This is a genomic window from Enterococcus sp. DIV0660C (assembly GCF_017316125.1).
Lineage (GTDB): Bacteria > Bacillota > Bacilli > Lactobacillales > Enterococcaceae > Enterococcus_B.
Genome location: NZ_JAFLWA010000024.1, coordinates 1 through 53443 on the forward strand (window position 1 = coordinate 1; position 53443 = coordinate 53443).

Below are 53443 nucleotides of genomic sequence, written 5' to 3' on the forward strand. Positions count from 1 at the left end.
TTTATCTTAGTACCAACCGTTTGCTAACCAGAATGATTGAGCAGCTTCCCAAGAACCATAGCGTGAAGACACATAAGCGTCTGCTACACGTTCTTGATTGGCAGCAGAGTAGTCACCGTTTAAGTAAGATGAATCTAATTGGTAACGTCCGATGTAGCGACCGTTCGTTGCTGTGTAAGAACCGCTTGATTCACGTTGTGCGATCCATTCTTTTGCAGAGTTAGAAGTAGTAGCGACTGCTTCTGTAGATGTTTCAACTGCTGGAGTTGCTTGAACTGTTTCTTGAACAGGAGCTTGAGCTACTTCTTGAGTTGTTTCTTGTTGAACAGGTTCGGCTTGAACTGCTTCTGTTTGAGGGGCAACATAAGTTGTTGCTGCTTGCTCAGCAGTTGGGATAGTTAAAGTTTGACCTGCAAAAATCAGATTGATATCTGAAATTGAATTTGATTGAGCAATTTGGTTAATCAAGGAGTTATCGCCAACATATTTTTGTGAAATAGTTGATAATGAATCGCCTGATTGAACAGTGTACGCTTCGTCTGCGTGTGTTGTTGTTCCCATAAATAATGCAGCGCCGGCAGCCAGAGTTGTTCCTAATAGTACAGTTTTAAGTGATTTCATATAAAATAGTTTCTCCTTTTGAATTGTTCGAATTTTGTTGTTGTGATCAACTTGGATTACTTTAACATGGAAAAATATTTCATAGGTAAAAGGTTGATGACAATTTGTGACAAAAATCGCTCTTTTGTAATTTTTTTAGTAACGTACGTAAAATGAAGGATTGGAAAGGCTGCTAAATCAAGGAATTGTATAAAATAATTCTTATTTTTTGAACTGTTTGATCGTAAAAAAAGAAGATTATCCAAAATTTTTTTATAGAAACAAAAAGTATGGATTTCAATTTCATTTTGGTGGTAAAACAAAAGGCAAAACTCGTTATAATTCATTTAAGACTGACAAATCTTCCCCTTGGAATATATGAACTTCGTCAAACAAAATCAAAATTTGGTTTTGTACGAGCAACCGAAACGATACATTTTGAATTATCAAGTCAACACTTAATCGAAACAATCACCATACTCAACCAAAAATTGGTTGCAACAAAACTGACGCAAAACGCTGTAGTGAAATCGGCTAAAAAAAGTCTAGATGATGCTACAATTGAATGGAACACCAAGATTACATTTGGAACAGATAATATCGAAGCACCTATAGTTGTCTTCCAAAATGAGCTGGATCATTTAGTAGCAACCGACGTTAGTGGTAGCTATCAGGGAGAATCCATCGAAAGTATCGGGTATTTTGATCAGAAAGATGGAATTGTACTAGTTCTTTTTGATAAAAAGAACGAAAGCTATGACTATTTAGTTGAACAAGAAATTCAAATGAAGATTGTTACAACCCCAGATCAGTGGGAATAGTCAAAGAGTAAGAGTAGTTTTTTTACCAAAAATTGTGTATGCTTCTTGATAGAATGAGAAAGTTAGCTAAAGGAGCGGATAATTTGTTTATCTCAATGTGGGCACAAGATCGTAACGGTTTGATTGGAAAAGATGGGTTATTACCGTGGAAACTACCAAATGATATGCGTTTTTTTCGGGAACATACAATGAATCGAATATTAGTGATGGGACGAAAAACATATGAAGGGATGGGAAAATTAAGTTTGCCATATCGCCATATTATTGTTTTAACAACACGTCCAGACCTTAAAGTTGCTGAAAACGCGGAAGTCATGCATTCAGTTGAAGAAGTGTTAGCTTATAGTAAACAAGTGACAGAAGACATTTACGTTTCTGGTGGCAGTCGAATTTTTCAAGAACTACTACCAGAAACAGGCATCATTTGGCGAACCTTGATTGATGAAGAATTTGAAGGCGATACGTATATTGGTGAAATCGACTTTTCTGATTTCACGTTAGCAGAAGAACATGTTGGGATTTTAGATGAAGAAAACCAGTATCCGCATCGTTTTCAAAAATGGGTGCGAAAAACGAGTTGACGGTTAAAAAGGAATGAAAAGAGCCAGGACAAGTGAATGTTCTGGCTCTTTTGATATTTCAGAAGTTTTTAGTTTAATTTTTCAGCAAGATCGTTTAGCATTTCTTGACTAGCAATTGGTCCATTGTACAACCAACTAGATTCTGGGCCAAATTCGAGCAAGTGATTTTCTTTGACTGCTTTCAGATTTTTCCATGCAGGTTCCTTGAACATAGCAGCACCTTGGTCACTATTGACCAAAATCAAATAATCAGCATCTAACTCAGCTAATTTTTCTGAAGAAACGGCAGACCAATCTGAAGTAGCATCTTTGGAAATCTCTTTCACTAAGCTAGGTACACCAAAACCTAAATCGCCATAGACAATGCGACCACTTGAGCGATTTTCACTCACCATAAAGGCAGAATTATTGGTTACCCATAGCACGGCTGCTGTTTTACCAGTGATTTTATCGGCTAATTTTTCTTTGGTTTTTTTGGCAGAATCTTGGTATTCATTGATGATTTCTTTTGCTTGGTCTTCTTTTGCCAAAGCTTTACCCACATCTTTTAACTGATCTTCCCAAGTTACATCGCTACCATTTGTAACGACATAAGTAGGGGCAATTTTACTGTATTGGTCATATTTTCCACCTTCAACAGTTGCCGAAGAGGAAATTAGAAGTAAGTCAGGTTCAAAACTTAAAACTTTTTCGTAAGGTAAGTCATAAGAAATCGTTGGTATATTTTTCAGGTCATCTTGCAAATAATCTTGGATTGATCCGCTACCAACCGTCCATTGTGCAACAGGTTTTTCACCTAGTGCAATCAAATAGTCTTCTAAATAGCTTCCAATGATTCGTTTTGGTTGATTCGGAATGGTTACTTTATTGCCCAAAGTATCTGTCACAGTGTGCGTACCATTGCTTTTTGCTGTAGTTGTCGAAATTGTTGTATCTGTCGTTTTATTTGCTGTGGAGCAAGCGCCTAATAAACCAATTAATAATAAAGTCGTTGAGATTGTGAAAAACTTTGCTTTTCGTTTCATTTTCTTCCTCCTAGAATAATTGAGAATCATTCTCAGATGTTATTATTCCTGATAATTAAAGCACTGTCAACCAGTTTTTTAGTGAAAGTAAAAGAAAACTTGTGCTTGACGAATTTGTGAAGTAGCGTCATAATTGAGAATGATTTTCAACGAAAGGATGGGTGAAATGGCAAAAATTGAAGCAGTCGACATTGCAGCAGGATATCCCAAAAAGCAAATTATTGATGCCTTATCAGTAAAAATACCTGAGGGCAAAATTACTAGTTTGATTGGGCCAAATGGAAGTGGAAAATCGACATTATTAAAAAGCTTCACACGAATCCTTCCTGTGAAAAAAGGGAAAATCATTGTGAATGATTCTGAAATTTCTACATATAGTTCAAAAGAGTTGGCACAAAAAATTGCCTTACTAGCACAAAGTAGTGATCATCCATTGGGGATGACCGTGGAAGAAATTGTTTCTTATGGCAGATATCCTTATCAAAAACCCTTTAGTGGGTTGACTGTAGAAGACCAAGAAGCGATTCAATGGGCGCTGGAAGCGACTAGTTTAGATACTTTAAAAGCAAGAGAGATTGCTACCTTGTCTGGTGGACAAGCGCAACGTGTATGGATTGCTATGGCGTTAGCACAAGAAACAGACATTTTGATTTTAGATGAACCAATTACTTTTTTAGATCCCGCACATCAATTAGAAATCTTACATTTATTAGAAGAAATCAATCGCGTAAAGCAAACTACGATTTTGATGTCCATTCATGATATCAATCATGCCTCTCGTTTTTCAGACTATTTATTAGGATTGAAAGCTGGTCGATTATTAGTTGAAGGGTCGCCAAAAGAAGTAATTACAAAAGAATGGATGCGAGAAATTTTTGAAATTGATGCACAAATCGTTCATTTGCCTGATTCTGACAAGCCAGTCTTTCTAACTTATGATTTACTTTCACGACAGGAGGCAAATCAATGACGAGTAGAAAGAAGAGTCGTTTTATTTGGCTACTTATAGTAGTAAGTACGATACTTTTTTTATTAGCTGTTGCAAATGGTGTAGCAGAAGTAACGGTGAAAGATTTGTGGTTATCCATTGTTCAATTTGATCCAACGAATCAAGCACAACAAATTTTACGAACGATTCGACTCCCACGAGTGCTAGGCGCATTTGTTGTTGGTAGCAGTTTTGCGCTAAGTGGTGCGTTGATGCAAGGTGTGACACGTAATCCATTGGCAGATTCTGGGTTATTGGGAATCAATGCAGGTGCGTCTTTAGCTATGGCTATTAGTTTTGCTTTTTTACCAGATGCTTCTTCTTTTCAAACGTTTTTGATTTCTTTGATGGGGGCATTAGCAGTGACGACTATTGTGTTTGGCTTTCTCAAATTTTCCAAAATAGGCATCAATCCAGTTCAACTAATTTTAGCTGGGGTGGCGATCAGCTCATTTTTTACTGCCATTAGTCAAGCACTAACCCAATTATTTAATTTGCAACAAGATTTAGCTTTTTGGTTTGTCGGAGGAGCAGCAAACATCACTTGGCGACAATTGACAATTTTGTTACCTGTTTATTTAGTTGCTTCAATTTGTGCTTGTTTGCTAGGTAAAGCAATCTCATTAGTTAATTTAAGTGAATCCCATGCTGTCGCACTTGGTGGAAATCCACGAAGAACGCGTCTTATTTCTTTTGGAATGGTGGCGATTTTATCTGCAATTGCTGTGTCACTTGTAGGTCCTGTTTCATTTATTGGTTTATTAGTACCACCCTTGATTCGTGGTGTTGTAGGTTCAGATTATCGGTATGTTCTACCCGGTTCTTTTTTAGTGGGAGGATGTTTAGTAATGGCAGCAGATCTAGTTGCGCGGATGATCAATCCACCGTTTGAAACACCTTTTGGTTTAATTATTGCTTTGATTGGTGTACCATTCTTGCTTGTTCAAGTTAGGAGGGAAGAGGGATGAAAAAGTTCCGATGGCTGATAGTCTTCTTACTGTTCTGCTTGTTCATCAGTGCGTTGCTCAGTTTGATGATTGGGACACCAGTTTTATCTATTCAACAAGTTATTGATGGGGTTACTGGCTCTGCCTCACCAGTTATACAGCTGATTATCCAAGAATTTCGTTCACCACGGCTAATTGTTAGTCTCTTGGCGGGGATGTGCTTAGGTATTTCTGGATACTTATTGCAAGGAGTCACTAGAAATGAACTGGCAGATGCTAGTATTTTAGGAATCAATGCAGGTGCTGGCTTTTTTGTCATGCTTTATTTGGGTTTCTTTTCACAAGCTGCAGCAACTTTTCTTTTGCCATTTGCGGCTTGCCTAGGTGGCTTGCTGGCCGCCCTTTGTGTGTATCTTACTTCTTATACCAAAAGTGGTGTGTTGAAAATGAATCGAATTTTACTTTCGGGAATTGCGGTAAACGCTGGATTCTCGGCGATGACTTTGCTAGTGACAATCAAAATCTCAAAAGAAAATTACGGTTTCGTAAATGCTTGGTTAGCAGGATCTATTTGGGGCGCTAGTTGGGCTTATGTTTGGGCGTTGCTTCCATGGGCAGTATGTCTCTTGCCTCTCGCTTTTTATTATAGTCAACAGATTGGGCTTCTCTCTTTTGGACAAGAACAGGCACAAAGTTTAGGATTGCATGTCCGAAGAAGTCAACGGACATTATTGATTTTGGCAGTGGGATTAGCTTGTGCCAGTGTTGCTGTCGCAGGTAGTTTATCCTTTGTAGGCTTGTTAGCACCACATGTGGCAAAAACAATTGTCAAAAAAGAGAATCAATGGACGTTTTTACTAAGTGGTTTATTTGGTGCCTTATTAGTGAACGTAGCCGATATTATTGCGCGTGTCATTCTCCCAAGTGGTGAAATCCCGACAGGAATTTTGATTGCGTTAATCGGTGCGCCGTATTTTCTTTATTTATTATTTCAAAAGCAAGCTTAAAGGTTGTGGTTCAAAGCGTTCAGCTCCGAAAAATAATAAGAAACTGCCAAAAATAGCTCCATATGTTTTTGAACAGTTACGAATTATTTCGAGAAGTTGCTTTGGGAACACCGTAAATAAAAGTTGTGGTTCAAAGCGTTCAGCCCCAAAAAAATAGCAAACAGACGCGCAAAATAGCTCTTCATAAATAATTTTTGCTGTTTGAACACTCGCAAATAGAGTTCGTGACAAAAACTTTACCTTAAAAAATCTGGAGCAAAGAGTTCAAGTACTCATCTTGAACTCTTTTTCTTTTGAGAGAAACAGGTATTTCTCTGTCACAGCATTGCTATTTTATTCATTTTTCGATACCATGCTATCAAGGAAGGTAGGTTGGGGGAGTGAATCAAACGAAAGCACAATTACGTCAACTAGGCGTTCAGACATTAAAAAATCTAGCACCAAACAAAAAAGCAGAGAAGGAACGACGGATCCATCAAAAATTATTTTTGAGTTCAGCATTTCAAAACGCCCAAACGATTGGAATAACTTTAGCAAATGAAATCGAAGTCGCAACAGAACCTGTTATCCATTATGCTAAGCAACAGCATAAAAAAATTGTGATTCCGAAAACATTACCCAAACGTCAAATGGTTTTTTATGAGCTGACAGTTGAAACGATTTTAGAGCGATCCAGTTTCGGTGTGTTAGAGCCTACAAATTCACGACTTTTTTTACCCAAGCAAATCGATTTATTGATTGTACCTGGCTTAATATTCACAAAATCGGGTTATCGAATTGGTTTTGGTGGTGGGTATTATGATCGTTATCTACAACAATATCCCAATCAAACAGCGAGTTTGGTCTTTACGGAACAGTTGAATGATGAATGGTTGCCAGAATCATTTGATCAAAAAATTGAACAATTGTTTATTGATTAATTTTATTACTAATAGGAGGTTTTCATGGATTACCAACAAAAACGAAAAATCCAATTTTGGTTGAAAAAACCAATCTGGACATATATTTTTTTAGGAGTTCAAACGATTGTGTTTGTATTGATGTACTTGTTTCCAGAGCTAAAAATAGAATCATTTGGTGGAATGTACGGCCCCTTTTTTGCCTATTATCATGAGTGGTGGCGCTTGTTTACTCCAATCTTTATTCACTTTGGCTTGATGCATTTTGCAGTTAACTCAGTCACGCTTTATTTTATGGGCTCGCAAATTGAAACGATTTATGGACACTGGCGTTTTTTCCTTATTTATTTATTGAGTGGCATAGCTGGAAATCTAGCAAGTTTTGCGATGAATCAAGTGGGTGTGTTATCTGCTGGAGCAAGTACGTCACTGTTTGGAATGTTTGGAGCTTTTGTGATTTTAGGCTTTCATTTCCGAAATAACCCTGCAATTACACAGATGGTTAGACAGTTCTCGTTATTTATCGTTTTAAGTTTAGTCTTTGGTGGATTTGACACATCAGTTGATATCTGGGGCCATGTTGGTGGCGTTCTTGGTGGACTACTTTTAGGAAATATCTTAGGCTTGCCGGAACAAAGAGGAAATTTTTCGATTCATCAACGAATTATTTCTGGAATGATTTTTATTTTTCTTTTAGTAATTTGTCTTTTAGTGGGTTTAAAAAAGTATGGTTTACTTGTATAATGTGAAGGAAGTGCTTTAACATGGAAAGCTTGTATGACGTACAACAGCTGTTCAAAAAATTTGGCATCATCATCTATGTCGGCTCGCGGATTTATGACATAGAGTTGATGACAATTGAATTAAGAACGTTATATGACAATCGCTTGATTGATCATGATACGTACATGACGGCATGGCGCATTCTGAAAAGAGAGCACCGAATAGAAGAAAGCCGAAAGAAAGGAAACGTGTAATGGACAAGAAAATTATTGGAATTGATTTAGGTGGAACAACTGCGAAATTCGCAATTATGACTCCAGAAGGTGAAATTCAACAAAAATGGAGTATTGATACCAATATTTTAGATGAGGGTGTACATATTGTCCCTGAAATCATTGAATCAATCAATCATCGTTTAAATTTATATAACATGAAAGCGGAAGACTTTATCGGTATTGGTATGGGGACTCCCGGAAGTGTCGATAGCGAAGCTGGAACAGTGATTGGTGCGTACAACTTGAACTGGACAGAATTACAACCAGTGAGAGAACAAATCCAATCAGGCACTGGAATCCAGTTTGCGATTGATAATGATGCCAATGTTGCTGCCTTAGGGGAACGCTGGAAAGGGGCTGGCGAAAATGATCCTGATGTTGTTTTCGTTACATTAGGAACAGGTGTTGGCGGTGGAATCGTTGCTGCCGGTAATCTTGTACATGGCGTTGCTGGGAGTGGTGGTGAAATTGGTCATATTACTGTGGACCCAAATGGTTTTGAATGCACATGTGGAAAACGTGGCTGTTTAGAAACGGTTTCTAGTGCGACAGGCGTGGTACGTCTAGGACGTTTCTTAGCGGAAGAATATGCAGGTGATTCAACACTTAAAGCAATGCTTGATAATGGTGAAGAAGTTACAAGTAAAGACATTTTCGAGTTGGCAGAAGATGGCGATCCATTTGCATTGATGGTCGTGGATCGTGTTTGTTTCTACCTAGGACTAGCTTGCGGAAACTTAGGAAACACGTTGAATCCTTCAAGTATCGTTTTAGGTGGCGGAGTATCTGCAGCCGGCGAATTTTTACGTAGCCGTGTCGAAAAATACTTTATGGAATTCACTTTCCCACAAGTAAGAGAATCAACAAAAATTAAATTAGCAGAGCTTGGTAATGAAGCAGGTGTCATTGGCGCTGCATCATTAGCCTTGAAGTTTGCGTAAAGATGGAGGCAACTCATGTTTTTTTGGATTAATATTTTTTTAATCGCGATTATTTTAGCGATTGTATTTTGGGAAGCATACTTACGTATCATGGCAAAACGTTCAGCAAAAATGTTAGATGAAGAAGAGTTTCGTGAAGGAATGCGTAAAGCACAAGTCATTGATGTCAGAGAAAAAGATGTTTTTGATGCTGGACATATTTTAGGTGCACGAAATATTCCTTATACTGTATTAAAGAATTCATTAGGCTCTATTCGTAAAGACCAACCTGTCTATATTTACGATCAAAGAAAAAGCTTGAGCATTCGAACAGCTAACAAATTGCGTAAAGAAGGCTTTAAAGAACTTTATATTCTAAAAGGCGGCTATGATGGCTGGTCTGGTAAAATCAAAAGCAAAAAAGTTTAATTGACTATTTTTTAAGGATAGAGGAACTAGCAAATAGTTCTTCTATCCTTTTTTATTTTTGTGCTCTCATCCATTTTTGGCTAAAATAAAGAGTGAAAGGAAAGGAGCAAAGAAAATGATTCAATTGAAACGAGCTTATCAAAAAGCGGAAGAAACAGATGGTTTCCGAGTTCTTGTTGACCGTATGTGGCCAAGAGGTGTTTCTAAAGTAGAAGCAAAATTAGATTTATGGCTGAAAGAAGTTGCACCAAGTACAGAGCTGAGAAAGTGGTACAACCATATCCCAGAAAAATTTTCTGAGTTCGTTGAACGTTATCAAGAAGAATTGCTAAATGAAGAAGCTTCTCACCAAGCATTTCAGAAATTACTGGCTATTTGTCAAAAAGAAAAACAAGTAACACTTGTCTATGGTGCAAAAGATGAAACGGAAAATCAGGCAGTCGTATTGAAAAAATTATTGGATCAACAACTGGCTGTTTAAATAAAGAGAAGGTGTAAGATGAAGATTGGTATTATTGGTGCAGGTCCACGTGGCTTAAGCATGTTAGAAAGAATTTTACGTAATAAACAAACGAATCAATCGCTTCAAATTTTTTTATTCGATGTGATTGGCCCTGGTGGACGAGTTTGGCGAATAGATCAATCAACTGATCTGCTGATGAACTCGGTCTCACAACAAGTAACATTGTTTACTGACGACACACTATCGACGGGAGGAGCCATTTCTCCAGGTCCCAATCTTTATCAATGGGCGAAAAAAGAAGGAATTTCTTTTGTGAAACAACAATCATTGAAAAATCAGGATTTTTTTCTAGCAGAGATGGCGCAATTAGGAAAGAATGAACACGCAACTCGTTGTCTGTATGGTTTGTATCAGCAATGGTTTTTCATGGAACTTCAAAAAGAATATCTCGACAAGATTACTTTTGTTCACTCACTTGTTAATGGTGTCTCACAAGCAGATTCAGGTTTTGAGTTGAAAACAGAAGACACAGCTTTCTTTATGGATCAAATCGTATTGGCGAGTGGTCATTGGGAAAATGAATTGATGAATGAGGAACTGGCTTTTGCCGACTATGCACAGCAACATGATTTATTTTATCAACCCCCAAGTAACCCGGCAGATGTTTCAGTTGCCGATATTCCTGCGAATGAACCGATTTTTTTGCGTGGGCTAGGATTGGCTTTTTTTGATTACATTGGCCTATTAACTGTCGGTCGTGGTGGTTATTTTGAAGAACAAGAACATCGCCTTACTTATCATCCTTCTGGTAAAGAACCGATTATTTACGCGGGCTCTCGTCGTGGAGTTCCCTATTACCCAAGGGGTAAAAATCAAAAGCAGGGAGGTGCGATGGCACGGCTCAAGTTATTAACGACAAAGAATCTAAAAAAATGGCAGGCAAAAGGACAGTTGACAGGTGAAACATTTTTTTACTTGTTCAAAAAAGAAGTCGAATTGTTTTATTATCAAAAAACGATTGAAGAACAACAATTGGCTATCGATCCTTTTGAGTTTGAACGAGCGTTCTTGTTAAAGTCTTCTGAGGAATGTTTGGTCGATTATCCGCAATTAGAGCCGTATATTTGGTCATGGGAAAGGCTGGAACATCCTCTTTCAACTTTTTCAGATGACTTTGAAAAGGGTGTTCGCTCCTTTTTGGCATGGCAAATCAATGAGGCTGAAAAAGGAAATGACACGGGTGCGTTTAGTTCAACCTTAGATGCAATCAAAGACTGGCGTGAGCCAATTCGTGAAGCCATTGCGTGGGATATTTTTTCAGTTGAAGAATATCGTGAACAATTGTGGTCTTGGTTTACACCGCTGAATGCTTTTTTGACTATCGGTCCACCTTTGAGAAGGAGCAAAGAGCTCGCCGCGCTGATAGATGCCGGTATTTTTCATATAGCAGCTCCACCATTTGAAATCAAACAAGCTAGAGGGTCTTTTTGGATTGAAACAGAAGAGAAGCCACTTGAAAGCCGTTATTTACTTGAAGCACGTTTGCCGATTAATAGTGTGTCTTATTCGAAAAACCCAATCATTCAAAGCCTGAGAAAAAATGGCTTGATTCGTCCCTATCAAAAAACAGAAGATGCAGAACATTATTTTTCAGGCGCGATTGATGTAAACAAAGCAAATCAAGTTATCAGCGCAAATGGAAAAGTGATTCCCAACTTTTACTGTTATGGGATACCCGTTGAAGGCGTCGATTGGTTGACGGCTGCTGTGGCACGTCCATATACAGATGCATGGAATTTAAGACAAGCAGATTTGATTGCTCGTCATTTGTTGACTAATCAAAAAAAGTAAACAAAAAAGACAGCTAGGATGAACAAGTCATAAGTGACTGGACATCTTAGCTGTCTTTTTTTAAATAACTGATTAACGTGCAACACGTTTACGCATCGCTTTTTTTCGATTTTCTTCGATCATCGATTCTTTTTCATCAATTGGATCAATTACCGTTTTTTTAACTGAAGCGACAACGCCTGCTACAGCAGCAACAGTTGCTAAGCTTCCGACTAATAATCCAGATACAAATTTTTTCATTGAACACACCTCTTAATTGTTTGATACTTCTATTATGAAACAAAAATCGAAAAAAGGCTAGTTAGACGATCATTTGAAAACCTTTACAAAAACGATTGAAAAAAATTACTAAATGTTTTATTATAAATTTACTAAATAAAATCATAGGAAAAGCTGGTGATTGTTAAAAACTGTTTCGAAACTTCCATTTTCTTTTGGTACAATGAAAGATGGAAGATCAAAGAGAGTCAACTATCAATAAAGGAGTGTTTAAATATGTCAATTTTAGTTTTAGGTGGTGCTGGATACATTGGTTCACATGCCGTCGATCAACTGATCCATAATGGGTATGATGTTGCTGTTGTTGACAATTTACTAACGGGGCATCGCCAAGCAGTTCACCAAGATGCACGTTTTTATGAAGGTGATATTCGTGACAAAGCATTTTTAAAAACGGTATTTGAAAAAGAAAAAGTCGAAGGTGTGATCCATTTTGCTGCAAGCTCACTAGTGGGGGAATCCGTAGAAAAACCATTGGATTACTTTAACAATAACGTTTACGGTACACAAATTTTGCTTGAAGTCATGCATGAATTTGACGTAAAACAAATTGTTTTCTCATCAACAGCAGCAACATATGGTGAACCAAAAATGTCTCCAATAACAGAAGAAACCCCAACTAATCCCAAAAATCCTTATGGGGAAAGCAAATTGATGATGGAAAAAATGATGAAATGGTGTGACAATGCGTACGGGATGCGTTATGTGGCTCTTCGCTATTTCAATGTAGCAGGTGCGAAGGCGGATGCAAGTATTGGTGAAGACCACACCCCTGAAACACATTTAGTACCGATTATCTTACAAGTAGCATTAGGACAAAGAGAAGAATTGGCCGTTTATGGGGACGATTATGATACACCAGATGGGACTTGCGTTCGTGATTACGTTCAAGTTGAAGATTTGATTGCCGCACATATCAAAGCCTTAGAATATTTAAAAGCTGGAAATGAAAGTAACTTCTTTAATTTGGGAAGTAACAATGGTTACTCTGTCAAAGAAATGCTTGAAGCGGCTCGCGAAGTTACTGGCAAAGAAATTCCTGCAAAAATTGCGCCTCGTCGTGCAGGTGATCCAAGTAAATTAGTTGCTTCAAGTCAAAAGGCAAAAGAGATCTTAGGCTGGGAGCCTGCATACACTGACATCAAAGCGATTATCAAAACAGCATGGGATTGGCATGTAAGTCATCCTCATGGCTACGAAGAATAGGAGAAGTGATATGTCTATCAGTCAAACAATTTGTGACTTTGCAACGCTTTCGATTGGTTCTGGTGGCTTTATGGAAATGGATCGAATTTATCTTCAAAATCGACTATTAAGTTTGATCGGTGAAGAAGCGTTAACTGGAGAAGTCACACCACGTCCAGTAACGGTACCTGCAGTGGATTTGCTGGCAGAATTAGTTCAAGTAGCAAAGAATAATCAAGTCATTTCAGATTTGCCTGCGGAACAAGAAATAGTTGAAGCGCAGTTAATGGATTTTTTGACGCCCCCGCCGTCTGTTGTTAATGCTTTTTTTGCACAGCACTATGCTAATTCACCTGAGGAAGCAACGGAATACTTCTTTCAGTTAAGTCAGCAAAATGACTATATCAAAACGCGTGCGATTGCTAAAAATATTCAGTTTCCCGTACAAACTGCTTATGGAGATCTTGAAATTACAATCAATTTATCGAAACCTGAAAAAGATCCAAAGCAAATTGCTACAGAACGAGAAGCAGTGAAAGTAGACTATCCAAAATGTTTGCTTTGTATGGAAAATGAGGGATATCGAGGACGTTTGAATTATCCTGCAAGAACAAACCATCGAATTATCCGTATGAATCTAGATGGCGAAAGCTGGGGTTTCCAGTATTCGCCGTATGCCTACTACAATGAACATTCAATTATTTTGTCAGAAGATCATCGTCCAATGCAAATCAATCGAGACACCTTCCGCCGATTGCTACGGATCACGGAAGTGTTACCTCATTATTTTGTGGGATCAAATGCAGATTTACCAATTGTAGGTGGTTCTATTTTATCTCATGATCATTATCAAGCAGGGCGACATGATTTTCCTATGGCAAAAGCACCAATGGAACGTTTGATCAAGTTAACCGATTATCCTCAAGTCATTGCAGGAATCGTGAAGTGGCCAATGTCGGTGATTCGTCTTCAATCACCAGACAAAGAACTTCTTATAGATGCGGCAACAACTATTTTAGAAAAATGGCAAGCTTACTCGGATGAGTCCGTCGAGGTTTCAGCATATTCTGCTGACGGGACTGCACACCACACGATTACTCCGATTGCTCGTAGGAAAGATGGCTACTTTGAATTAGATTTAGTATTACGTGACAACAATGTATCTGAAAAACACCCGGATGGGATTTTCCACCCACACAAGGACGTTCAGCATATCAAAAAAGAAAACATCGGCTTGATTGAAGTGATGGGATTAGCCGTGTTACCGCCACGATTAAAAACAGAACTTGAAGAAGTGGAAAAATATTTGTTGAACCAAGAAAATCACTTGGCTGATTATCATCGTGAATGGGCAGATGAGTTGCAGGCAACTCATACAATCACAGCTGATCGTGTGACTGAAGTCGTGCAGGAAGCCGTTGGTCAAGTATTCCTGCGGGTGTTAGAGGATGCGGGTGTGTTTAAACGGACAGAAGAAGGACAAGCAGCATTTGCTCGTTTTACTGATTATTTATAATTGATCCAGTGAGGAGGAAACATCATGGCAACAATTAAAGATATTGCACAGTTAGCAGGTGTTTCTCCTGCGACTGTTTCAAGAGTCTTGAATTATGATTCGGAACTCTCAGTAGGCCTAACGACCAAACAGAAAGTTTTCGAAGCAGCAGAGCAATTAAACTATACGAAACATAAAAAAAGTCTTTCGGCTAATCAAGCAACTTTGCGATTGGTTCAATGGCACAATGAAAGCGAAGAACTCGAAGATTTGTATTATTTAGCGATCCGTCTGGGTATTGAGAAGAAGGCAGAAGAATTGAATGTTGATTTGCTAAAAGAAACTTGGGATTCTATTAGTGAACGTGAAGTTGATGGAACAATTGCTGTTGGTAAATTCGACTTGCAGCAGTTAACAGAGTTGAAAAAATCTCAGTCAAAATTACTTTTAGTTGATTCCGATGGGACATCAGTAGGTATCGATTCGCTAACCGTCGATTTTTTCTCAAGCGTAAAAAAAATAGTCGATTATTTTCTGTCACTACATGCTAAAAAAATCGCCATGCTAACAGGGAAAGAATATACTAAAAAAAATCGTCAACTATTGAGTGATCCAAGAAGACTAGCTTTTGAACAAATCATGACTAGCGCGGAACAAAAACCATTTGCTATAATTGAAGCCGATTTTTCGGTGGAAGCAGGTTATTTAGCAATCAAACAATTTTTAGAGGAAACAATTGAAAAACCAGATGCTTTATTTGCTGCAAATGATGCATTAGCAATTGGCGCGTTAAAAGCAATTCAAGAGAGTGGCTATCATGTACCTGAGGATATTGCAGTCATCGGATTTAATGACAGTAGTGTAGCTAAGTATGTGACACCTGCGTTATCAACGGTAAAAGTTTATACTGAATGGTTGGGGGAGATTGCTGTCGAAACGATTTTACAGTTGATTCAAACAGAAGCCCCCGTTCCAAGAAAGATCGTGGTTGGCACAGACTTGATCGTTCGAGAATCAACGGAATGAACAATTGAAATGCTAATGATCAAAACTAGCGAAATTTTGTGTAAGAACCTACTCATCAAGTAACGTTTACAATAGATGAGTTTGTCCGTAGTTCTTATGGAGTATCGCTAGTTTTTTTGTTGTTATCTCAGACTAGGTTTCCGTAAAAAGTGTGCTACAATAAGAAACGATAGTTAACGGAAAGGAACCAAAACATGATTACATTAGGAATTGATACAGCAAACCAAACTTTAGCTATAGGTATCGTTGAGGATGATGTAGTTCTTGGACAAATTCAAACGAACATCAAACGAAACCATAGCATTACTTTGATGCCAGCAATTGACCAATTATTTGCTGATCTTCAATTAGAGCCAACAGCAATTGATCGCATTGCTGTTTCTGATGGGCCAGGTTCATATACTGGTTTGAGAATCGGTGTGACGACTGCAAAAACTTTAGCCTATACAATGAAAAAAGAGTTGGTGGGGATTTCTAGTTTGAAAACAGTCGCAGCTAACTGTGTGAATATCGAAGGTGTGATTGTACCACTCTTTGATGCGAGACGTAAGAATGTTTACGCGGGAGCGTATCAATGGAAAGGAAATCGTTTAGAAACGTTGATTGAGGACAAACATTCCTCTCTAGAAGATCTACTCACAGAATTAAAAGCACTTGAACAATCTATTTATTTTGTTGGTAGCGACTGTCGAAAATTTGAAACAGAATTAAAAGCAACTTTACCAGAAGCAACAATCAATTTGATTCCTCAATGGGATATCCCGAATGGAACTGTGCTAGCAAATTTAGGAGCACAAGCTGATCCTGTCTCTGATGTTCAAGCATTCTTACCACGTTATTTAAAAAAGGTAGAAGCGGAAGAAAAATGGCTAGAAAATCATACGCCTGGAGCCGAAAGTTATGTTGAAAAAATTTAAAAAATTAACGAAAAATTTGTTCCGAGAATCATCTTTTTATCCTGTTAAAGAGCTAGAAATAAATCAAGCCATTTATCAAATACGTCAATTGACGATATCAGATATTAAGGATTTATTGACAGTCGAGAGAGAAGTCTATCTTGGTGAATTACCTTGGACGCGGAGCGCATTTATATCTGAATTTCGTTCTCCTTTGATTCATCTATATTTGGGTGTCTTTATCAATGAGATGCTAGTGGGATTCATCGGTTCACGAATCATCGGAACCGATTGTCATATTACAAACATCGCATTGATGTCTCGCTATCAGCGGAAAAGTATTGGCTCGTTCTTGATTGACGAAATAGAAAAGTTTGCTATAATGAATCGCTGTGAGACTCTTTCGTTAGAAGTTCGCGTAGGTAATAGAGATGCGCAAAAGTTGTACCGAAAGCTGGGTTTCGAATCAAGGACCATCAAAAAAGGATATTATACTGAAAATAATGAAGATGCCTTAGACATGGTAAAAAATTTAGAAAAAGAGTGAAGATTGTTGATTTATCAAAAAGCAGCATTTGATTACAATGACTTGGCAGAAAAGCTCTGGTTGATTAGTAATCAGGCGTATACACATGGTTCACCATGGACAAAAACACAGTTTTTAGCAGATCTACAGCAACCTCATACAGACTATTTGATAGCGATTGAAGCAAACGAAATCATTGGTTTTTTGGGTTTTAGCCGTGTAGTAGATGAAGTTGAAATCACCAATATTGCAATAGACTCAACTTTCCAAGGAAAAGGGTATGCGCGACAATTGTTGAAAGCGTTGATCCAGCAAGAAAAAGCAAATGATGTGTTTCAAGTTTTTCTAGAAGTTCGTCAATCAAATGAGAGGGCAAAATGCCTGTATGAATCAGAAAAATTTCGAGTGTTGGGCATTCGTAAATCTTATTACCATCAACCAGTAGAAGATGCCTTTATAATGAGTACAAAGTTAAAGACGGAGACGATAAAATGAATAGAGAATTGATTCTTGCGATTGAATCAAGTTGTGACGAAACAAGTGTTGCTGTCGTAGAAGATGGGACAAAAATCTTGTCAAATATTGTTGCATCGCAAATAAATAGTCATAAGCGCTTTGGCGGTGTCGTACCAGAAGTCGCTAGCAGACATCACGTAGAACAGATCACGCTTTGTATTGACGAAGCATTGACTGAGGCGAAGGTAACAGTAGCTGAAATTTCTGCAGTGGCAGTTACCTATGGACCGGGATTAGTTGGGTCTTTATTAATTGGTATTTCTGCTGCTAAAGCATTTGCATGGGCAAATAACTTACCTTTGATTCCCGTCAATCACATGGCGGGGCATATCTATGCTGCACGATTTATTAAACCATTTGAATTTCCGCTAATCGCTTTACTTGTTAGTGGCGGACATACGGAACTTGTTTATATGCAAGAAGACGGCTCTTATGAAATTATTGGAGAAACACGCGATGATGCAGCCGGGGAAGCTTATGACAAAGTTGGGCGTGTCCTTGGGTTGAGTTATCCTAGTGGAAAAGAAATTGATGAATTAGCGCATCAAGGAAAAGATAATTATCATTTTCCAAGAGCGATGATCCACGAAGCAAACTATGATTTTAGTTTTAGTGGTTTGAAAAGTGCATTCATTAACTTAGTTCATAATGCAGAACAGCGTGGAGAAGAGCTAGATAAAAATGATTTAGCTGCTAGTTTCCAAGCGAGTGTTGTAGAGGTACTGGTGACTAAAACATTACGCGCATGCAAAGAATTTCCAGTAAAACAATTAGTTGTTGCTGGAGGTGTTGCAGCTAATCAAGGGCTTCGCGAAGGATTAACCACAGCGTTAGCGGAAGAAATGCCAGAAGTTGAGTTGATTATCCCTCCACTACGTTTGTGTGGAGATAATGCAGCAATGATTGGTGCAGCAGCACATGTTGAACGACAAAAGGGAATTGTTGCTGAATTAAAATTGAACGCAGACCCTAGTTTAGTTCTGTAAAAATGATAAAAAAAGTAGCAAACAACATTCAAGTTGTTTGCTACTTTTTTTTTATTCATCGGTATCTCTTAAAGCAGGAGTGACGGCGGTTTTACAAAAAGTAAATTGTTTTTTTCGATAGTCAAGTAATCCGCTATCGCGCAATTGTTTGATGACTTGGCCAGCAGTTTCTCTGGTAGTTCCGCTATTAACAGCTAACTCTTTTAGGGTGATTGGATAAGGAATACAAATGTGTCCATCTTCTGTTGGAACACCGAGCTCTTCTTTTAAAATAAATAAATTTTGTTTTACTCGATCAAACGCACTGGAAGTTAAGCCAATTTGAATTCGTAATTCATGCATCTCAACAACTTTTGAAATTTTATGAATAAGTGCAATCAGTTGTTCAGAATTGTTTCGCGCAAGTTTCTCATAAATGCTCACGGGTAAATAAAATGTATCGATGTCTGTCATTGCTTGTGCAGTATAAGCATAGGATTGTGCTTCAAAGATTCCTGCCATAGGAAATAAGGTGCTCGCATTTACATAGTCATAGTAGTAATAAGTGGCACTTTCATCATAACGTTCAAGACGAACGAGTCCTGTTGTTAAAATATAGAAGCGTTGACGTTCATCGCCTTCATCAAAAAGAATCTGTCCTTTTTTATAGGAACGAAGGACAGTATGTTCCTTGATCAATTGAAATTCTTCGTCAGTAAAATGCATGAAGTCTGGTTGATATCGTAATTTGGAAAAATGGTAATCAATTTTAGTTATTCGCATGTCAAACCTCTCTCCTTATTTCTTCACTACTACCATTGTCCCGTTTTTCACTTGATTTGTAAAGGCAAAGAAATAACGGTAATTAAACGGTAAATTAGTGGATAGATAAAAAAATTTGTTATTAAAGAGAAAATATTCATTAATAATCCACGTAAATGAATATTAGTGACTTAGTTTAAGATATATTGCATAAAAAAAGATATCGCTTAATAAGTAAACGCTAACAACGTTATTATTTCAATAAATTTATTATATTCAAAAATATTTTTTTGATGAATAAATATTTTTTTTAGAGTGTTTTTACCTGTAAAGAATGAATAAAACTTAATAAAATGAAGAAAAACGTTTAATTATTTAATAACGGAATATTAACGTGAAGGATCTCTCGTTTTAAATGCAAAGAAATTATGAAAAGGGTTACAAAATGACGGTATTCTATACATGTAATCAAAACGAAGGAGGCAACACAACATGGATAAACCAATTCACGTTTTCTCTGAAATAGGGAAGTTAAAAACCGTTTTGTTAAAACGGCCTGGACAGGAAGTTGAAAACTTGACACCAGATATTATGGATCGTCTATTATTTGATGACATTCCATATCTTCCAATTGCTCAAGAGGAACATGACTTATTTGCTAAGACGTTACAAAATGAAGGCGTTGAAACACTTTATTTAGAAAAACTCGCTGCAGAAGCAATTGATGCAGGCAATGTGAAAGAGCAATTCCTAAACAAAATGTTAGACGAATCGCACATTGCATCAAATGCTGTGAGAGATGGTCTTCATGAGTTCCTTCTATCAATGGAAACACAAGAAATGGTAGATAAAATTATGGCAGGTGTTCGTACAAAGGACATCGAAGTTCGTTCAAACAGCTTGTACGACTTATCAGCAGACGATGAATATCCATTCTACATGGACCCAATGCCAAACCTATACTTTACAAGAGATCCTTCCGCATCAATCGGAAATGGGATGACTGTCAATCGTATGACTTTTGAGGCACGTCGTCGTGAATCAATGTTCACTGAGTATATTTTGAATCATCATCCACGCTTTGCAAATAAAGGTGTCGAAGTTTGGTTAGATCGTGATACTACTGAACATATTGAAGGTGGAGATGAACTAGTTTTAAGTGATAAAGTTGTCGCAGTAGGAATCTCACAAAGAACCAATGCAAAAGCTTTAGAAACAATGGCACGTCGCTTGTTCGCTAAAAACTCAGGATTTGAAAAAGTTCTAGCAATCAAGATCCCTAATAATCGTGCCATGATGCACTTGGATACAGTATTTACCATGGTTGACTATGATAAATTTACGATCCATCCAGCAATTCAAAGTAAAAACGGGAAAATCGATGTCTATACAATTGTTCCAGATGGTGATGACATCAAGATCACTCACTCAGATGATCTACATGCAACATTGAAAGATGCTTTAGGATTAGATGATTTAGTCTTGATTCCAACTGGTAATGGCGATGCAATTGTTGCGCCACGTGAACAATGGAATGATGGCTCAAATACGTTAGCTATTGCACCAGGTGTGGTTGTCACATATAACCGTAACTATGTGTCAAATGAATTACTAAGAAGCTACGGTATCAAAGTGTTGGAAATCAATTCAAGTGAATTGTCTCGTGGTCGTGGTGGTCCACGTTGCATGAGCCAACCACTTGTACGTGAAGATTTGAAATAAGTTTGAATTTTCCAGCGATAGTCCTACTGTCAGCTGTCGCTGGGATTTCCTCTTAAATCAATGAAATTCCGTCTTAAATTATAAAAACAAACTAAAGGAGAATGTTTTATTATGAAAGAATCAGTATTTCAAGGAAGAAGCTTATTAGCAGAAAAAGATTTTACTAAAGAAGAGTTACAATATTTGATTGATTTCTCTCAACATTTAAAAGATTTGAAAAAACGTGGCATTCCACATCATTACTTAGAAGGTAAAAACATTGCTTTATTATTTGAAAAAACTTCTACACGTACACGTGCAGCTTTTACAACTGCTGCGATTGACTTAGGTGCTCATCCAGAATACTTAGGCGCAAATGATATCCAATTAGGTAAAAAAGAATCAACAGAAGATACAGCTAAAGTATTGGGTAGTATGTTTGACGGAATTGAATTCCGTGGTTTCAGTCAAAAAATGGTTGAAGAACTTGCTGAATTCTCAGGCGTTCCAGTTTGGAATGGTTTAACTGACGAATGGCATCCAACTCAAATGATTGCCGATTTCTTAACAATCCAAGAAAACTTCGGAAAAGTTGAAGGAATCACTGTTGCTTACTGTGGTGATGGCCGTAACAATATGGCGAACTCATTATTAGTAACTGGTGCTATTTTAGGAACAAACATGCGTATCGTTGCACCGAAAGAATTACAACCAGAAGAAGAAATCGTGAAATTAGCAGAAGGCTTTGCAGCTAAATCAGGTGCAAAACTAATGATTACTGACGATGTTGATAAAGGTGTTGACGGTGTTGACGTACTTTATTCAGACGTATGGGTATCAATGGGTGAAGAAGACAAATTTGAAGAACGCATCAAACTGTTGAAACCTTACCAAATCAACATGGAAATGGTTGAAAAAACACATAATACAGATCGTTTGATTTTCTTGCATTGCTTACCAGCATTCCATGATACAAACACTGTTTACGGTGAACAAATGAAAGAACGCTTTGGTATTACTGAAATGGAAGTAACAGACGAAGTCTTCCGTAGCAAATATGCACGTCAATTTGAACAAGCTGAAAATCGTATGCACTCAATCAAAGCAATTATGGCTGCAACATTAGGCAACTTGTTTATCCCTCGCGTTTAATAAACCACATTCATCTCATGTACAAAACGAGGCAGAGGACGCGAGTGCTTGCTGCCTCGTTTTGTCATTGATTAACATTGTCTGAAGAAAGGGCGAATAATATGGCAAACCGAAAAGTAGTTGTCGCTTTAGGCGGTAACGCGATTTTATCGACTGATGCAAGTGCAAAAGCACAGCAAGAAGCATTGATGGAAACAGCAAAATACTTAGTGAAATTTATTGAACAAGGTGACGAGTTGATCATTTCTCATGGAAATGGCCCACAAGTTGGTAACTTATTGATCCAACAACAAGCAGCTGATTCGGAGAAAACACCAGCAATGCCATTAGATACTTGTGTTGCAATGACAGAAGGTTCTATTGGCTATTGGTTACAAAATGCAATGGGTGAAGTGTTGAAACAAAAAGGTATTGACAAAGATGTCGTTTCATTAGTCACACAAGTTATCGTAGATGAAAACGATCCTTCTTTCAAAAATCCAACAAAACCAATTGGTCCATTCTATTCAGAAGAAGAAGCTACTGCACAAATGAAAGCAGATTCAAATGTCACGTTTAAAGAGGACGCTGGTCGTGGTTGGCGTAAAGTAGTTGCTTCACCAAAACCAATTTCAATCAAAGAAGCGCGTGTAATCGAAGCGTTGGTTGATCAAGGTGTAGTTACTGTTTCTGTTGGTGGTGGTGGCATTCCAGTAGTTGAAACAGCAACAGGCTTAGAAGGTCGTGAAGCAGTAATCGATAAAGACTTTGCTTCAGAAAAATTGGCAGAAATCATTGATGCTGATCTATTGATTGTTTTAACTGGCGTGGACAATGTTTATGTCAACTATCAAAAACCTGATCAAAAGAAATTGGAAACTGTAACCATTTCAGAAATGAAACAATATATCAGTGAAGACCAATTTGCTCCTGGTAGTATGCTGCCAAAAGTTGAAGCAGCTATTCAATTTGTAGAAGCTCGACCAAAAGCAAAAGCAATCATCACTTCTTTAGAAAACATTGAAAACTTATTGGCATCTGAAGAAGGAACGATTGTTGTTGCTGATTAATTTGTTAAGTCTTTCGTGTAAACGAAATGATTTATAGCTATTTTTGCCCAGGTGGAGTTTCTTCTCCTTTAGACCATCTGGGCGGTTTTTTTTATAAAGGAGCTAGCCAGAAATGTTTTTTTCTGTTATAATTCAAAACAGTTTAATACTTTTATGATTTGTTGAACAAGAGAGTACTTGTGCTGATTCTTGCTGAGCGAGTTCGGGTGATTGGTGGGAGCCGAATGAAGAAAACACAACGAAGCGCACTTGGAGAATTTCTGCCTTTGAGTGAATCAAAGCGGACGGTCATCTACCGATAACAGATTGAGTGGGTCTTAGTGGATAAGACAACTGGAGTGGTACCGCGGGTAATCTCGTCTCTAGCAATCACAGTAATTGTGATTGCTAGAGACTTTTTTTATTGTCTTCAACAATCATGGAAAATTTAGGAGGAACTTAAATGAATAACAAAGACTTAGTTGCAAAAGCCGTTTATGATGTAGTGAAAGACGACTTAACACTTGAACAAGTACAACAATTATTAGAAAATCCAAAATCAGCTGATCATGGGGATGTTGCTTTTCCAGCTTTTTCATTAGCAAAAATCTATCGTAAAGCACCACAACAAATTGCAGCAGATTTAGCTGAAAAAATTGCACCAGAAAACTTTGAAAAAATCGAAGTGGTTGGACCATACTTAAACTTCTTTATGAATAAAGAAGCGATTAGCCAAGCTGTACTACAAGCAGTAGTAGAACAACAAGCACATTATGGTGATAGCACAATTGGTAATCAAGGTACGGTACCAATCGATATGTCTTCACCAAATATTGCCAAACCAATCTCAATGGGACACTTACGTTCGACAGTTATCGGAAACTCAATTGGTTTTATTTTAGAAAAAATTGGGTATCAACCCATTCGGATCAATCACTTAGGTGACTGGGGAACACAATTTGGTAAATTGATCGTTGCTTATAAAAAGTGGGGTTCAGAAGAAGCGGTCAAAGCTGAACCAATCAATGAATTATTACGTCTTTATGTGAAGTTCCATGAAGTAGCCGAAACTGAACCAGAATTAAATGATGAAGCACGTTCTTGGTTTAAACGTCTAGAAGAAGGCGATGCAGAAGCCATTGAATTATGGCAATGGTTCCGTGATGAATCAATGAAGGAATTCAATAAAATCTATGATTTGCTAGAAGTTCGTTTTGATTCACTAAATGGTGAAGCATTCTATAATGATAAGATGGATGAAGTCGTAGAACTTTTAGAAGAAAAACATTTATTAAAAGAAGATAAAGGTGCCGAAATCGTTGATCTAACTGCTTATGATTTAAATCCTGCCTTGATCAAAAAATCAGATGGTGCAACACTTTATATCACTCGTGATTTGGCTGCGGCACTTTACCGCAAACGTACGTATGATTTTGCACAATCTTTATACGTTGTTGGGAATGAACAAAGCTATCACTTTAAACAATTAAAAGCTGTTTTGAAAGAACTTGGTTTTGATTGGTCAGATGAAATGCATCACATTCCATTTGGATTGATTACCCAAGGCGGTAAAAAATTATCCACACGTAAAGGCAAAATTGTCTTACTTGAAGAAGTCTTAAATGAAGCAATCGATTCTGCAAAAGAACAAATTAGTGAAAAAAATCCAGACTTGGAAAACAAAGACATCGTTGCTAAACAAGTGGGTGTTGGCGCAGTAATTTTCCATGATTTGAAAAATGATCGTTTGAATACTTTCGACTTTAACTTAGAAGAAGTTGTACGTTTCGAAGGCGAAACAGGACCTTACGTTCAATATACACATGCTCGCGCAATGAGCTTACTCGAAAAAGCAAACTTTGTTCCGTCAGCTGATACACATTATGCATTAAATGATGAAAGCAGCTGGGAAGTGATCAAGTTGGTTCAAAAATATCCAGAAACTGTTTTATCTGCTGGCGAAAAATACGAACCTTCAATTATTGCAAAACATGCAATCAAATTAGCTCAAGCATTTAACAAATACTATGCACATACAAAGATTTTGGCTGATGATGGCCAAAAAGAATCTCGTCTAGCACTTGTTTATGCAGTAGCTGTTCTATTGAAAGAAGATTTACGTTTACTTGGCTTACACGCACCAGATAAAATGTAATTGAACTATTTTTCTTAGAATCGAAAACAAAAATAAAAAGCAACAGACTCAAATGTAAAGTTTGAAGTCTGTTGCTTTTTTGATTATCAATGTAATAAGTGCTTTTTAAAATACAACTCGATTTTCTTGGCATCTTCTTCTGATTCAGAAAGTACGATGACTGTATCAAATCCAGCAATGGTGCTAAGCATATGCGGTGGCTTGATGTCATCTAAGATGGAAGCAAATAAATGCGCATTGTCTGGTAAGGTACCGATGATTGTCAAAAAGTGGACACGTTCGACTTTTAGTACGATTTCTTCAATCATACGAATTAAACGTTGTTCTTCTTCATTTTTTGTTTCGTCATCGTCTTCACCATGAAATAAAACAAAGCGGGAAAGACCATCAGCATCAGGTGCCTTGACGATTTTTAAATCGCGAATATCGCGAGAAATCGTTGCTTGCGTTGCGGTTACCTGATAGTCACCTAATCTCGTTAATAAATCTTCTTGTGTTCGAATGGGAAACTCTTCAATAATTTGTTTAATCAATAAATGTCGGTCGGCTTTTCGCATCGTTTTCTCCTTTACAAAAGATTTCATCCGTATCATAACAAAAAAAGCTAGGATTGCCCACCTGCATTTTTTAATCGAAAGAGTTAAATAGGAAGTCATAGTAGAAAATTCAAGTGGAAGTAAGAATTTTACTTGAAAAAATCAGCTTCTTCCGTTAAACTAATGAATGTTGAGCAGAAAACTTCTTTTTCTTATTGCTATAGATAAACTTTATCTGTATAATAACCAAGGATGCTTTTTTGCATCAATAAATCCACATTTTTGTTGGATTGTCGGTAGGTGCTTGTAAAAGTTTGCTGGCAAGTTTGAAGACAAGAAGAGGAAAATAAAAACCTAATTGGAGGAAACACAAAATGGCAGTAATTTCTATGAAACAATTACTAGAAGCCGGCGTACACTTTGGTCACCAAACACGTCGCTGGAACCCAAAAATGAAGAAATATATCTTCACAGAAAGAAACGGTATCTACATCATTGACTTACAAAAAACAGTTAAATTAGTAGATGCAGCTTATGATTACATGAAAAACGTTGCTGAAGAAGGCGGCGTAGCATTATTCGTAGGTACTAAAAAACAAGCACAAGAAGCAATCAAAGAAGAAGCAACTCGTGCAGGTCAATACTTTGTAAACCACCGTTGGTTAGGTGGAACATTGACTAACTGGGATACAATCCAAAAACGTATTAGCCGTTTGAAACAAATCAATGCAATGGAAGCTGATGGAACTTTTGAAGTTCTACCTAAAAAAGAAGTTGCTGGTTTGAACAAAGAACGCGAACGTCTTGAAAAATTCTTAGGTGGTATCGCTGATATGCCAAGAATCCCAGATGTAATGTACATCGTTGACCCTCGTAAAGAACGTATTGCTGTTCAAGAAGCTCATAAATTAAATATCCCAATCGTAGCTATGGTTGATACAAACTGCGATCCAGATGAAATCGATGTAGTAATCCCTTCAAATGACGATGCAATTCGTGCCGTTAAATTGATCACTTCAAAAATGGCTGATGCATTTATCGAAGGAAACCAAGGTGAAGACCAAGTGGTTGAAGAAGATTTTGTAGCAGAAAACAATGCAACATCAATCGAAGAAATCGTTGATGTTGTTGAAGGCGACAACTCTTCAGCAGAATAATTTTTGAATGATGGAGCTGTTTCAAAGGCTAGGCGACAAGCCTCACTCTCCTTTGAAACAGCTTTTTTTAAAGAAAAACACTACTAGGAGGACTATAAAATGGCAGACGTTACAGCTAAAATGGTAAAAGAACTACGCGACATGACTGGCGTAGGTATGATGGATGCGAAAAAAGCATTAGTAGAAGTAGAAGGCGACATTGAAAAAGCAGTTGATCTTTTACGTGAAAAAGGAATGGCTAAAGCAGCTAAGAAAAATGATCGTATTGCAGCTGAAGGTTTAGCAGCAGTTGCTGTTAAAGGTAACACTGCAGCAATCGTTGAAGTTAACTCAGAAACTGACTTCGTTTCTAAAAATGAAATGTTCCAAGATTTAGTAAAAGAAATTGCAGAATTAGTTGCTGAAAACAAACCAGCTGACATGGAAGCTGCAATGCAAATCAAAACTGAAAAAGGTACAATCGAGTCTGAATTAATTGAAGCTACACAAGTTATCGGAGAAAAAATCAGCTTCCGTCGTTTTGAAGTAGTTGAAAAAGAAGATAACGCTGCATTTGGTGGTTACTTACACATGGGCGGACGTATTGCTGTATTGACAGTTCTAGATGGTACAACTGATGATTCAGTTGCTCGTGACGTTGCTATGCACGTTGCTGCTATCAACCCTCGTTATGTAAATGAATCACAAATCCCTGCTGAAGAATTAGAACATGAAAGAACTGTTCTAACTGAACAAGCATTAAACGAAGGCAAACCTGCTAACATCGTTGACAAAATGGTGGAAGGTCGCTTGAAAAAATTCAAAGCAGAAATCGCTTTGGTTGACCAACCTTTCGTCAAAGATCCTGATATGACTGTTGAAAAATTCGTAGCTTCTAAAGGTGCAACTGTTAAATCATTTGTTCGTTTTGAAGTTGGCGAAGGAATCGAAAAACGTGAAGATAACTTTGTAGAAGAAGTTATGAGCCAAGTGAAAAAATAATTCTGTTGAATAAAACAGATGGGAACGCACACTATTGTGCGCTCCCTTTTTTTAGGCAAATGCCAAAAAATGCAAGCATTTAATGGCTAAATCAACTAATTATGGTAAAATGGCAATAGAAAACATTGGAGGAATGAACATGGTCACACCAAAATATCAACGTGTAGTCTTAAAATTAAGTGGTGAAGCTTTAGCTGGAGATGAAGGATTTGGAATTAAACCTCCAGTCATTAAAGAAATTATTCAAGAAATCAAAGAAGTCCACGAGTTAGGCGTTGAAATGGCAATCGTTGTAGGAGGCGGAAACATCTGGCGCGGACAAACAGGTGCTCAAATGGGTATGGAACGTGCGCAAGCTGATTACATGGGCATGTTAGCGACTGTTATGAACGCTTTAGCCTTACAAGATACATTAGAAAACGTTGGTGTACCGACACGTGTACAAACTTCGATCGAAATGCGTCAAATCGCAGAACCATACATTCGTCGTAAAGCAGAACGTCATTTGGAAAAAGGACGCATTGTTATTTTTGCTGGGGGGACAGGTAATCCTTACTTCTCAACGGATACAACGGCAGCATTGCGCGCAGCTGAAATTGGCGCTGATGTTATTTTAATGGCTAAAAATAATGTAGATGGTGTTTATTCTGCAGATCCAAAAGTTGATGCAAATGCAGTTAAGTTTGAAGAATTAACTCACTTGGAAGTGATTGCTAAGGGATTGCAAGTAATGGATTCAACAGCAAGCTCATTAAGTATGGATAATGATATCCCATTAGTTGTCTTCAATCTAAATGAACATGGAAATATCCGCCGTGCAATTTTAGGCGAAAATATTGGAACTACTGTAAGGGGGAAATAAAGATGGCAGATGCAATTATGGCAGAAGCAAAAGAGAAAATGGAAAAAGCAGCACAAAGTTTACAACGTGAACTTGGACAAATCCGTGCTGGACGCGCGAATGCAAGTTTATTAGACCGAATCACAGTTAATTACTATGGTGCACCAACACCATTGAACCAAATGGCATCAATCCAAATTCCAGAAGCTCGTGTATTGATGATCACGCCTTTTGATAAAAGTATTCTTCAAGATGTAGAGAAGGCGATCATGGCAAGCGACATTGGTATCAGCCCAACGAATGATGGAAATGTTATTCGTTTAGTTATCCCGCAATTAACGGAAGAACGTCGTAAAGAATTAGCGAAAGATGTTAAAAAAGAAGCAGAAAATGCAAAAATCGCTATTCGTAATATTCGTCGTGATGCGATGGATGCCTACAAAAAACAACAAAAAAATGGTGACATTACAGAAGATGATTTGCGCGGACTAGAAAAAGATGTTCAAGCATTGACTGATGACAGCATTAAAGAACTAGATAAAATTGCTGGTGAAAAAGAAAAAGAATTACTAGAAGTTTAGTCTTCCAAGTTTTTTCAAAAGGAGTAGCAAAATCAAGATTGATTTTGCTACTCCTTTTTTGATGGAAACTTAAAAATTTTCAAAAAAATAAACAAATTTTTTGGAAAAAATCAGGATTTCATAGGAAATAGAAAGAGATATTGCTATAATGTGTAGGATAGTGGGAATTTTAAGCATAGGAGGGAAAAGAATGTTACGTTTTTTTCCGCAAAAAAACAAGTATATTCAAGAAAAAAGTGAGTTTCAATTTAGCGCTGAGGGAAAGATTCCTCAACACATCGCCATCATCATGGATGGAAACGGTCGTTGGGCACAAAATCGCCGATTACCTCGAATTGCAGGACACAAAGAAGGGATGGAAACTGTAAAAAAAGTAACGAAGGCAGCATCAAATCTGGGTGTGAAAGTATTGACCCTTTATGCATTTTCGACTGAAAATTGGAAGCGACCAACGGATGAAGTTAATTTTTTGATGCAATTGCCTGTTGATTTTTTTGATACATTCGTGCCAGAACTTATTAAGGAAAATGTGAAAGTCCACGTGATGGGGTATGAAAACGTGTTGCCAAGCCACACACAAGATGCTGTGCGTCGTGCAATCGATCAAACTAAAGAAAACACTGGAATGGTGTTGAACTTTGCATTGAATTATGGGAGTCGAGCGGAAATAGTGACGGCAGTGAAAGAGATTACGACTGAAATCAATAATCAAGAATTAGCTGTTGAAGCAATTGACGAAGAAATAATTGCGAATCACTTGATGACAGGGTTTTTACCAAAGGAACTTCGAGATCCTGAACTAGTCATTCGGACTAGTGGAGAAGAAAGAATCAGTAATTTCTTATTATGGCAAATTGCTTATAGTGAACTTTATTTTACAAAAGCATTATGGCCAGATTTTGATGGTAATCATTTGGAGGAAGCAATTGCTTCTTATCAAAATCGTGACCGTCGCTTTGGTGGCGTAAAAAAATTGGATAAAAATGAGGAGGATCAATCATGAAACAACGAGTGATCACAGCTGTCGTTGCTTTAATTTTATTCATTCCAATCATTTGGATTGGTGGAATGGCTGTTGAATTGTTAGGGGCTTTGCTAGCAGTAGTAGGTGTCTACGAGCTGTTTAGAATGAAAGGATTAACGTTATTAAGTTTTGAAGGAATCTTATCTGCGATTGGTGCGGTTTTTCTGGTGTTGCCAAAAGAGCGGTGGTTTTTCTTTTTACCAGAAAATACGAGTACATTTATGCTTTTTTATTTTGTTGTAATGATTTTATTGGGAACAAGTGTGGTTTCAAAAAATACGTATACTATTGATGAAGCTGGATTTCCCGTGGTTGTAAGTTTATACGTTGGTATGGGGTTCCAGAATTTCGTGAATGCGCGAACAGAAGGTTTAGTTGTATTACTATTTGGCTTGTTTATTGTTTGGGCAACGGACATCGGTGCTTATATGTTTGGTCGTCGCTTTGGTCAGCACAAATTGATTCCAGCAATTTCGCCAAATAAAACAATTGAAGGAGCGCTGGGAGGTATTGTAAGTGCAATCGTTGTGGCATTGATCTATCTCTTGTTATTCCCTGGAAAAGAATACTTCAATCATGGAACACTAGTTATGTTGTTGTTAACCATTGTCTTCTCAGTTGTTGGTCAGTTTGGTGATTTAGTTGAGTCAGCAATCAAGCGTCACTATGATGTAAAAGATTCAGGAAATATCTTGCCGGGTCATGGTGGAATCTTAGATCGTTTTGACAGTTTGCTATTTGTTTTCCCAATCATGCAATTGTTTGGTGTAATTTAAAAGAGTGTGAAAGAAGTGTTTAGTTCTAATAAAAATAAATTGCTAGAAATTATTCCCTCAATTTTTGAGAAATATAGACTTATTTTGAAGAAGTTGCTTCTTGAATACTGTAGATAGAGTTGTGATTCCAAATACTTAGCACCAATTAGAAAGTAGTAAGGTAAAATCATTTCTAAATCGATCAAAAAATTTTTTTGATCCAATGAAAAGAGTAGTGAGTATTGTCGCTACTCTTTTTTGTTTTCGAAAGGTAGCTATTGGTGTCTGTGTCAGACTGTGGTAAAATTATGTTGTTTATCTTCATAAAAACTAGAATAATGCTAGAAAAAGTAAAGGAGAAGTAAACTATGAAAACGATTCTAACTTTTGTCATCGTTTTTGGTATTTTGGTTATCGTCCACGAATTTGGTCATTTCTTCTTTGCGAAACGATCAGGAATCCTAGTCCGAGAATTTGCAATTGGTATGGGTCCAAAAATTTATGGACATCAAGCAAAAGATGGAACGACATATACACTTCGGTTATTACCGATTGGTGGTTATGTAAGAATGGCAGGTAATGGCGACGATGAGACAGAGATGGCTCCAGGTATGCCACTGTCACTTTCACTCAATTCTGATGGTGTCGTAGAGAAAATCAATTTAAGTAAAAAAGTTCAATTAACGAATGGAATTCCAGTAGAACTTGTTCGTTACGATCTAGAGGATGAGCTAACGATTACGGCCTTTGTTAATGGCGATGATTCTGAAGCAGTGACCTATCCGGTAGATCATGATGCTACAATTATTGAGGCAGATGGAACAGAAATTCGGATTGCACCTAGAGATGTTCAATTTCAATCGGCAAAATTATGGCAACGCATGTTAACTAACTTTGCTGGGCCAATGAATAACTTCATTTTAGCGATTCTTTTGTTCATTGTGCTTGCATTCATGCAGGGAGGCGTCCAGGTAACAAATACGAATCAAATTGGCGCGGTACTTCCTGATGGCGCAGCTGAAGTAGCTGGTTTAAAAGAAAATGACCACATCTTAAGTATTAATGATAAAAAAATTGCATCATGGACTGATTTAACAAGTCAGATTACTGCAAATCCAGGGAAAAAATTGAATTTTGAAGTCCAACGTGATGGAAAAGTTCAAGAAATCGAAGTAACACCCAAAACAGTAGAATCCAACGGGCAGGAAGTGGGGCAACTTGGTATACAAGCGCCAATGAAAACCAGTTTTATTGATAAAATCGTGGGTGGAACGAGACAAGCTTTCAGTAGCTCATTAGAAATATTCAAAGCGTTAGGGTCACTATTCACAGGATTTAGTTTGAATAAACTAGGTGGACCGGTGATGATGTTCCAGTTGTCTTCTGAAGCAGCTAGTCAAGGAATGATGACTGTCATTGGGTTAATGGCGATGCTTTCAATGAACTTGGGAATCGTGAATTTATTACCCATTCCAGCATTAGATGGCGGTAAATTGGTCTTAAATGTCATTGAAGGTGTACGTGGTAAACCATTAAGTCAAGAAAAAGAAGGCATCTTAACTTTGATTGGGTTCGGCTTCTTGATGCTATTGATGGTTTTAGTAACATGGAATGATATTCAACGATTCTTTTTTTAACTAGAGTTGACAAATAGGGTATAATAACAAGCGATAACTATTTTGAGGATTAAAGGAGTATATAAAATGAGACAATCAAAGATGTTGATCCCAACACTGAGGGAAGTACCAAATGATGCCGAAGTATTAAGCCATCAAATGCTGTTACGAGCTGGCTATATTCGTCAAGTATCTGCTGGTATTTATTCTTACTTGCCATTAGCAAACCGTGTATTGGAAAAATTAAAAACAATCATGCGGGAAGAATTTGAAAAAATTGGTGCAGTTGAAATGTTGATGCCTGCAATTCTTCCAGCAGAACTTTGGCAAGAATCTGGTCGTTACGACACGTATGGTCCAAACTTGTACCGTTTAAATGACCGCAACGATCGCAAAATGATTTTGGGACCAACTCATGAAGAAACATTCACAGAATTGATTCGTAATGAAATCAATTCATACAAAAAATTGCCACTAAATTTGTATCAAATTCAATCAAAATATCGCGATGAAAAACGTCCTCGTTTCGGGTTGTTACGTGGTCGTGAATTTATTATGAAAGATGCGTATTCTTTCCATGCTTCAGAAGAAAGTTTAGATGAAACATACAAAGATTATGAAAAAGCGTATACTGAGATTTTCAAACGTTGTGGTTTAGACTTCCGTGCAATTATCGGAGATGGCGGTGCCATGGGTGGAAAAGATTCTAAAGAATTTATGGCAATCTCTGAAATTGGAGAAGACACTATTTGTTATTCAACAGAAAGTGACTATGCAGCCAATTTGGAAATGGCAACAAGCTATTATGTGCCTAAAAAATCACATGAAACGCAACTGGCATTAGAAAAGGTGGCAACTCCTGATGTGAAAACAATTGAAGAGGTTGCTGGTTTCTTTGATGTAGAATCACAAAAAATCATCAAATCTGTTTTATTTATTGCAGATGAAGAGCCTGTATTGGTATTGATACGTGGCGATCATGAAGTCAATGATGTCAAATTGAAAAATTTCTTAGGTGCCGACTTTTTAGAAGAAGCAACAGAAGAAGATGCGCAAAAGTATCTTGGAGCTGATTTCGGTTCTGTTGGTCCAGTGAACTTAGCAGATGAGGTAAAAGTTTATGCAGACCGTCACGTTCAAGACTTGGCAAATGCGATTGCTGGAGCAAATGAAACTGGCTTCCACTACATCAATGTAAATCCAGAACGTGATTTTTCTGTTCTTTCTTATGAAGATTTACGTTTTGTCCAAGAGGGCGATCCTTCACCAGATAATAATGGTGTTCTTGCTTTCACAAGAGGAATTGAAATTGGACACATTTTCAAGCTAGGTACTCGTTATAGTGAATCAATGGGTGCAACGGTATTAGATGAAAATGGTCGCGAAAAATTCGTGATCATGGGTTGTTATGGTATTGGTGTAAGTCGTTTACTTTCAGCAATCGTTGAACAAAATGCAGATGAAAATGGTATCAACTGGCCTAAAGGAATTGCTCCTTACGATCTACATGTTGTCCAAATGAACTTGAAAGACGACTATCAAACTAACTTGACAAATGAGGTTGAGCAAACAATGATGGAAGCAGGCTACGAAGTATTAGTGGACGATCGTAACGAGCGTGCGGGAGTTAAGTTTGCAGATTCAGATTTGATTGGGTGCCCAATTCGGATTACTGTCGGTAAAAAAGCCGTTGATGGAATCGTCGAAGTGAAAATCAAGAAGACTGGTGAAATGGTAGAAGTACGTAAAGAAGAGCTTGCGAATACATTACCAATTCTTTTGAACCAAGGCGAATAATTCAAATAACCTCGAAATTCGAGAGAGACGAAGTCTTTCTCGAATTTTTTAATGTAAATCAAAAGAAAAACGAGTATACTAAATAGTATTGAAAAAATTTATTTGTCTCATAAACAAATAAACTAGAAAGGGCGTATTTTTTTGTCAGAAAAACGAGATTTGTTTGAAAAACTATTAGAACAAATTCAACTAGAGGATGAAGAAAAAAATCATCCGTTAATTTCTACTGGCGAAATGGAACGTGTTGTCGTACATCGTAAATCACGTCTATGGGAATTTACGCTTCATTTTTCGCAAATATTACCGATTATGCTGTATCGTTCATTCCTACAACATCTGACAATCGCGTTTAACGACATTGCACAGGTTAAAGTAATAATCAAAGTGGAGGATCAATCGTTTGATGAACAGTTGTTGCAAGATTATTGGGCACAGGCTTTAGAAAGTCAACAGTGTGACACACCCTTAGTCCAACAAGTCTTAAAGACGCAAGTTCCTATTTTAAAAGATCGAAAAATCGTGCTGCCGGTTGACAAAACGGGTGCGATTTCTTATTTGAAACAACAATATTTACCTTTGGTAGAAGAACTTTATCTTAACTATGGGTTTCCTAAATTCCATATCGAACCGGAAGTCGATGAAGAACAAGCGGCTCGTGTGCTCGAACTTTTTGAAGAACGCAAGCAAGAACAAGCAGAAGCATTCATGAAGCAAGCTGCTGAAAGTCTACTTGTTCATGAACAAAAGAAAAAAGAAAAGAAAGAGCAAGCGCCTGCTTTGGAAGGACCAATTCAACTTGGCCGCAATATTCCAACAGATGATCCTGTTACACCAATGATTGACATCGTTGAAGAAGAGCGACGTGTCATTTTAGAAGGGTATGTATTTGATAAAGAGGTTCGTGAACTACGTTCTAAACGAAAAATATTAACGTTGAAAATCACGGATTATACCTCTTCTTTCATTGTCAAAAAGTTTTCAAATGGTGAAAAAGATGAACAAGTTTTCGATGCAATTAGTAAAGGAAGCTGGCTGAAAGTTCGAGGAAGTATCCAAGAAGATACATTCGTGCGCGATTTGGTGATGAATGCCCAAGATATTGTTGAAGTCAAGCACACACCACGTAAAGACTATGCTCCTGAAGGGGAAAAACGAGTTGAACTACATCTTCATAGCAACATGAGTACAATGGATGCGACGAATAGTATCTCTGATTTCGTTGCGCAAGCAGGTAAATGGGGACATAAAGCAATTGCCATTACGGATCACGGAGGGGCACAATCATTTCCGGAAGCACATAGCGCTGGAAAAAAGGCTGGAGTCAAGATTTTGTATGGCGTAGAAGCAAACGTTGTTGATGACGGCGTGCCAATTGCCTATAATGATGCACACGATTCATTGAACGATGCGACTTATGTGGTTTTTGACGTGGAAACGACTGGTCTGTCAGCTGTTTATGATACGATTATTGAATTAGCCGCAGTCAAGATGCATAAAGGAAATGTCATTGAAAGCTTTGATGAATTTATTGATCCTGGTCATCGATTATCAAGAACCACAGTAGACTTAACAGGTATTACAGATGAAATGGTCCGTGGCTCGAAATCTGAAGAAGAAGTTTTAAGAATGTTTCTTGAATTTTCTGAAGGCTCGATCTTAGTTGCCCACAATGCGACCTTCGATATGGGTTTCTTAAATACAAGTTATGCACGTTATGGAATTCCAGAAGCAAAAAATCCTGTGATTGACACATTAGAATTAGCACGTTATTTATATCCTCAATTTAAACGATTTGGTTTGGGTGTATTGACCAAAAAATTCGGTGTCAGTTTAGAACAACATCACCGCGCCATTTTTGATGCGGAGGCAACAGGTCATTTGGCTTGGATTTTTGTCAAAGAGGCAATGGAAAATCATGAGATGCTTTATCACGATCAGTTAAATGATCATGTCGGTGAAGGAGATTCTTATAAACGAGCTAGACCGTTTCATGCAACGCTTTTGGCGAAGAATCAAGCTGGTCTAAAAGATTTGTTCAAATTGATTTCGATGTCAAATATCAATTATTTTGAGCGAGTTCCTCGGATTCCTCGTTCACAGCTGAAAAAATTTAGAGACAATCTCTTAGTTGGTTCTGCTTGTGATAAAGGTGAAATTTTTGAAGCAATGATGCAAAAAGGGGTCGAAGAAGCAGAAAATCGCGCAAAATTTTATGATTATATCGAAGTGATGCCAAAAGCAGTCTATGCTCCTTTGTTAGAACAAGAATTAGTGAAAAATGAACACGATTTAGAAGAAATCATTCGAAATTTAGTAAACATTGGGAAAAAGCTAGACAAGGTGGTTGTTGCTACGGGTGATGTCCATTATTTAAATGAAGAAGATGGTATTTATCGAAAAATCTTAATCAACTCGATGGGAGGAGCAAATCCACTTAATCGTCATAGTTTACCGGATGTTCACTTCAGAACGACGGATGAAATGTTAACAGCATTCAACTTTTTAGGTGCAGAACTTGCCAAAGAAATCGTTGTTGATAATACCAATAAAATCGCGGACAGTTGTGAAGAAATCATCCCAGTTAAAGATGAATTGTATACACCAAAAATTCCTGGATCAGAAGATGAAATCACCGAATTAAGTTATAATCGTGCGAAAGAATTATACGGTGATCCTTTACCAGAAATCATTCAAAAACGTTTAGAAAAAGAACTGAATTCAATCAACGGAAATGGGTTTTCAGTTATTTATTTGATCGCTCAAAAGCTTGTGCATAAAAGTAATGAAGATGGTTACTTGGTTGGTTCCCGCGGATCTGTTGGTTCGAGTTTCGTAGCGACAATGACCGGGATCACAGAAGTTAATCCACTAGCGCCACATTATTATTGTCCTAACTGTCAGTATTCGGAATTTTTTGAAGATGGCACATATGGCTCTGGTTTTGATATGCCAGAAAAAAAATGTCCAAAATGTGGCGCACGCTTAAATAAAGATGGTCACGATATTCCATTTGAAACATTCTTAGGTTTCCATGGTGACAAGGTTCCCGATATTGATTTGAACTTCTCGGGGGACTATCAAGCAGAAGCGCATAACTACACGAAAGTTTTATTTGGTGAGGAATATGTCTATCGAGCTGGAACCATTGGAACTGTTGCAGACAAAACGGCTTATGGGTTTGTGAAAGGGTATGAACGCGATCACAACTTACAATTTCGTGGAGCGGAGGTCGACCGTTTAGCTAAGGGTGCAACTGGTGTGAAACGAACAACTGGACAGCATCCAGGGGGGATCATTGTTATCCCAGACTATATGGATGTTTACGATTTTACCCCTATTCAATATCCTGCAGATGATCAGAATTCTGAATGGAAGACCACTCACTTTGATTTCCACTCGATTCATGATAACGTATTGAAACTTGATATTCTTGGACACGATGACCCGACTGTCATTCGGATGCTCCAAGATTTATCTGGAATCGATCCACAAACGATTCCAACAGATGATCCGGAAGTTATGCGGATTTTTGCTGGTCCAGAAGTATTGGGAGTTGATAAGGATCAGATTTTTTCAAAAACGGGTACCTTGGGAATTCCCGAATTTGGCACGCGTTTTGTACGAGGGATGCTTGAAGAAACACATCCAACAACATTTGCTGAATTGTTACAGATTTCTGGACTATCCCACGGGACGGATGTTTGGTTAGGTAATGCGGAAGAACTAATTCGCCGTGGAGATGCAACTTTGGCTGAAGTAATCGGTTGTCGGGATGACATCATGGTTTATTTGATCCATGCTGGCTTAGATAGTGGGATGGCATTTAAAATCATGGAAACCGTTCGTAAAGGTTTATGGACGAAAATTCCTGATGATTTAAGAGAAACATATTTAACCGCAATGAAGGAAAACAACGTGCCAGATTGGTATATTGATTCCTGTTCAAAAATCAAATACATGTTCCCGAAAGCCCATGCGGCAGCTTATGTGCTGATGGCCTTGCGAGTAGCGTACTTTAAAGTGTATTTTCCAATTCTTTATTACTGTGCTTATTTCTCTGTTCGTGCGGATGATTTTAATTTAGTTGCGATGTGTAAAGGAAAAGAAGCTGTCAAAGAAGCGATGAAAGAAATCACTGATAAAGGATTAGAAGCTTCAGTGAAAGAAAAGAATCAGTTAACGGTACTCGAATTAGCAAATGAAATGCTAGAACGTGGCTACCATTTTGGTATGATCGACTTGTACAAATCAGATGCAACAAATTTCGTGATTGATGGTGATACGCTGATTGCACCGTTTCGTGCAGTCCCTAGTTTGGGAACCAACGTGGCAAACCAAATCGTGGAAGCAAGAAAAGATGGACCGTTCTTATCAAAAGAAGATCTAGCAACGCGAGGAAAAGTTTCTAAAACACTGATTGAATACATGGATGATAATGGTGTATTAAAAGATCTGCCAGATGAAAATCAATTATCATTGTTTGATATGCTATAGACAATTTTTCTTAACAAAAGGGTAAGAAAAAGCACCAATGTTTAAACGTTGGTGCTTTTATTTTTTTACGAGAAAATTTTTTACAAAAAATAAAAATGAATCAAAAAACAGAAAAAAATTTTAGCAAGCATTTATTTTAAACGAATAGAGTTGCTGAAGAAAGTAATAAATAACCAGTAAACTTGTCATTTTATGAAATTTGTGGTATAGTTTTCATTGGTAATGATACTAATCGTGAGTGAGCGGAATTTTCGCTCACTCTTTTTAATGGAATTACGTAGCCAATTTTAAGGAGGCGAAATTTTTGAGTAGCGTCGTTGAAACAGTCACAGAAATGGTGACCCCGATTTTAGATGAACAAAATTTTGAACTTGTAGAAGTAGAGTTTACAAAAGAAGGCAAAAACTGGTTTTTACGAGTATTCATTGACAAAGAAGGCGGAATTGACATCGATGAATGTGTCTATGTCAGTGAAAAATTAAGTGAGAAGCTAGATGCTGCAGATCCAGATCCGATTCCTCAAGCCTATTTCCTAGAGGTGTCATCTCCTGGAGCAGAACGTCCATTGAAAAAAGAAGCAGATTATGAAAAAGCACTAGGTGATTATGTCCATGTGTCTTTATATCAACCTGTTGATGGAGAAAAACAATACGAAGGTTTTCTTCAATCATTTGATGCTGAGCAACTAACGTTAAAAATTCGCATAAAAACACGCGAAAAAGAATTAACCATTGAACGTAAAAATATTGCGAAAGCTCGCTTAGCTATTCAATTTTAATTACGGAGAGGAATCAAAATAATGAGTAAAGAAATGTTGAACGCGTTAGATGCTTTAGAAGCTGAAAAAGGTATCTCAAAAGAAATCGTGATCGACGCTTTGGAAGCTGCTTTAGTTTCTGCTTATAAACGTCACTATGGACAAGCCCAAAATGTAGAAGTAGAGTTTGATCAGAAAAAAGGAAACATCCATGTTTATGCGGTGAAAGAAGTTACAGAAGAAGTAATGGATTCCCAACTAGAAGTGTCGTTAAAAGACGCACTTTTGATTAATCCGGCGTATGAATTAGGAGATACAATCCGTTTTGAAGTTACGCCTAAAGACTTTGGACGAATTGCTGCGCAAACAGCAAAACAAGTGATTTTGCAACGTGTTCGTGAAGCTGAAAGAACAATTATTTATAACGAATTCAGCGAATACGAAAAAGACATCATGCAAGGAATCGTTGAGCGTCAGGACAAACGTTATATCTATGTGAACTTAGGTAAGATCGAAGCAGTCTTGTCTAAACAAGACCAAATGCCAAACGAATTTTATCAACCACATGACCGAATCAAAGTCTACGTTTCACGTGTTGAAAACACATCAAAAGGCCCTCAAGTTTTTGTAAGCCGTAGTCATCCAGACTTATTACGTCGCTTATTTGAACAAGAAGTACCTGAAGTTTACGATGGACTAGTTGAAATCGTAAGTATTGCTCGTGAAGCAGGCGACCGTTCAAAAGTTGCTGTTCGTTCAAACGATGCAAATATTGATGCTGTTGGAACTTGTGTAGGACCTAAAGGCCAACGTGTTCAAGCAATTGTAAACGAACTAAAGGGTGAAAACATGGATATCGTTGAATGGAACGAAGATCCAGCAATTTTTATTGCGAATGCATTGAACCCAGCTCAAGTAATGGATGTCATTTTTGACGAAACAAATGCGAAAGCTTGTACAGTGGTTGTACCTGATTATCAATTATCTTTAGCAATTGGTAAACGTGGACAAAATGCTCGCTTAGCTGCAAAATTGACAAATCATAAAATTGACATCAAATCTGAATCAGATATGGCTGAGTTTTATGAAAAACGAGCAGAAAAAGAAGAAGTTGTAGAAGAAGTAGTTGAAGAACTCCATGATGAAGCAATCGTTGAATCAGACCTAACAGCTGATGAATACGAAGCAATGGCTTTTGAAGAAACTAAAGCAACTGAGAAAACAGATCAAGAAGCTTAATTGTAAGGAGGCAAACGAGATGAAACAAAGGAAAATTCCTTTACGCAAATCTGTGGTTTCGGGTGAAATGAAACCGAAAAAAGAAATGATTCGAGTGACCCGTTCAAAAGAAGGGGAAGTTTCAATTGATCCTACTGGAAAAATGCCTGGACGAGGCGCGTATGTCTCAATTGAGCCGGAAGAAGTGCAAAAAGCTTGGGATAAGCAAATCCTCGATCGAGTTCTCGAAGTAAAACTAACAGATGAATTTTATCAAGAACTATTAGATTATGTTACACACCAGAAAGCCCGAAAAGAGCTTTTCGGAAAATGAACACAGTAAACCGGCAAAAAGCCATGAATTTACTAGGACTTGCGATGCGTGCTGGGAAGTTAGTAACCGGTGAAGAGTTAACCATTGCAGATATTCGTCGCCAAAAGGCAAAGGTAGTGTTTGTTGCGACCGATGCTAGTGAGAACACAAGAAAAAAGATCAAAGACAAAAGTTCCTATTACAAAGTTCCTTGTTTTGAACTATTTTCAGAAGCTGAAATTACGCAAATGATTGGAAAACCACGAAAAGTCTTCGGCGTCTTAGATGCAGGGTTTGCGAAAAAAATCAAGGAGCTAATTGAAGGTTAGGAAGGTGATTACATGGGAAAAAAAAGAGTCTATGAATTAGCAAAAGAGCTCAATCAGTCTAGTAAAGTGATTGTCGAAAAAGCCCAAAAATTGGGGATCGACGTAAAGAACCATATGGGAACTTTAAATCGCGAAGATGAGAATAAATTGCAGCAAGCTTTCAAAAACCCAGTTGTACAAAAGCCAAACCAGAAACCAGTCAATCAAAAGCCAAATGATAAAACTCAAGAAAACACAAAAAATGTAACACAACAAAAAAATAAAAATAACCGCAACTATCAAGATCGCGGTCAAGGGAGCGGTCAAGTGAATCAAGGACAAAACAAATCATCCAACCAAAATAACCAAAACCGTCAAGGCGGAAATCAAAATCGTAACAACAATAACAATCGCGGAAAATTCAACAACAATAACCGCAATCGTTTTAACAAAAAAGGAAGAAAAGGGAAACAACAAACTTCAAATAAACCAGCTGTGCCACCACGTAAATTCCGTGAACTACCAGAAGTTCTAGAGTATACAGATGGCATGAACGTTGCAGATATCGCGAAAAAAATTCACCGTGAACCAGCGGAAATCATCAAAAAACTCTTTATGTTAGGTGTTATGGTCAATCAAAACCAAGCACTTGATAAAGATACAATCGAGTTATTAGCAACAGATTATGGTATGGAACCACAAGAAAAAGTACAAGTGGATATTGCCGATTTAGATAAATTCTTTGAACCAGAAGAATTGAATGAAGAAAATCTAGTTTCACGTCCACCAGTTGTCACAATTATGGGACACGTTGACCATGGTAAAACAACATTGTTAGATACTTTACGTCATTCACGTGTAACGAATGATGAAGCGGGTGGAATCACTCAACATATCGGTGCTTATCAAATTGATATCGACGGTAAACCAATCACTTTCTTGGATACACCAGGTCACGCGGCCTTTACAAGTATGCGTGCTCGTGGAGCAAGTATCACAGACATCACCATCTTGGTTGTTGCCGCTGATGATGGTGTAATGCCACAAACGGTTGAAGCTATCAACCATGCGAAAGCGGCAAATGTGCCAATTATCGTTGCTGTAAACAAAATTGATAAACCAGGTGCAAATCCACAACACGTTATGCAAGAATTAAGTGAATATGAACTTATTCCTGAAGCATGGGGTGGAGATACGATCTTCGTTGAAATCTCAGCAAAATTTGGTCAAAATATCGAAGAATTATTAGAAATGGTTCTATTAGTTTCTGAAGTAGAAGACTTGAAAGCTGACCCAACGCAACGCGCAATTGGTACAGTTATCGAAGCACGTTTAGATAAAGGTAAGGGACCAATCTCTACTTTACTTGTTCAACAAGGAACATTACATGTAGGAGACCCAATCGTTGTCGGAAATACTTATGGACGTGTTCGTGTGATGGTCAACGACTTAGGTCGACGTGAAAAAAATGCGGGTCCAGCAACACCAGTTGAAATCACTGGCTTGAACGATGTGCCACAAGCTGGAGATCACTTTGTTGTCTTTGAAGACGAAAAAACGGCTCGTGCAGCTGGTGAAGAACGTGCAAAACGTGCAGTTGTTGAACACCGTGCTGCTACAAGTCGCGTAACCTTAGACAACTTGTTTGAAAGCCTTAAAGAAGGCGAATTGAAAGAAGTTAATGTCATTATCAAAGCTGACGTACAAGGTTCTGCAGAAGCTTTAGCTGCTTCATTGAAGAAAATTGATGTCGAAGGCGTTCGCGTAAAAATCGTGCATGCTGCTGTTGGCGCAATCAATGAAAGTGATGTTACTTTGGCTGCTGCAAGTAACGCAATCATCATCGGTTTTAACGTACGTCCTACACCACAAGCGAAGAGTCAAGCTGATTCAGAAGAAGTAGATATTCGCTTACACCGAATCATTTATAAAGCAATCGAAGAAATTGAAACAGCGATGAAAGGGATGCTTGATCCTGAATTTGAAGAAAAAATCACTGGTCAAATGATCATTCGTGAAACCTTCAAAGTTTCAAAAGTTGGAACGATTGCTGGTGCGTATGTGACTGAAGGATTCATCCGCAGAGATAGTGGCGTTCGTGTCATTCGTGACGGAATCGTTATCTACGAAGGTCAATTAGCTAGCTTGAAACGTTTTAAAGATGACGTTAAAGAAGTTAAAATGGGATTTGAATGTGGCGCAATGATCGAAAAATTCAATGACATCAAAGTTGATGACATCATTGAAGGATTCATCATGGAAGAAGTTAAAAACGACTAATAAAAATAAAGGAGGCCGCTCATTATGGCTAACTATCGTGACCGTCGAGTCGGTCAAGAAATTTTAAAAGAAGTCAATGATATTTTACGTAAAAAAGTTCGTGATCCTCGAGTTGAAAACGTGACGATCACTGATGTACATGTAACAGGTGATTTACAACAAGCAACCATCTATTACAGCATCTTATCTGATCTTGCTTCAGATAAGAAAAAAGCACAAGAAGGCTTGAGTAAGGCAAGTGGTTTAATCCGTCGTGAATTAGGTCATAACTTAAGTATTTACAAGACACCTGAGCTAATCTTTGAATTAGATGAGTCTGTTGGTTATGGTAACCACATCGATGAGCTGTTGCGTAATTTGAATAAGGACTAACAAAAAAAGCATCCATTCCTATCAAGGAAAATATGGATGCTTTTTTGCTTGAATAAAAAAATAAAAATTTATTGACAAAATTATTGGACAAGGAGTTCCTATGTTATAATAAACAAAAATACGCTCTTTGAAATAAAAATATTCAAATTATGAGCATTCAAACTGAAGTTTTGCTATGAACGAATAGTGCGATTACGGAACCTCAAAAAATTTTATCCGAGGTTTTAGAGCTATGTTGTTTTGAATGCCTCCAAAACTCCCGGGCCGTAAAGTTTAGTGATTAGTTGAGTTTTAGAGCTATGCTGTTTTGAATGCCTCCAAAACAAATGTGAACATTCTTGATTTCATCTTCGTGTTTTAGAGCTATGCTGTTTTGAATGTAAAGCTACCGAGTTTTGATCATTATCCAAATAATTTAAGACAACTTAACCAAAACATTACTCATGTATCGAGTAATGTTTTTTTGTTATAATGAGTTGAATGGGACAAAAAGTTCCCAGAAATTTTTATATTTTTTGAATGGGTTTCTTTTTAAAAAAAGAAAAAAGGATGTGGGGATAATGAAAAGAGTAATTGGGTTAAGTATGGTTGGTTTGACTTTGTTTCTTGCTTCATGCGGGAAAACGGAGCAAACTACTTCAAATGAAACTTCACAGTCAATGATTCAAACGAGTGAAACGACAGCAATGACTACTTCTGAAGTGACAACAAGCGATTCAAAAACGGCAACAAGTATCAAAGAAACGAACACAACCGTAACGACAACACAAGCAAGTTCAACAGATCAAAACACAAATACCTCAGCAGCAACAGTTACAGATTCATCAACAAATGTAACGAATGAACCTACATTTACACCAGAACAAAAGCAAGCGTTAGATGCTATTTATGCAAAGTATCCTGAGTATAAGGATTCAGATATTGCTTTTATCTTTTGGCAAATGATTGATGATGATTATCTTTTCAAAGCTTATAGTCTTTCTATGATTGAACAAGGCGGTTCAGGTACATTGACCTTTTTCCGAGTATCACCGACAGGAGAAGTGCAAGAAACAGATCCTAGTGGAAACCCGTATTAAGAAAATAATTTGAGAAAATTAAAAACGGCAAGTCTCATTAGTTGAGAGACTTGCCGTTTTTTTTGCACGAAGATCAAAACTCTTCGTTTGTCTTGGGGAAGACATATTTAATTGCCTGAAAGCCACCCATATAACCAATCAAAGGGTGCAAAGAAAATATTTTCCATCTGATCCCTCCTTTTGTATAAAAAAAGAATAACACGGATTCTATTTACACCCCGATGAATTTTGTTACGTTTGTGTATCCTAGATGTAAAAATCGTTGGAGTTGGAATCAAAAATGTAGTATTCATTCTTGCTGTGTTATAATAAATCAGTTGAATCAAAAAGAAATGGAGAGCAGAAATGGAAGGGCTATTACCGTTATGGAAAGAACGTGGGATGACAAGTCATGACTGCGTATTTAAATTAAGGAAAATATTACATACCAAAAAAATCGGGCACGGTGGAACGCTAGACCCAGATGTAGATGGTGTGTTACCAATCTGTATTGGAAAAGCAACAAAAGTGATTGAATATTTAACTGATTCTGGAAAAACCTACCAAGGCGAAATTACGTTGGGATTCAGTACGACAACGGAAGACAAGTCTGGTGAAGTGGTTGAAGAACAAGCAGTAACAGAACGTATCTCAGAAGAAAAAATCGATCAAATCATGGCTTCTTTTATTGGGGAGATCACGCAAATTCCGCCAATGTATTCGGCGGTGAAGGTCAATGGCAAACGACTTTACGAATACGCACGTAATAATGAAATAGTTGAACGTCCAAGTAGAAAAGCTCAAATTTATCGTTTTGAACGCACGAGTGAATTAAACTGGGATCAAGAAAACGGGTTGTTATCATGGCATTTTGAAGTTGAGTGTGGTAAAGGAACCTATGTGCGAACACTTGCTGTTGATACAGGGAAAAAACTAGGTTTTCCTGCTCATATGTCAGATTTGACAAGGACAGCAAGTGCAGGAATGAATCAAAAACAAGCAATCACTTTGGCACAGGTAGCTGAATATATGGCAAACGGAACTATTTCTGAGTATCTATTACCGATCGAGGCAGGGGTTACGAAGTTTCCACGAGTAGATATCAGTGAAGCTGTTTGGCAAAAAGTTAAGAATGGTATGCGTTTGGATTACAAAGTCTTTGGCTTATCAACGATGCCAGACCAAGAAATTGCTTTGTTTTATCAAGATAAAGTTGTTAGTATCTATCAACCTAATCCAAAGGAAAAAGATAAATTAAAACCAAGTAAAGTGTTAAGAAATGAGGTATAACTGATGGAAATTATCAAGATTCGTCATCCTTATCAAAAAAATCAAATTCCAGCAGAGGAAGTAGTGCTTGTCTTAGGATTTTTTGACGGGGTACATTTAGGCCATCAAAAAGTAGTTGAAACTGGTCGAAAAATCGCTGACCAAGAAGGTTTGAAATTAGCTTTGATGACGTTCAATCAACATCCTTCAATTGTGTTTAAAAAAATCGATCCAGCAAGTGTTAAGTATTTAACTACCTTAGAACAAAAAGAAGAGAAAATGGCTGCACTGGGTGTGGATTTTCTATATGAGATCGACTTTACTTCTGCTTTTGCACATTTGGCACCTCAAGAGTTTGTTGATCAATACATTGTTGGTTTACATGCTAAGTATGCTGTTTCTGGGTTTGATTATACGTATGGACCAAAAGATATTGCGGATGTGGAACATCTTCCTGAATATGCAAAAAATCGTTTTGAAGTTGTGACGGTCCAAAAAGAAATTGAAGCTGGTGAAAAAATCAGTTCTACACGTATTCGTCAATTGTTGGACGCAGGTGATGTGACAGAAGTAACCAAACTTTTAGGTAGTGTCTACGAAATTGAAGGTGTCGTGGTTCATGGTGATGCTCGCGGGCGTTTGTTAGGTTTTCCAACGGCAAATGTAAAAGTCAAAGGAACTGTTCATTTACCTAGAGAAGGTGTCTACGTTTCTGAAATCAAGGTTGGTGAAAACTGGTATCCAGCGATGGGTTCAATTGGTCATAATGATACATTTGGTGAGGGGCGAGAGCTAACTGTTGAATTATTTATTTTAGACTTTAGTCAAGATATTTATGGCGAGCATGTAGCCGTTCGCTGGAATAAATTTTTGCGAGATCAAGTAAAGTTTACGAATGTAGATGATTTGATTACGCAATTGAAAAAAGATGAAGCTGATACAGCTGCTTATTTTAAAAAATAAAGAGGAGTCAATAGAGGCTGTGATAGAAGTAATCGGCTTATTTAATAAATTACTTCAAGAACATCGTTTATTCAGAAATAAGGAGTGTGGCAAAAAATTATGTCACACTCTCTTAATTTCTCAAGATTTCGTTGACTGCAACAGGAAAAAACTTGAAAGTCCTTCCCTTTGCTTCTTTTTCAAAATCCTAGTATAATAAGCATGTTTTTTTGAATTGGAATGAAGAGAGAACGGAGATAAATAATGATGAACAATTTTTGGGCAGAATTACCAAAGCCCTTTTTTATTTTAGCACCAATGGAAGATGTGACAGATGTTGTTTTTCGCCATGTTGTTCAAGCGGCAGGCGCACCAGATGTCTTCTTTACAGAATTTACTAATTCGGACAGTTATTGCCATCCAGATGGTAGACAAAGTGTTCGAGGCCGTTTGACTTTTACTGAAGATGAGCAGCCAATGGTGGCTCATATTTGGGGGGACAAACCAGAATTTTTCCGCGAGATGAGTCTTGGCTTGGCAGAAATGGGTTTTAAGGGAATTGACTTGAATATGGGCTGTCCCGTTCCTAATGTGGCCGGTCATGGGAAAGGGAGCGGACTGATTTTACGTCCTGAAGTTGCGGCAGAGCTAATTGAAGCTGCTAAAGCAGGTGGACTCCCTGTCAGCGTAAAAACAAGGCTCGGATATAAAGATATAGCAGAAATGGAAAATTGGTTAGCGCATGTCTTAGCACAAGATATTGCAAATCTGTCAATTCACTTAAGAACGCGCGACGAAATGAGTAAAGTAGATGCGCACTGGGATTTGATTCCGCAAGTGTTAGCCATTCGAGATCGAGTGGCGCCACAAACATTGATAACTATCAATGGGGATATTCCTGACCGTCAGACTGGACTTCGATTAGCTGAAGAATATGGGGTAGACGGGGTCATGATTGGCAGGGGAATTTTCAAAAATCCATATGCTTTTGAAAAAGAACCTAGAGAACACTCTTCAAAAGAACTGCTTGATTTATTGCATTTACAATTAGACTTGCAAGATCAGTATGCGGAATTGGTTCCGCGTTCGATAGTTGGTTTGCATCGTTTCTTTAAGATATATGTTAAAGGATTTCCAGGTGCTAGTGATTTGCGTGCGCAATTGATGAATACGAAGACGACGGATGAGGTTCGAGAAATACTGAAAGATTTTGAATAAGGTTGTGGCGCAAAGCGAACAGCTCCGAAAAAAATAATGAGCAACTGACAAAAATAGCTTTTCATATTTTTGAACAGTTATGAATTATTTCGAGGAGTTGCTTTGGGAACACCGTAAATAGAGGTTGTGGCGCAAAGCGAACAGCTCCGAAAAAGAATAACTAACAAAAATAGTATTCCCTGTTATCGGAGTTGCGCCACTTATTTTTAAATCATTCACCTAACTGAAAGATGGCCGTTAACGATAGAGGTATGGCATTGACGTGCCATACCTTTTTTGTATCCACATATAAAAAAAATTTATCATGACCCTTGGTTTTGACTATAGCTGAAAGTGACGACTATACTTTTGCATGTAGTAAAACTTAGGAGGAATTTTTTATGCTTACAGGATTAAATTTATTGAACAATCCATTTTTAAACAAAGGAACAGCATTTACGAAAGAAGAACGCGCAAAATTTGGTCTTACAGGGATGCTTCCCAGTACAGTTCAAACATTAGAACAACAATCCGTTCAAGCTTATGGTCAATACTTAAGCAAACCATCTGATTTAGAAAAACGAATTTTCTTAATGAACTTATTTAATACCAATCGTACACTTTTCTATAAATTGATGGGTGAACATTTAGTTGAGTTTATGCCAGTTGTTTATGATCCAGTAGTCGCTGACTCAATTGAACAATACAATGAAATTTTCTTGAAACCACAAGACGCAGCTTTTCTTTCAATCGATGATCCAGAAAGTATAAAAGCAAGTCTAAAAAATGCTGCTGATGGTCGAGATATTCGTCTAATTGTTGTGACTGATGCAGAAGGAATTTTAGGTATGGGTGATTGGGGCGTCAACGGTGTCGATATTGCGATCGGAAAATTAATGGTTTACACTGCAGCCGCTGGAATCAATCCGGCACAAGTGTTGCCAGTGTCTATTGACGCAGGAACAAATAACCAAGAATTATTAAACGATCCACTATATCTAGGAAATCGTCATGAACGCATTGAAGGGGAAACTTATTATCAATTTGTTGATCAATTCGTAAATGCGGCAACAGAATTATTCCCTGAATTATTATTGCATTGGGAAGATTTTGGTCGTGGAAATGCAGCCACTATTTTAGAAAAATATCAAGATCAAATCACTACATTCAATGATGATATCCAAGGAACAGGGATCGTTGTTTTAGCTGGTGTATTAGGTGGATTGAATATTTCTGGTGAAGCATTGAAAGACCAAACGATTTTAACATTTGGTGCCGGAACTGCTGGTGTTGGGATTGCAAATATTCTTTTAGATGAAATGATTCGTCAAGGTGTTCCAGAAGAAGAAGCACGCAACCATTTTTACCAAGTGGACAAACAAGGTTTACTCTTTACAGACACAGAAGGACTAACGCCAGGACAAATTCCTTTTGCACGAACTCGTGACGAATTTGAAAATGCAGCAGAATTGACTAATTTAACTGCAGTGGTAAAAGCAATCCACCCAACAATCATGATTGGTACATCAACACAACCGGGGGCCTTTACGGAAGAAATCGTTAAAGAAATGGCTGCTCATACAGAACGCCCAATCATTATGCCTTTGTCAAATCCAACAAAACTTGCTGAAGCAAAAGCGCAAGATTTAATTACATGGACAGATGGAAAAGCTTTAGTAGGGACTGGGATTCCTGCAGCCGATGTTGAATATCAAGGTGTTACTTACCAAATTGGTCAAGCAAACAATGCATTGATGTATCCAGGGCTTGGACTAGGTTTGATTGCTTCAACTGCAACACGTGTGAATGCAGAAATTATTTCTCAAGCAAGCCGTGCCTTGGGCGGAATCGTTGATGTGACTCAACCGGGTGCATCAATTTTACCTCCTGTTGCAAAAATTACTGAATTTTCTCAAATTATTGCAGAAACAGTTGCCAAATCAGTGGTAGAACAAGGGTTAAACCGTGAAGAAATCACAGACATCAAAACTGCTGTGGCAGATGCTAAATGGGTACCAGAGTACACAGAATTAGTAGCAGAATAATTAGAAATAGGTGTGTGCAAGATTGTAAGAAAAGCAGGTAGTTCAACGAAGCTGTTCTGTTTTTCTTACGGGTTGCTTAAGGAGAAAGGATCTGTAAGTATGGTACAAAAAGCAACAGCTGATTCAGCGGTTGAAGACGAAAAAAAGACGAGTATTTGGTCAACAAAAATTAGTGGTATCAGTTTGCCCTTATATTTAATCATGGTTGCCGTATTGATCGTCGCAATGGCGTTAGGAAAATTACCGACAAACATGATTGGTCCAATTGCTGTATTAGTTATTTTAGGGAATTTATTTCATTTCATTGGTTCCAAACTTCCAATTGTGAAAAGTTATCTTGGTGGTGGCTCTGTTTTTGCTATTTTTGCATCAGCAGCTATCGCAACTTTTGGTATTTTACCTGAGTATGTGGTTCATGCAACGGAGAATTTTGTCAATAATATGGGCTTTTTAGATTTTTATATTGCCGCGTTGATTACTGGTAGTATTTTAGGAATGAATCGTAATTTATTGATGAAAGCTTCTGTCCGTTTTATTCCAGTCGCATTGATTTCAATGGTCGCTTCCTTTTTTGCAGTCGGCTTAGTAGGAATGTTGATTGGCAATGGTTTTGCTGACTCAGTATTGTATGTTTCGCTTCCTGCGATGGCTGGTGGTGTTGGTGCGGGTGCTGTGCCGTTATCCAGTATTTATGCCAATGTTTTAGGGACAGATGCTTCGGCAATTATTTCTCGTTTGATTCCGGCAACAGCGATGACCAATGTGCTAGCCATTATTGGTGCAGCTTTGGTAGCACGCGCTGGACAATCAATGCCTAAAATCAACGGAAATGGAAAACTAATGGAAAAAGGTGACCTTGGCGATGGAAAACCTCGTACAGTGAAACCAAATATTTCTCAATTGGGTGTAGGATTGATGGTTTCAATCACCTTTTTCATTCTTGGCCAAATTTGTAATTACTTTGTTCCAAAAGTTCATGCGTATGCGTTTATGATCATTATCGTTGTCATTTGTAAAATTACGAATATCTTGCCTGAATATTATGAAGATGCAGCTATTATGTTTAATAACTTAATTGTGAAAAACTTGACCGCGGCTGTTCTTGCGGGTATCGGGATTGCGCTTTTGAATTTAAATGTACTAGCCTCTGCATTAACTTGGCAGTTTGTGGTACTTTGTTTAACAAGTGTCATTGTTATTTCATTAGTATCTGGCTTTGTTGGTCGATTATTTGGACTTTATCCAATCGAGTCTTCCATCACAGCAGGACTATGTAATAATTCAATGGGCGGTACCGGTAATGTTGCGGTACTTTCTGCTGCGAATCGAATGGAACTCATTGCATTTGCTCAAATGGGGAATCGTTTAGGTGGAGCAATTGTCTTGATTATCTCAGGATTTTTGATGCAGTTGCTTTCATAAGAAAAAACTTACGGATCATGTTGTCATTCACATGATCCGTAAGTTTTTTTATCTACTTAAATGAGGAAAATTCGGCAAAGTAAAGATGAACTAGAAAAAACGAAGGGGATTAAATGGCTATTTGGTACAAGAATATGTACTAGCCTCCTACGCATAAACGGATAACTATCTCTAGTCCTCTCATTTCTTGCTTTAAACGATAGTAATTCAAGTTGCCAAAGTTACCAACTACATATTTATCACATCAATGAACAGTCACAATAAATAGGAAAGAATATTTAATGAAAGTAACGTCAGCAAATCATTGAAGACCAGATGAAGAAGTGATAGAATGATTTTTTGATTACCTGAACAAACACACAGAAAATTGAAACTGTCTAATTAAATACATTGTCGCTTATCTCTCGAAAAGTAAGAAACTTTTTCGAGAGATCGTTGTTTTTAAGTAGAAACCAAACAAATTTTTCGATTGTGGAAGGCGAAACATTTGTAAAACAGTTGAGAAACCGGCAAAATCATATAAAACACTTGATTTTTTGAATATACAAGGAGGCAAAGAGATGAAACCTAAAATTACCCGAGAAGAAGTAGAACAATTACTAGTCTCCGATGCATATTTTGAGAAAAAAAACTATGTGCTAAAATTTTTACAAACGATAGTTGCCATTATTGGCTGGATTTGCGTGATACTACCTTTTATTTGGTTATTGTTACCGTTTATTTCCCCAAAAAAAGCATGGAAGAATCATTTAGTTGTTTATAAGGATGAGTTACAAACTTTAAAATTTTTAGTTGTTTTTTTGAGTATCATGTTTGTTATGATTGCGATAGTTTACATTGGATTGACGCTACGAAATAATTTTCATTTTAAAAATCTTTTGCACAAAAAGATCCAATATGATGAAGAGCGCTTAGAGAAAAGGCGACACTTACTAAACAAAGCGTTTGATGAACGGTTTGGACCCGAAGAAGTTCGCAAAGAAGTGTGTAGTTATTCCGTAAAAGAAGAGCAAAACTTAGATACAGATTTTGTACGCAACCTTTATAAGAAAGGAGGTGTGGAGCTATGATGACTTTTTTTCAAACTGGTAATCATGTATTCGATACCCTTTTAACAATCATATTTTTGTTTCTAGTTACGTATCCAATTATTGGCGGGTTTTCTTGGTTTATCGGTGTTTTATGTTATACTTTTTTTTTTTAATATAAACAAAAAGAGTGGATTTATATTCCGGTTTAAGTTGCGCCATTTATTAACATCCTTG

The 53443-nt window shown here is 37.6% G+C and carries 52 protein-coding genes; 47 read left to right on the forward strand and 5 right to left on the reverse strand.

The window, feature by feature from the left end:
- Positions 1 to 6: 6 nt before the first annotated feature.
- Positions 7 to 621: a LysM peptidoglycan-binding domain-containing protein gene (locus DOK81_RS07135; RefSeq protein WP_206909652.1), complete on the reverse strand. Its 615-nt coding sequence runs from the start codon at positions 619 to 621 to the stop codon at positions 7 to 9.
- A gap of 269 nt (positions 622 to 890) precedes the next feature.
- On the opposite strand from DOK81_RS07135, the gene DOK81_RS07140 reads away from it, so the two are divergent.
- Entirely contained in the window at positions 891 to 1421 is a 531-nt protein-coding gene (locus tag DOK81_RS07140; protein WP_206909654.1) for a hypothetical protein, read from the forward strand.
- Positions 1422 to 1504: 83 nt separating this feature from the next.
- Entirely contained in the window at positions 1505 to 2002 is a 498-nt protein-coding gene (locus DOK81_RS07145) for a dihydrofolate reductase (protein WP_206909656.1), read from the forward strand.
- A gap of 68 nt (positions 2003 to 2070) precedes the next feature.
- On the opposite strand, the gene DOK81_RS07150 is transcribed toward DOK81_RS07145, so the two are convergent.
- Positions 2071 to 3027, reverse strand: coding sequence for an iron-hydroxamate ABC transporter substrate-binding protein (locus DOK81_RS07150; RefSeq protein WP_206909658.1), 957 nt, complete (start codon positions 3025 to 3027; stop codon positions 2071 to 2073).
- A 166-nt stretch (positions 3028 to 3193) separates the two neighbouring features.
- Between DOK81_RS07150 and DOK81_RS07155 the strand changes: the two genes are divergently transcribed.
- From DOK81_RS07155 to DOK81_RS07200, 10 genes are all read left to right on the forward strand, one after another.
- Positions 3194 to 3997 carry an ABC transporter ATP-binding protein gene (locus DOK81_RS07155; RefSeq protein ID WP_206909659.1) on the forward strand — a complete coding sequence of 268 codons (804 nt, stop codon included), beginning with the start codon at positions 3194 to 3196 and terminating at the stop codon, positions 3995 to 3997.
- Positions 3994 to 4983 (forward strand): iron ABC transporter permease, encoded by a 990-nt coding sequence (locus DOK81_RS07160; RefSeq protein WP_206909662.1) that lies wholly within the window; start codon positions 3994 to 3996, stop codon positions 4981 to 4983. The genes DOK81_RS07155 and DOK81_RS07160 overlap by 4 nt, the downstream gene beginning before the upstream one ends.
- Positions 4980 to 5969, forward strand: coding sequence for an iron ABC transporter permease (locus tag DOK81_RS07165; RefSeq protein WP_206909664.1), 990 nt, complete (start codon positions 4980 to 4982; stop codon positions 5967 to 5969). Before DOK81_RS07160 ends, DOK81_RS07165 begins: the two co-directional genes overlap by 4 nt.
- Positions 5970 to 6349: 380 nt before the next feature.
- Positions 6350 to 6889 (forward strand): 5-formyltetrahydrofolate cyclo-ligase, encoded by a 540-nt coding sequence (locus tag DOK81_RS07170; RefSeq protein WP_206909665.1) that lies wholly within the window; start codon positions 6350 to 6352, stop codon positions 6887 to 6889.
- Between the two features lie 24 nt (positions 6890 to 6913).
- Positions 6914 to 7612, forward strand: a complete 699-nt coding sequence (locus tag DOK81_RS07175) for a rhomboid family intramembrane serine protease (RefSeq protein ID WP_206909666.1) — start codon at positions 6914 to 6916, stop codon at positions 7610 to 7612.
- Between the two features lie 20 nt (positions 7613 to 7632).
- Positions 7633 to 7845 (forward strand): YqgQ family protein, encoded by a 213-nt coding sequence (locus tag DOK81_RS07180; protein WP_067484177.1) that lies wholly within the window; start codon positions 7633 to 7635, stop codon positions 7843 to 7845.
- Positions 7845 to 8807 carry an ROK family glucokinase gene (locus tag DOK81_RS07185; protein WP_206909667.1) on the forward strand — a complete coding sequence of 321 codons (963 nt, stop codon included), beginning with the start codon at positions 7845 to 7847 and terminating at the stop codon, positions 8805 to 8807. The genes DOK81_RS07180 and DOK81_RS07185 overlap by 1 nt, the downstream gene beginning before the upstream one ends.
- A 15-nt stretch (positions 8808 to 8822) precedes the next feature.
- Positions 8823 to 9215, forward strand: coding sequence for a rhodanese-like domain-containing protein (locus DOK81_RS07190; RefSeq protein ID WP_206909668.1), 393 nt, complete (start codon positions 8823 to 8825; stop codon positions 9213 to 9215).
- Positions 9216 to 9330: 115 nt separating this feature from the next.
- Positions 9331 to 9696 carry a DUF488 domain-containing protein gene (locus tag DOK81_RS07195; protein WP_206909669.1) on the forward strand — a complete coding sequence of 122 codons (366 nt, stop codon included), beginning with the start codon at positions 9331 to 9333 and terminating at the stop codon, positions 9694 to 9696.
- A gap of 18 nt (positions 9697 to 9714) precedes the next feature.
- Positions 9715 to 11529, forward strand: a complete 1815-nt coding sequence (locus DOK81_RS07200; RefSeq protein ID WP_206909670.1) for an FAD/NAD(P)-binding protein — start codon at positions 9715 to 9717, stop codon at positions 11527 to 11529.
- Positions 11530 to 11601: 72 nt separating this feature from the next.
- Here DOK81_RS07200 and DOK81_RS07205 read toward each other — a convergent pair whose 3' ends face one another.
- On the reverse strand, positions 11602 to 11769 hold the full coding sequence (locus tag DOK81_RS07205; RefSeq protein ID WP_067484184.1) for a DUF3042 family protein: 168 nt from the start codon (positions 11767 to 11769) through the stop codon (positions 11602 to 11604).
- 255 nt (positions 11770 to 12024) lie between these two features.
- Between DOK81_RS07205 and galE the strand changes: the two genes are divergently transcribed.
- The 7 genes from galE (at position 12025) to tsaD (ending at position 18438) form a co-directional block, all read left to right on the forward strand.
- Positions 12025 to 13014 (forward strand): UDP-glucose 4-epimerase GalE, encoded by a 990-nt coding sequence (galE, locus tag DOK81_RS07210; RefSeq protein ID WP_206909671.1) that lies wholly within the window; start codon positions 12025 to 12027, stop codon positions 13012 to 13014.
- A 10-nt stretch (positions 13015 to 13024) separates the two neighbouring features.
- Positions 13025 to 14509, forward strand: coding sequence for a UDP-glucose--hexose-1-phosphate uridylyltransferase (gene galT / locus DOK81_RS07215; protein WP_206909673.1), 1485 nt, complete (start codon positions 13025 to 13027; stop codon positions 14507 to 14509).
- 24 nt (positions 14510 to 14533) lie between these two features.
- A complete protein-coding gene (locus DOK81_RS07220) occupies positions 14534 to 15514 on the forward strand; it encodes a LacI family DNA-binding transcriptional regulator (protein ID WP_206909674.1) in 981 nt (326 codons plus the stop codon).
- A gap of 194 nt (positions 15515 to 15708) precedes the next feature.
- On the forward strand, positions 15709 to 16431 hold the full coding sequence (gene tsaB, locus DOK81_RS07225; protein ID WP_206909675.1) for a tRNA (adenosine(37)-N6)-threonylcarbamoyltransferase complex dimerization subunit type 1 TsaB: 723 nt from the start codon (positions 15709 to 15711) through the stop codon (positions 16429 to 16431).
- On the forward strand, positions 16415 to 16957 hold the full coding sequence (rimI, locus tag DOK81_RS07230) for a ribosomal protein S18-alanine N-acetyltransferase (protein WP_206909676.1): 543 nt from the start codon (positions 16415 to 16417) through the stop codon (positions 16955 to 16957). The genes tsaB and rimI (DOK81_RS07230) overlap by 17 nt, the downstream gene beginning before the upstream one ends.
- A 6-nt stretch (positions 16958 to 16963) precedes the next feature.
- Positions 16964 to 17431: a ribosomal protein S18-alanine N-acetyltransferase gene (gene rimI / locus DOK81_RS07235; protein WP_206909677.1), complete on the forward strand. Its 468-nt coding sequence runs from the start codon at positions 16964 to 16966 to the stop codon at positions 17429 to 17431.
- Positions 17428 to 18438 carry a tRNA (adenosine(37)-N6)-threonylcarbamoyltransferase complex transferase subunit TsaD gene (gene tsaD, locus DOK81_RS07240; RefSeq protein WP_206909678.1) on the forward strand — a complete coding sequence of 337 codons (1011 nt, stop codon included), beginning with the start codon at positions 17428 to 17430 and terminating at the stop codon, positions 18436 to 18438. Before rimI (DOK81_RS07235) ends, tsaD begins: the two co-directional genes overlap by 4 nt.
- A gap of 51 nt (positions 18439 to 18489) precedes the next feature.
- Here the strand turns inward: tsaD and DOK81_RS07245 are convergent, their stop codons facing one another.
- The gene (locus tag DOK81_RS07245; RefSeq protein ID WP_206909679.1) at positions 18490 to 19200 is read right to left on the reverse strand and encodes a Crp/Fnr family transcriptional regulator; all 711 of its coding nucleotides are present in this window, start codon (positions 19198 to 19200) and stop codon (positions 18490 to 18492) included.
- Positions 19201 to 19671: 471 nt separating this feature from the next.
- Here DOK81_RS07245 and arcA point away from each other — a divergent pair, with 471 nt between their 5' ends.
- The 5 genes from arcA (at position 19672) to argS (ending at position 25215) form a co-directional block, all read left to right on the forward strand.
- Positions 19672 to 20901 (forward strand): arginine deiminase, encoded by a 1230-nt coding sequence (gene arcA / locus DOK81_RS07250; RefSeq protein ID WP_206899841.1) that lies wholly within the window; start codon positions 19672 to 19674, stop codon positions 20899 to 20901.
- 111 nt (positions 20902 to 21012) lie between these two features.
- Positions 21013 to 22032 carry an ornithine carbamoyltransferase gene (argF, locus tag DOK81_RS07255; RefSeq protein WP_206909680.1) on the forward strand — a complete coding sequence of 340 codons (1020 nt, stop codon included), beginning with the start codon at positions 21013 to 21015 and terminating at the stop codon, positions 22030 to 22032.
- A gap of 101 nt (positions 22033 to 22133) precedes the next feature.
- Positions 22134 to 23081, forward strand: coding sequence for a carbamate kinase (gene arcC, locus DOK81_RS07260; RefSeq protein ID WP_206899840.1), 948 nt, complete (start codon positions 22134 to 22136; stop codon positions 23079 to 23081).
- Positions 23082 to 23260: 179 nt separating this feature from the next.
- On the forward strand, positions 23261 to 23383 hold the full coding sequence (locus DOK81_RS12385) for a hypothetical protein (RefSeq protein ID WP_277988517.1): 123 nt from the start codon (positions 23261 to 23263) through the stop codon (positions 23381 to 23383).
- A gap of 140 nt (positions 23384 to 23523) precedes the next feature.
- Positions 23524 to 25215, forward strand: coding sequence for an arginine--tRNA ligase (gene argS / locus DOK81_RS07265; RefSeq protein ID WP_206909682.1), 1692 nt, complete (start codon positions 23524 to 23526; stop codon positions 25213 to 25215).
- 86 nt (positions 25216 to 25301) lie between these two features.
- Here the strand turns inward: argS and DOK81_RS07270 are convergent, their stop codons facing one another.
- The gene (locus DOK81_RS07270; RefSeq protein ID WP_206909684.1) at positions 25302 to 25772 is read right to left on the reverse strand and encodes an ArgR family transcriptional regulator; all 471 of its coding nucleotides are present in this window, start codon (positions 25770 to 25772) and stop codon (positions 25302 to 25304) included.
- Between the two features lie 353 nt (positions 25773 to 26125).
- Here DOK81_RS07270 and rpsB point away from each other — a divergent pair, with 353 nt between their 5' ends.
- From rpsB to DOK81_RS07385, 23 genes are all read left to right on the forward strand, one after another.
- Entirely contained in the window at positions 26126 to 26908 is a 783-nt protein-coding gene (rpsB, locus tag DOK81_RS07275) for a 30S ribosomal protein S2 (protein ID WP_067484207.1), read from the forward strand.
- Between the two features lie 99 nt (positions 26909 to 27007).
- Positions 27008 to 27889: a translation elongation factor Ts gene (gene tsf / locus DOK81_RS07280; protein ID WP_206909687.1), complete on the forward strand. Its 882-nt coding sequence runs from the start codon at positions 27008 to 27010 to the stop codon at positions 27887 to 27889.
- A gap of 139 nt (positions 27890 to 28028) precedes the next feature.
- Positions 28029 to 28751, forward strand: coding sequence for a UMP kinase (pyrH, locus tag DOK81_RS07285; RefSeq protein WP_206899828.1), 723 nt, complete (start codon positions 28029 to 28031; stop codon positions 28749 to 28751).
- 2 nt (positions 28752 to 28753) lie between these two features.
- Positions 28754 to 29311 carry a ribosome recycling factor gene (gene frr, locus DOK81_RS07290; RefSeq protein ID WP_206899827.1) on the forward strand — a complete coding sequence of 186 codons (558 nt, stop codon included), beginning with the start codon at positions 28754 to 28756 and terminating at the stop codon, positions 29309 to 29311.
- A gap of 190 nt (positions 29312 to 29501) precedes the next feature.
- Positions 29502 to 30314, forward strand: coding sequence for an isoprenyl transferase (locus tag DOK81_RS07295; protein ID WP_206909689.1), 813 nt, complete (start codon positions 29502 to 29504; stop codon positions 30312 to 30314).
- The gene (locus DOK81_RS07300; RefSeq protein ID WP_206909691.1) at positions 30311 to 31111 is read left to right on the forward strand and encodes a phosphatidate cytidylyltransferase; all 801 of its coding nucleotides are present in this window, start codon (positions 30311 to 30313) and stop codon (positions 31109 to 31111) included. The genes DOK81_RS07295 and DOK81_RS07300 overlap by 4 nt, the downstream gene beginning before the upstream one ends.
- Before the next feature lie 347 nt (positions 31112 to 31458).
- Positions 31459 to 32727 (forward strand): RIP metalloprotease RseP, encoded by a 1269-nt coding sequence (gene rseP, locus DOK81_RS07305; RefSeq protein ID WP_206909692.1) that lies wholly within the window; start codon positions 31459 to 31461, stop codon positions 32725 to 32727.
- A gap of 66 nt (positions 32728 to 32793) precedes the next feature.
- Positions 32794 to 34503 (forward strand): proline--tRNA ligase, encoded by a 1710-nt coding sequence (locus tag DOK81_RS07310; protein WP_206909693.1) that lies wholly within the window; start codon positions 32794 to 32796, stop codon positions 34501 to 34503.
- A 141-nt stretch (positions 34504 to 34644) separates the two neighbouring features.
- Positions 34645 to 38997: a PolC-type DNA polymerase III gene (locus DOK81_RS07315; protein ID WP_206909694.1), complete on the forward strand. Its 4353-nt coding sequence runs from the start codon at positions 34645 to 34647 to the stop codon at positions 38995 to 38997.
- Positions 38998 to 39301: 304 nt separating this feature from the next.
- Positions 39302 to 39775 carry a ribosome maturation factor RimP gene (rimP, locus tag DOK81_RS07320; RefSeq protein WP_067484222.1) on the forward strand — a complete coding sequence of 158 codons (474 nt, stop codon included), beginning with the start codon at positions 39302 to 39304 and terminating at the stop codon, positions 39773 to 39775.
- A 21-nt stretch (positions 39776 to 39796) separates the two neighbouring features.
- Positions 39797 to 40993: a transcription termination factor NusA gene (gene nusA, locus DOK81_RS07325; protein ID WP_206909695.1), complete on the forward strand. Its 1197-nt coding sequence runs from the start codon at positions 39797 to 39799 to the stop codon at positions 40991 to 40993.
- A 19-nt stretch (positions 40994 to 41012) separates the two neighbouring features.
- Positions 41013 to 41306, forward strand: a complete 294-nt coding sequence (locus DOK81_RS07330; RefSeq protein WP_206909696.1) for a YlxR family protein — start codon at positions 41013 to 41015, stop codon at positions 41304 to 41306.
- Positions 41303 to 41614, forward strand: a complete 312-nt coding sequence (locus DOK81_RS07335) for a YlxQ-related RNA-binding protein (RefSeq protein ID WP_206909698.1) — start codon at positions 41303 to 41305, stop codon at positions 41612 to 41614. The genes DOK81_RS07330 and DOK81_RS07335 overlap by 4 nt, the downstream gene beginning before the upstream one ends.
- A 12-nt stretch (positions 41615 to 41626) precedes the next feature.
- Positions 41627 to 43873, forward strand: a complete 2247-nt coding sequence (infB, locus tag DOK81_RS07340; RefSeq protein ID WP_206909701.1) for a translation initiation factor IF-2 — start codon at positions 41627 to 41629, stop codon at positions 43871 to 43873.
- A gap of 24 nt (positions 43874 to 43897) precedes the next feature.
- Positions 43898 to 44245, forward strand: a complete 348-nt coding sequence (gene rbfA, locus DOK81_RS07345) for a 30S ribosome-binding factor RbfA (RefSeq protein ID WP_067484229.1) — start codon at positions 43898 to 43900, stop codon at positions 44243 to 44245.
- A 560-nt stretch (positions 44246 to 44805) separates the two neighbouring features.
- Positions 44806 to 45324 (forward strand): hypothetical protein, encoded by a 519-nt coding sequence (locus tag DOK81_RS07350; protein WP_206909703.1) that lies wholly within the window; start codon positions 44806 to 44808, stop codon positions 45322 to 45324.
- 345 nt (positions 45325 to 45669) lie between these two features.
- Positions 45670 to 46593: a tRNA pseudouridine(55) synthase TruB gene (truB, locus tag DOK81_RS07355; RefSeq protein WP_206909705.1), complete on the forward strand. Its 924-nt coding sequence runs from the start codon at positions 45670 to 45672 to the stop codon at positions 46591 to 46593.
- 3 nt (positions 46594 to 46596) lie between these two features.
- Entirely contained in the window at positions 46597 to 47535 is a 939-nt protein-coding gene (ribF, locus tag DOK81_RS07360; RefSeq protein ID WP_206909707.1) for a riboflavin biosynthesis protein RibF, read from the forward strand.
- Positions 47536 to 47778: 243 nt separating this feature from the next.
- Positions 47779 to 48732: a tRNA-dihydrouridine synthase gene (locus DOK81_RS07365; protein WP_206909710.1), complete on the forward strand. Its 954-nt coding sequence runs from the start codon at positions 47779 to 47781 to the stop codon at positions 48730 to 48732.
- Between the two features lie 380 nt (positions 48733 to 49112).
- Positions 49113 to 50756 (forward strand): malolactic enzyme, encoded by a 1644-nt coding sequence (locus DOK81_RS07370; protein WP_206909711.1) that lies wholly within the window; start codon positions 49113 to 49115, stop codon positions 50754 to 50756.
- Between the two features lie 99 nt (positions 50757 to 50855).
- On the forward strand, positions 50856 to 52178 hold the full coding sequence (locus DOK81_RS07375) for a 2-hydroxycarboxylate transporter family protein (protein ID WP_206909712.1): 1323 nt from the start codon (positions 50856 to 50858) through the stop codon (positions 52176 to 52178).
- Positions 52179 to 52738: 560 nt separating this feature from the next.
- Positions 52739 to 53248, forward strand: a complete 510-nt coding sequence (locus DOK81_RS07380) for a cell division protein (RefSeq protein ID WP_206909713.1) — start codon at positions 52739 to 52741, stop codon at positions 53246 to 53248.
- A complete protein-coding gene (locus DOK81_RS07385; protein ID WP_242589944.1) occupies positions 53245 to 53382 on the forward strand; it encodes a hypothetical protein in 138 nt (45 codons plus the stop codon). Before DOK81_RS07380 ends, DOK81_RS07385 begins: the two co-directional genes overlap by 4 nt.
- Positions 53383 to 53443 lie beyond the last annotated feature (61 nt).

What these genes read in the sequence shown, in the direction of transcription:
- DOK81_RS07370 (WP_206909711.1), top strand. Translation starts at nt 49,113, where the DNA reads ATGCTTACAGGATTAAATTTATTGAACAATCCATTTTTAAACAAAGGA.
- rseP (WP_206909692.1), top strand. Translation starts at nt 31,459, where the DNA reads ATGAAAACGATTCTAACTTTTGTCATCGTTTTTGGTATTTTGGTTATC.
- argS (WP_206909682.1), top strand. Translation starts at nt 23,524, where the DNA reads ATGAATAACAAAGACTTAGTTGCAAAAGCCGTTTATGATGTAGTGAAA.
- ribF (WP_206909707.1), top strand. Translation starts at nt 46,597, where the DNA reads ATGGAAATTATCAAGATTCGTCATCCTTATCAAAAAAATCAAATTCCA.
- DOK81_RS07185 (WP_206909667.1), top strand. Translation starts at nt 7,845, where the DNA reads ATGGACAAGAAAATTATTGGAATTGATTTAGGTGGAACAACTGCGAAA.
- tsaB (WP_206909675.1), top strand. Translation starts at nt 15,709, where the DNA reads ATGATTACATTAGGAATTGATACAGCAAACCAAACTTTAGCTATAGGT.
- DOK81_RS07300 (WP_206909691.1), top strand. Translation starts at nt 30,311, where the DNA reads ATGAAACAACGAGTGATCACAGCTGTCGTTGCTTTAATTTTATTCATT.
- DOK81_RS07200 (WP_206909670.1), top strand. Translation starts at nt 9,715, where the DNA reads ATGAAGATTGGTATTATTGGTGCAGGTCCACGTGGCTTAAGCATGTTA.
- truB (WP_206909705.1), top strand. Translation starts at nt 45,670, where the DNA reads ATGGAAGGGCTATTACCGTTATGGAAAGAACGTGGGATGACAAGTCAT.
- pyrH (WP_206899828.1), top strand. Translation starts at nt 28,029, where the DNA reads ATGGTCACACCAAAATATCAACGTGTAGTCTTAAAATTAAGTGGTGAA.
- arcA (WP_206899841.1), top strand. Translation starts at nt 19,672, where the DNA reads ATGGATAAACCAATTCACGTTTTCTCTGAAATAGGGAAGTTAAAAACC.
- frr (WP_206899827.1), top strand. Translation starts at nt 28,754, where the DNA reads ATGGCAGATGCAATTATGGCAGAAGCAAAAGAGAAAATGGAAAAAGCA.
- DOK81_RS07160 (WP_206909662.1), top strand. Translation starts at nt 3,994, where the DNA reads ATGACGAGTAGAAAGAAGAGTCGTTTTATTTGGCTACTTATAGTAGTA.
- DOK81_RS07295 (WP_206909689.1), top strand. Translation starts at nt 29,502, where the DNA reads ATGTTACGTTTTTTTCCGCAAAAAAACAAGTATATTCAAGAAAAAAGT.
- DOK81_RS07375 (WP_206909712.1), top strand. Translation starts at nt 50,856, where the DNA reads ATGGTACAAAAAGCAACAGCTGATTCAGCGGTTGAAGACGAAAAAAAG.
- rbfA (WP_067484229.1), top strand. Translation starts at nt 43,898, where the DNA reads ATGGCTAACTATCGTGACCGTCGAGTCGGTCAAGAAATTTTAAAAGAA.
- tsaD (WP_206909678.1), top strand. Translation starts at nt 17,428, where the DNA reads ATGAATAGAGAATTGATTCTTGCGATTGAATCAAGTTGTGACGAAACA.
- DOK81_RS07150 (WP_206909658.1), bottom strand. Translation starts at nt 3,027, where the DNA reads ATGAAACGAAAAGCAAAGTTTTTCACAATCTCAACGACTTTATTATTA.
- DOK81_RS07245 (WP_206909679.1), bottom strand. Translation starts at nt 19,200, where the DNA reads ATGCGAATAACTAAAATTGATTACCATTTTTCCAAATTACGATATCAA.
- DOK81_RS07220 (WP_206909674.1), top strand. Translation starts at nt 14,534, where the DNA reads ATGGCAACAATTAAAGATATTGCACAGTTAGCAGGTGTTTCTCCTGCG.
- galE (WP_206909671.1), top strand. Translation starts at nt 12,025, where the DNA reads ATGTCAATTTTAGTTTTAGGTGGTGCTGGATACATTGGTTCACATGCC.
- rimI (WP_206909676.1), top strand. Translation starts at nt 16,415, where the DNA reads ATGTTGAAAAAATTTAAAAAATTAACGAAAAATTTGTTCCGAGAATCA.
- DOK81_RS07380 (WP_206909713.1), top strand. Translation starts at nt 52,739, where the DNA reads ATGAAACCTAAAATTACCCGAGAAGAAGTAGAACAATTACTAGTCTCC.
- nusA (WP_206909695.1), top strand. Translation starts at nt 39,797, where the DNA reads ATGAGTAAAGAAATGTTGAACGCGTTAGATGCTTTAGAAGCTGAAAAA.
- DOK81_RS07335 (WP_206909698.1), top strand. Translation starts at nt 41,303, where the DNA reads ATGAACACAGTAAACCGGCAAAAAGCCATGAATTTACTAGGACTTGCG.
- DOK81_RS07270 (WP_206909684.1), bottom strand. Translation starts at nt 25,772, where the DNA reads ATGCGAAAAGCCGACCGACATTTATTGATTAAACAAATTATTGAAGAG.
- DOK81_RS07205 (WP_067484184.1), bottom strand. Translation starts at nt 11,769, where the DNA reads ATGAAAAAATTTGTATCTGGATTATTAGTCGGAAGCTTAGCAACTGTT.
- DOK81_RS07175 (WP_206909666.1), top strand. Translation starts at nt 6,914, where the DNA reads ATGGATTACCAACAAAAACGAAAAATCCAATTTTGGTTGAAAAAACCA.
- DOK81_RS07350 (WP_206909703.1), top strand. Translation starts at nt 44,806, where the DNA reads ATGAAAAGAGTAATTGGGTTAAGTATGGTTGGTTTGACTTTGTTTCTT.
- DOK81_RS07190 (WP_206909668.1), top strand. Translation starts at nt 8,823, where the DNA reads ATGTTTTTTTGGATTAATATTTTTTTAATCGCGATTATTTTAGCGATT.
- tsf (WP_206909687.1), top strand. Translation starts at nt 27,008, where the DNA reads ATGGCAGACGTTACAGCTAAAATGGTAAAAGAACTACGCGACATGACT.
- DOK81_RS07195 (WP_206909669.1), top strand. Translation starts at nt 9,331, where the DNA reads ATGATTCAATTGAAACGAGCTTATCAAAAAGCGGAAGAAACAGATGGT.
- DOK81_RS07180 (WP_067484177.1), top strand. Translation starts at nt 7,633, where the DNA reads ATGGAAAGCTTGTATGACGTACAACAGCTGTTCAAAAAATTTGGCATC.
- DOK81_RS07165 (WP_206909664.1), top strand. Translation starts at nt 4,980, where the DNA reads ATGAAAAAGTTCCGATGGCTGATAGTCTTCTTACTGTTCTGCTTGTTC.
- DOK81_RS07135 (WP_206909652.1), bottom strand. Translation starts at nt 621, where the DNA reads ATGAAATCACTTAAAACTGTACTATTAGGAACAACTCTGGCTGCCGGC.
- DOK81_RS07385 (WP_242589944.1), top strand. Translation starts at nt 53,245, where the DNA reads ATGATGACTTTTTTTCAAACTGGTAATCATGTATTCGATACCCTTTTA.
- DOK81_RS07365 (WP_206909710.1), top strand. Translation starts at nt 47,779, where the DNA reads ATGATGAACAATTTTTGGGCAGAATTACCAAAGCCCTTTTTTATTTTA.
- galT (WP_206909673.1), top strand. Translation starts at nt 13,025, where the DNA reads ATGTCTATCAGTCAAACAATTTGTGACTTTGCAACGCTTTCGATTGGT.
- DOK81_RS07330 (WP_206909696.1), top strand. Translation starts at nt 41,013, where the DNA reads ATGAAACAAAGGAAAATTCCTTTACGCAAATCTGTGGTTTCGGGTGAA.
- argF (WP_206909680.1), top strand. Translation starts at nt 21,013, where the DNA reads ATGAAAGAATCAGTATTTCAAGGAAGAAGCTTATTAGCAGAAAAAGAT.
- DOK81_RS07310 (WP_206909693.1), top strand. Translation starts at nt 32,794, where the DNA reads ATGAGACAATCAAAGATGTTGATCCCAACACTGAGGGAAGTACCAAAT.
- infB (WP_206909701.1), top strand. Translation starts at nt 41,627, where the DNA reads ATGGGAAAAAAAAGAGTCTATGAATTAGCAAAAGAGCTCAATCAGTCT.
- rpsB (WP_067484207.1), top strand. Translation starts at nt 26,126, where the DNA reads ATGGCAGTAATTTCTATGAAACAATTACTAGAAGCCGGCGTACACTTT.
- DOK81_RS07140 (WP_206909654.1), top strand. Translation starts at nt 891, where the DNA reads ATGGATTTCAATTTCATTTTGGTGGTAAAACAAAAGGCAAAACTCGTT.
- arcC (WP_206899840.1), top strand. Translation starts at nt 22,134, where the DNA reads ATGGCAAACCGAAAAGTAGTTGTCGCTTTAGGCGGTAACGCGATTTTA.
- DOK81_RS07155 (WP_206909659.1), top strand. Translation starts at nt 3,194, where the DNA reads ATGGCAAAAATTGAAGCAGTCGACATTGCAGCAGGATATCCCAAAAAG.